General features: G+C 40.3%; 49 protein-coding genes, 2 tRNA genes and 1 pseudogene. 1 reads left to right on the forward strand and 51 read right to left on the reverse strand.

All coding sequences use genetic code 11. The features are described from left to right. Positions 1-489 precede the first annotated feature (489 nt). From lysS to metG, 42 genes and pseudogenes are all read right to left on the reverse strand, one after another. A complete protein-coding gene (lysS, locus tag EP737_RS21635) occupies positions 490-1974 on the reverse strand; it encodes a lysine--tRNA ligase (protein WP_129730888.1) in 1485 nt (494 codons plus the stop codon). Positions 1975-2109: 135 nt separating this feature from the next. Beyond that, a complete protein-coding gene (dusB, locus tag EP737_RS21640) occupies positions 2110-3108 on the reverse strand; it encodes a tRNA dihydrouridine synthase DusB (protein WP_129730890.1) in 999 nt (332 codons plus the stop codon). Positions 3109-3221: 113 nt separating this feature from the next. Next, positions 3222-3737 carry a 2-amino-4-hydroxy-6-hydroxymethyldihydropteridine diphosphokinase gene (folK, locus tag EP737_RS21645; RefSeq protein ID WP_129730892.1) on the reverse strand — a complete coding sequence of 172 codons (516 nt, stop codon included), beginning with the start codon at positions 3735-3737 and terminating at the stop codon, positions 3222-3224. Then, positions 3734-4096 carry a dihydroneopterin aldolase gene (folB, locus tag EP737_RS21650; protein ID WP_129730894.1) on the reverse strand — a complete coding sequence of 121 codons (363 nt, stop codon included), beginning with the start codon at positions 4094-4096 and terminating at the stop codon, positions 3734-3736. The genes folK and folB overlap by 4 nt, the downstream gene beginning before the upstream one ends. Beyond that, positions 4089-4892 (reverse strand): annotated as a pseudogene (folP, locus tag EP737_RS21655) (dihydropteroate synthase); the annotation flags it as partial. The gene folB and the pseudogene folP, both read right to left, overlap by 8 nt. A gap of 42 nt (positions 4893-4934) precedes the next feature. Next, on the reverse strand, positions 4935-5807 hold the full coding sequence (gene pabC, locus EP737_RS21660; RefSeq protein ID WP_129730896.1) for an aminodeoxychorismate lyase: 873 nt from the start codon (positions 5805-5807) through the stop codon (positions 4935-4937). Beyond that, on the reverse strand, positions 5801-6388 hold the full coding sequence (gene pabA, locus EP737_RS21665) for an aminodeoxychorismate/anthranilate synthase component II (protein ID WP_129730898.1): 588 nt from the start codon (positions 6386-6388) through the stop codon (positions 5801-5803). Before pabA ends, pabC begins: the two co-directional genes overlap by 7 nt. 6 nt (positions 6389-6394) lie before the next feature. Beyond that, on the reverse strand, positions 6395-7789 hold the full coding sequence (gene pabB, locus EP737_RS21670; RefSeq protein ID WP_129730900.1) for an aminodeoxychorismate synthase, component I: 1395 nt from the start codon (positions 7787-7789) through the stop codon (positions 6395-6397). A 311-nt stretch (positions 7790-8100) separates the two neighbouring features. After that, a complete protein-coding gene (cysK, locus tag EP737_RS21675) occupies positions 8101-9024 on the reverse strand; it encodes a cysteine synthase A (protein ID WP_129730902.1) in 924 nt (307 codons plus the stop codon). 104 nt (positions 9025-9128) lie between these two features. Then, complete coding sequence (gene hslO / locus EP737_RS21680; protein ID WP_129730904.1) at positions 9129-10004, reverse strand: Hsp33 family molecular chaperone HslO; 876 nt, start codon at positions 10002-10004, stop codon at positions 9129-9131. Continuing rightward, complete coding sequence (locus EP737_RS21685) at positions 10001-10795, reverse strand: type III pantothenate kinase (RefSeq protein WP_129730907.1); 795 nt, start codon at positions 10793-10795, stop codon at positions 10001-10003. Before EP737_RS21685 ends, hslO begins: the two co-directional genes overlap by 4 nt. Positions 10796-11109: 314 nt before the next feature. Continuing rightward, positions 11110-13029, reverse strand: a complete 1920-nt coding sequence (ftsH, locus tag EP737_RS21690) for an ATP-dependent zinc metalloprotease FtsH (RefSeq protein WP_129730909.1) — start codon at positions 13027-13029, stop codon at positions 11110-11112. An 86-nt stretch (positions 13030-13115) separates the two neighbouring features. After that, positions 13116-13658: a hypoxanthine phosphoribosyltransferase gene (gene hpt, locus EP737_RS21695; RefSeq protein ID WP_129730911.1), complete on the reverse strand. Its 543-nt coding sequence runs from the start codon at positions 13656-13658 to the stop codon at positions 13116-13118. Further along, on the reverse strand, positions 13655-15082 hold the full coding sequence (gene tilS / locus EP737_RS21700) for a tRNA lysidine(34) synthetase TilS (RefSeq protein WP_129730913.1): 1428 nt from the start codon (positions 15080-15082) through the stop codon (positions 13655-13657). The genes hpt and tilS overlap by 4 nt, the downstream gene beginning before the upstream one ends. A 517-nt stretch (positions 15083-15599) precedes the next feature. Beyond that, on the reverse strand, positions 15600-18074 hold the full coding sequence (gene spoIIE / locus EP737_RS21705; RefSeq protein WP_129730915.1) for a stage II sporulation protein E: 2475 nt from the start codon (positions 18072-18074) through the stop codon (positions 15600-15602). 482 nt (positions 18075-18556) lie between these two features. Next, a tRNA-Glu gene (locus tag EP737_RS21710) sits at positions 18557-18628 on the reverse strand. 4 nt (positions 18629-18632) lie between these two features. Next, positions 18633-18709, reverse strand: a tRNA-Met gene (locus EP737_RS21715). A gap of 203 nt (positions 18710-18912) precedes the next feature. Further along, entirely contained in the window at positions 18913-19371 is a 459-nt protein-coding gene (locus tag EP737_RS21720; protein ID WP_129730917.1) for a S1 domain-containing RNA-binding protein, read from the reverse strand. Between the two features lie 118 nt (positions 19372-19489). Further along, positions 19490-19846 (reverse strand): FtsB family cell division protein, encoded by a 357-nt coding sequence (locus tag EP737_RS21725; protein WP_129730919.1) that lies wholly within the window; start codon positions 19844-19846, stop codon positions 19490-19492. Continuing rightward, on the reverse strand, positions 19843-20496 hold the full coding sequence (gene yabQ, locus EP737_RS21730; RefSeq protein ID WP_129730921.1) for a spore cortex biosynthesis protein YabQ: 654 nt from the start codon (positions 20494-20496) through the stop codon (positions 19843-19845). The genes EP737_RS21725 and yabQ overlap by 4 nt, the downstream gene beginning before the upstream one ends. Beyond that, a complete protein-coding gene (gene yabP / locus EP737_RS21735; RefSeq protein ID WP_129730923.1) occupies positions 20493-20801 on the reverse strand; it encodes a sporulation protein YabP in 309 nt (102 codons plus the stop codon). Before yabP ends, yabQ begins: the two co-directional genes overlap by 4 nt. 53 nt (positions 20802-20854) lie before the next feature. Beyond that, on the reverse strand, positions 20855-21136 hold the full coding sequence (locus EP737_RS21740; protein ID WP_129730925.1) for an RNA-binding S4 domain-containing protein: 282 nt from the start codon (positions 21134-21136) through the stop codon (positions 20855-20857). A gap of 14 nt (positions 21137-21150) precedes the next feature. Then, a complete protein-coding gene (gene yabN, locus EP737_RS21745; RefSeq protein WP_129730927.1) occupies positions 21151-22602 on the reverse strand; it encodes a bifunctional methyltransferase/pyrophosphohydrolase YabN in 1452 nt (483 codons plus the stop codon). Beyond that, positions 22599-24203: a putative polysaccharide biosynthesis protein gene (locus EP737_RS21750; RefSeq protein ID WP_129730929.1), complete on the reverse strand. Its 1605-nt coding sequence runs from the start codon at positions 24201-24203 to the stop codon at positions 22599-22601. Before EP737_RS21750 ends, yabN begins: the two co-directional genes overlap by 4 nt. 125 nt (positions 24204-24328) lie before the next feature. Continuing rightward, complete coding sequence (spoVT, locus tag EP737_RS21755; protein ID WP_129730931.1) at positions 24329-24865, reverse strand: stage V sporulation protein T; 537 nt, start codon at positions 24863-24865, stop codon at positions 24329-24331. A gap of 148 nt (positions 24866-25013) precedes the next feature. Continuing rightward, positions 25014-28544 (reverse strand): transcription-repair coupling factor, encoded by a 3531-nt coding sequence (gene mfd / locus EP737_RS21760; protein WP_129730933.1) that lies wholly within the window; start codon positions 28542-28544, stop codon positions 25014-25016. Between the two features lie 96 nt (positions 28545-28640). Beyond that, positions 28641-28865 carry an anti-sigma-F factor Fin family protein gene (locus EP737_RS21765; protein WP_129730935.1) on the reverse strand — a complete coding sequence of 75 codons (225 nt, stop codon included), beginning with the start codon at positions 28863-28865 and terminating at the stop codon, positions 28641-28643. A gap of 66 nt (positions 28866-28931) precedes the next feature. Beyond that, the gene (pth, locus tag EP737_RS21770; protein WP_129730937.1) at positions 28932-29495 is read right to left on the reverse strand and encodes an aminoacyl-tRNA hydrolase; all 564 of its coding nucleotides are present in this window, start codon (positions 29493-29495) and stop codon (positions 28932-28934) included. 77 nt (positions 29496-29572) lie between these two features. Continuing rightward, positions 29573-30526: a ribose-phosphate diphosphokinase gene (locus tag EP737_RS21775; protein WP_129730939.1), complete on the reverse strand. Its 954-nt coding sequence runs from the start codon at positions 30524-30526 to the stop codon at positions 29573-29575. An 18-nt stretch (positions 30527-30544) separates the two neighbouring features. Then, the gene (gene glmU, locus EP737_RS21780) at positions 30545-31921 is read right to left on the reverse strand and encodes a bifunctional UDP-N-acetylglucosamine diphosphorylase/glucosamine-1-phosphate N-acetyltransferase GlmU (RefSeq protein ID WP_129730941.1); all 1377 of its coding nucleotides are present in this window, start codon (positions 31919-31921) and stop codon (positions 30545-30547) included. Positions 31922-32335: 414 nt separating this feature from the next. Beyond that, positions 32336-32629 (reverse strand): septation regulator SpoVG, encoded by a 294-nt coding sequence (spoVG, locus tag EP737_RS21785; RefSeq protein WP_129730942.1) that lies wholly within the window; start codon positions 32627-32629, stop codon positions 32336-32338. Between the two features lie 263 nt (positions 32630-32892). Next, complete coding sequence (locus tag EP737_RS21790; RefSeq protein ID WP_129730944.1) at positions 32893-33270, reverse strand: RidA family protein; 378 nt, start codon at positions 33268-33270, stop codon at positions 32893-32895. 50 nt (positions 33271-33320) lie between these two features. Then, positions 33321-34181, reverse strand: a complete 861-nt coding sequence (gene purR, locus EP737_RS21795; RefSeq protein WP_129730946.1) for a pur operon repressor — start codon at positions 34179-34181, stop codon at positions 33321-33323. A gap of 54 nt (positions 34182-34235) precedes the next feature. Beyond that, positions 34236-35105: a 4-(cytidine 5'-diphospho)-2-C-methyl-D-erythritol kinase gene (ispE, locus tag EP737_RS21800; RefSeq protein WP_129730948.1), complete on the reverse strand. Its 870-nt coding sequence runs from the start codon at positions 35103-35105 to the stop codon at positions 34236-34238. Positions 35106-35272: 167 nt separating this feature from the next. Further along, positions 35273-35455 (reverse strand): small, acid-soluble spore protein, alpha/beta type, encoded by a 183-nt coding sequence (locus EP737_RS21805; RefSeq protein ID WP_129730950.1) that lies wholly within the window; start codon positions 35453-35455, stop codon positions 35273-35275. Between the two features lie 96 nt (positions 35456-35551). Continuing rightward, positions 35552-35821, reverse strand: coding sequence for a biofilm formation stimulator Veg (gene veg / locus EP737_RS21810; protein ID WP_129730952.1), 270 nt, complete (start codon positions 35819-35821; stop codon positions 35552-35554). Between the two features lie 392 nt (positions 35822-36213). Then, a complete protein-coding gene (gene yabG / locus EP737_RS21815; RefSeq protein ID WP_129730954.1) occupies positions 36214-37089 on the reverse strand; it encodes a sporulation peptidase YabG in 876 nt (291 codons plus the stop codon). Between the two features lie 349 nt (positions 37090-37438). Then, complete coding sequence (gene rsmA / locus EP737_RS21820; protein ID WP_129730956.1) at positions 37439-38329, reverse strand: 16S rRNA (adenine(1518)-N(6)/adenine(1519)-N(6))-dimethyltransferase RsmA; 891 nt, start codon at positions 38327-38329, stop codon at positions 37439-37441. Continuing rightward, entirely contained in the window at positions 38326-38883 is a 558-nt protein-coding gene (gene rnmV / locus EP737_RS21825) for a ribonuclease M5 (RefSeq protein ID WP_129730958.1), read from the reverse strand. Before rnmV ends, rsmA begins: the two co-directional genes overlap by 4 nt. 132 nt (positions 38884-39015) lie before the next feature. Then, the gene (locus tag EP737_RS26640; protein ID WP_129730983.1) at positions 39016-40215 is read right to left on the reverse strand and encodes a G5 and 3D domain-containing protein; all 1200 of its coding nucleotides are present in this window, start codon (positions 40213-40215) and stop codon (positions 39016-39018) included. Between the two features lie 149 nt (positions 40216-40364). Beyond that, positions 40365-41132 (reverse strand): TatD family hydrolase, encoded by a 768-nt coding sequence (locus tag EP737_RS21835; RefSeq protein ID WP_129730960.1) that lies wholly within the window; start codon positions 41130-41132, stop codon positions 40365-40367. Between the two features lie 173 nt (positions 41133-41305). Further along, positions 41306-43297: a methionine--tRNA ligase gene (metG, locus tag EP737_RS21840; RefSeq protein ID WP_129730962.1), complete on the reverse strand. Its 1992-nt coding sequence runs from the start codon at positions 43295-43297 to the stop codon at positions 41306-41308. A gap of 510 nt (positions 43298-43807) precedes the next feature. Between metG and EP737_RS21845 the strand changes: the two genes are divergently transcribed. After that, positions 43808-44092 carry a transition state genes transcriptional regulator AbrB gene (locus EP737_RS21845; RefSeq protein ID WP_129730964.1) on the forward strand — a complete coding sequence of 95 codons (285 nt, stop codon included), beginning with the start codon at positions 43808-43810 and terminating at the stop codon, positions 44090-44092. Between the two features lie 144 nt (positions 44093-44236). On the opposite strand, the gene rsmI is transcribed toward EP737_RS21845, so the two are convergent. The 9 genes from rsmI to EP737_RS21890 all read right to left on the reverse strand — a co-directional run bounded on the left by rsmI (position 44237) and on the right by EP737_RS21890 (position 50906). Beyond that, a complete protein-coding gene (rsmI, locus tag EP737_RS21850; RefSeq protein ID WP_129730966.1) occupies positions 44237-45109 on the reverse strand; it encodes a 16S rRNA (cytidine(1402)-2'-O)-methyltransferase in 873 nt (290 codons plus the stop codon). Continuing rightward, positions 45081-45368: a GIY-YIG nuclease family protein gene (locus tag EP737_RS21855; protein WP_129730968.1), complete on the reverse strand. Its 288-nt coding sequence runs from the start codon at positions 45366-45368 to the stop codon at positions 45081-45083. The genes rsmI and EP737_RS21855 overlap by 29 nt, the downstream gene beginning before the upstream one ends. Continuing rightward, complete coding sequence (locus EP737_RS21860; RefSeq protein WP_129730970.1) at positions 45355-46095, reverse strand: tRNA1(Val) (adenine(37)-N6)-methyltransferase; 741 nt, start codon at positions 46093-46095, stop codon at positions 45355-45357. The genes EP737_RS21855 and EP737_RS21860 overlap by 14 nt, the downstream gene beginning before the upstream one ends. A 91-nt stretch (positions 46096-46186) precedes the next feature. Next, on the reverse strand, positions 46187-46540 hold the full coding sequence (gene yabA, locus EP737_RS21865) for a DNA replication initiation control protein YabA (RefSeq protein ID WP_129730972.1): 354 nt from the start codon (positions 46538-46540) through the stop codon (positions 46187-46189). A gap of 14 nt (positions 46541-46554) precedes the next feature. Further along, entirely contained in the window at positions 46555-47382 is an 828-nt protein-coding gene (locus tag EP737_RS21870; RefSeq protein WP_129730974.1) for a PSP1 domain-containing protein, read from the reverse strand. 4 nt (positions 47383-47386) lie between these two features. Further along, positions 47387-48370 carry a DNA polymerase III subunit delta' gene (holB, locus tag EP737_RS21875; RefSeq protein WP_129730976.1) on the reverse strand — a complete coding sequence of 328 codons (984 nt, stop codon included), beginning with the start codon at positions 48368-48370 and terminating at the stop codon, positions 47387-47389. Between the two features lie 91 nt (positions 48371-48461). Continuing rightward, positions 48462-49091 carry a dTMP kinase gene (gene tmk / locus EP737_RS21880; protein WP_129730977.1) on the reverse strand — a complete coding sequence of 210 codons (630 nt, stop codon included), beginning with the start codon at positions 49089-49091 and terminating at the stop codon, positions 48462-48464. Further along, a complete protein-coding gene (locus EP737_RS21885; RefSeq protein WP_246040339.1) occupies positions 49088-50524 on the reverse strand; it encodes an aminotransferase class I/II-fold pyridoxal phosphate-dependent enzyme in 1437 nt (478 codons plus the stop codon). The genes tmk and EP737_RS21885 overlap by 4 nt, the downstream gene beginning before the upstream one ends. Before the next feature lie 187 nt (positions 50525-50711). Next, complete coding sequence (locus tag EP737_RS21890; RefSeq protein ID WP_129730979.1) at positions 50712-50906, reverse strand: sigma factor G inhibitor Gin; 195 nt, start codon at positions 50904-50906, stop codon at positions 50712-50714. Positions 50907-51301 lie beyond the last annotated feature (395 nt).

Genomic DNA, 51301 nt, shown 5'->3' on the forward strand with positions numbered 1-51301 from the left:
TTGTCCATCGCTCAAAGGCGACTTTCATACTATATCATTTCGCGCTATTCATGTCAACAATCTTTTTTTATTCATTTTAGATTGTCTTGTTCTCAGCGACGAATACTAATATAACAATTAATCCATTCAAATGCAATAGTTTTTTATTGTTTTTTTATTTTCAAGAACTGCATAATTCTATCATATAAAGAAAACTCGCTGATTGGCGAGCCCTGCTCTTGGGCGAAGACAGAGGTGCAGTCGCACTTACACTTTATTCCTAAAATTTTTTGCTACGTCGAATGATCTTCCAGCTAGAAATTTATACTTTCTTAAAAGTGTAAAGAAAACTCACTGATTGACGTGCCCCGCTCTTGGACGAAGACAGAGGCGTAGCCCTACTTATACTGCATTCCTAAACCTTCCGACTACGTCAAATCCACTTCCAGCTAGAAATTCATACTTTCTTACGGTGCAAAAAAGCTTTGGAGAAACCTCCAAAGCTCAACCTTACTTATGTCTCATAAGAGGGAACAATAATACATCACGAATGGATGGAGAATTGGTCAATAGCATAACAAGACGATCAATCCCAATACCAAGTCCACCCGTAGGAGGCATACCGTACTCTAACGCCTCAATATAGTCATCATCCATCATATGAGCTTCATCATTTCCTTGCTCACGCTCTTTCAGTTGTGCCTCAAAACGCTCCTTCTGATCAATAGGATCGTTCAATTCAGTGAAGGCATTTGCATGCTCACGAGCTACGATGAATAATTCAAAACGATCAGTAAAGCGTGGATCTTCATCGTTCTTCTTTGCAAGTGGAGAAATCTCTACTGGATGACCGTAGATAAATGTAGGTTGAATTAAGTGCTCCTCTACCTTTTGCTCGAAGAATTCGTTAATAATGTGGCCTACTTCCATAGTATCTTTAATTTCAACATTATGCTCTTTGGCTAAAGCACGAGCTTCCTCTACACTCATCGGACCCCAGAAATCAGCACCACAGTATTGTTTAATAGCATCTACCATGTGGAGTCGTTTCCATTGCGGCTTTAAGTTTACCTCATATTCACCATATTTCACTGTTGTTGTTCCCAACACTTCTTGTGCAATATGAGCAATCAAATTCTCTGTAAGCTCCATGATGTCTTGATAGTCAGCATATGCTTCGTACAGCTCAATCATTGTAAATTCTGGATTGTGACGAGTCGAGATTCCCTCATTACGGAATACACGCCCAATTTCATATACCTTTTCCAAGCCGCCAACAATTAAACGTTTCAAATGAAGCTCAATTGCAATACGCATATAGAGTTCCATATCTAATGCATTGTGGTGCGTAATAAATGGACGCGCAGATGCCCCACCCGCAATCGCATGCATCATCGGAGTTTCTACTTCAAGATAACCATGATCATCCAAATATCTTCTCATCGCTTGAATAATTTTACTTCTTGCAATAAATGTTTGACGGCTCTCCATACTTGTAATCAAGTCCACATAACGTTGACGGTAACGCTGTTCAACATCCTTGAGGCCATGATACTTGTCCGGAAGCGGACGAAGTGACTTTGTCAACAAAGTAAAGTTTGTTACTTTTACAGAAAGCTCTCCTACCTTTGTTTTGAAGACAGTACCTTCTAGACCGACAAGATCCCCTAGGTCAGCTGTGTCAAATAGCTCGTATTGCTCTTCACCAACAGCATCCTGGCGAACGTACATTTGAATTTGTCCTTCTAAATCTTGAATATGTGCAAATCCAGCCTTCCCTTTACCGCGCTTCGTCATAATGCGACCAGCAAGTGAAACAACCGCATTCTTTTCTTCTAACTCTTCTTTTGACATCCCTTCAAACAACTCAAATAGCTGTTTTGTAGAATGGGTACGTTCAAAACGCTTTCCGAACGGATCAATCCCTTTTTCACGCAGATTATGTAACTTCTCCCGGCGCACTAGCAGCTGGTCATTTAACTCTTCGTGACTCATTTTATCAACTCCAGGCTTTCTTAAATTTTACAATATATACAGTATAGCATTTTCTCCGCAACCAGAAAAACTGCCAGCATTTCACCGGCAGTCTTCGACGTAATTATAGGCAGTATGTCTTGCATTGTCAAACACTTATCCTGCTTGTGCAGCATTCTCCTTGTTCTCAACTTCCTCTACAAAAGCAGTAAGAAGGGATACCATCTGCTCACGTGTATTACATTCATTTACAGAGTTGCGTACTCTTGCATTTCCGCGAACACTCTTAAGATACCAAGCGGCGTGCTTTCTCATCTCTTTTACGGCGATATTTTCATTTTTTAAGTCAATTAAGCGATCTAAATGAAGAATACACACATCAATCTTCTCACGAACACTTGGCTCTGCCATAAGCTCTCCCGTCTCTAAATACTTTACTGTACGGTAGATCATCCATGGGTTTCCTAGTGCAGCGCGGCCAATCATAACTCCGTTTACCCCAATTTCATCGAGCATACGCTTCGCATCCTGAGGCGTTTCCACATCTCCGTTTCCAATAACCGGGATATGAACCGCTTCTTTCACTTGTTTAATAATATTCCAGTCTGCTTTTCCTTCATACATCTGTGAACGAGTACGACCATGAACAGCAACAGCTTGCCCACCTGCGCGTTGTACAGCCAGCGCATTTTCTACTGCAAAGATATGATCTTCGTCCCAGCCGATGCGCATTTTCACTGTTACTGGCTTTTGAACCGCATCCACGACAGCCGCAACCATTTCGTAAACCTTATTTGGGTCTAGCAGCCATTTTGCTCCTGCATCACATTTTGTAATTTTAGGAACTGGACAACCCATATTAATATCAATAATATCAGCTGTTGTATTTTGATCCACAAACTTCGCAGCTTCTACAAGTGTTTCTTTTTCACCGCCGAAAATTTGCAAACTAAGCGGCTTTTCACGCTCATCAATATATAGCATATCCATGGTCTTCTGATTATTAAATAGAATGGCTTTATCACTTACCATTTCTGCACATACTAATCCTGCACCGAATTCCTTCACAGTTAAACGGAATGCGGAATTACATACACCTGCCATCGGCGCTAACACAACCGGATTCTTCATTTCAATGTTTCCGATCTTTAACATTTTATTTCCTCCCTTCTTATCTCTTGCTTCATAGATTATCTATAGAAACGTTCAAAACTTCTGTCCTCTGTTCATAAATCTTATAGAAACACACCTAACACTGTGCACATCCTTCAGCTTTCGAAAAGCCCAAGTACATCTTCCTCGTTTTTCTTCTTCCATACAACTACGCCCTCTTGCCTTCTCATCTCTTCTAATTGTGAAGGCGAAATCTTATAACTCAATTCAGCGTAAACCTCTAATAAAGGAATTAAAACGAAGGCACGTTCAAACATACGAGGATGAGGAACAATAAGATTCTCTGTTTCAATATTTTCGTGATTATACAGCAAAATGTCAAGGTCTATCGTTCTTGGTCCCCAATGAATTTCCCTTGTTCTTCCTAGATGATGCTCTATGTTTTGCATAGTTTGCAACAATTCGTCGGATTTCAGATTGGTAGAAATTTTTATAACGAGATTTAAGAATTTATCCTGCTCTGTATACCCGACAGGATCTGTTTGATAAATCGAGGAAACATCCTCGACCTCAATATCATGATGCTCCTGCAATAAAAGAACCGCCTCGCGCAAATGCCGGCAGCGGTCGCCTATGTTGGAGCCCAATCCTAAATATACTGTATTCTTCATAATCTTTCCCTCATAATTTCAACTGCTACGGAACGGTAATGCCCTGGAATTGGCGGATCCGGTTTAATAATCTTGACAGTGCATCGCTTTATAAGCGGATACTGTTTCAAAATATCTGCCGCAATATTCTCGGCAACAGCTTCTATCAACTGATAGGGCTTCCCTTCAACTACGTTCTTACATGTATTATAAAGCTCTCCATAGTTAACAGAATGATTCAAATCATCTGTTATCCCAGCTTCCTTTAAACTGAGCTCTACTGTTAAGTCCACTTTAAAGCGTTGTCCTAGCTTATTTTCTTCAGGAAAAACACCGTGATATCCATAAAACTCCATTTCATTGACAAAGATTTTATCCAATACGCTGCCCCCCCTTGCCAAGCATCGCATCCATCATTTTTGCCATTCTTGCCATTTCTAACACATCATGCACACGTACAATGTCACATCCCTTTTGAATACCGAGACAAACTGTTGCACCCGTACCTTCCATCCGTTCATCTACAGGTAAATCAAGAACATGGCCAATAAAGGTTTTTCTCGAGGTTGCAAGAAGAAGAGGGTAACCAAGGATAGTGAATTTTTCAAGATTTTGCATTACTTCCAAGTTATGCTCTGCTGTTTTTGCAAAACCAATACCTGGATCTAAAATAATGTTTTCATCTCGAACACCAGCTGCTTTTGCAATTTTGACGCTCTCATATAGGTCAGCTATCATGTCAGCAATTAAACTGTGATAATTCATATTATCGCGATTGTGCATTAAAATAATAGGTACCTCATAGTACGCTGCTATCTCTGCAATACGGGGTTCCGCCTTTGCTCCCCAAATATCATTAATTATGTGAGCTCCTGCTTCAACCGCCTGTTTTGCTACCTCAGCCTTATATGTGTCAATAGAAATAGGTACCCTTACCTCTTGTGCAACAGCCTTAATCATCGGCACTACACGACTCACTTCTTCCTCAACAGATATCTTCGTAAAGCCAGGTCGTGTAGACTCACCGCCAATATCAATGATGTCCGCTCCTTGCATAACCATTTCCTTTGCACGAGCAGCCGCTGCTTCAGCCACATTATAACGCCCGCCATCAGAAAAGGAATCCGGGGTAACATTTAAAATGCCCATAATGATTGTTTTTTCTGCTATATTTAACTCGTGTGAGCCGCAATGAATATTTGGTACTAACCCCAAACCTCAACCTCTCCTTTCACTCAATTCAAATTTACTCCAAAGCTTATGCCTATATTGTTGATAAGCTGCGATGAGCTGTCGTGTCAACTCTCCATTCTTACCCGGGAAAGCACGGGAACGAAGAGAACGAATCGGTACAATTTCTTGAATGGAGTTTGTAACGAAAATCTCATCACTCGTTAATAGCTCCTGCTCCGTAAACAGGCCTTCTTTATAGGAGATTCCCCGTTCCTTTGCGAGAGCAAGAATGAATTGCCGCGTAATCCCATTTAAAATCCCAGTTTCTAAAGACGGTGTATACAGTATTCCATTTTTGACAAAGAACACATTGGACACAATTCCTTCGGCCACGTATCCAGATTCAGTTAGGAAAATACCCTCTTTTCCGAGGTCTTGTCCAATTTCTCGTTTTCCCAGGATATTATTTAAATAATGGTGTGACTTAAGACGGACTGAACCCTCTGGTGTATTGCGTCTCTGCTCTAGGATAACCCCTTCTTTTTCTATAGCATCCCCGGCAGGAGGCAATGGCTTTATAAACACAATAATAGACGGCTGCTCATAAGCCTCCGTTTGCAAACCAATCTCTCCTGCCCCCGCAGAAACATTAAAGCGGATATATGCATTTCGAAAATCATTTCTCACAAGAAGTTCCTTGATAATTTCCCAAGCCTCGTCCATCGTCATATGCCATTCAACATGTAAACAGGAAAGAGCGGTTGTAAGCCGCTCATAATGATCTTGAAATAAAAACGCATGACCCTCATAAATACGAAATGTTTCGAACACCCCAAGTCCGTATAAATACCCATGGTCATATGGGGAAATTACAGCTTCACTACTTTCAACAAACTGCCCATTTACATAAATCAGCATACCGTCTTGCTCCGGCTATAATATGCAATAAAATTTTGCAAAAGCTCCTTGCCATGTGACGTCATAATGGATTCCGGATGAAACTGCACCCCTTCAACCGGGAGCTCTTTATGACGAATTCCCATAATTTCACCCTCTTCTGTCCACGAAGAAACCTCTAAACAATCCGGTAATGTTTCCTTCTTCACAATAAGAGAATGGTAACGAGTCGCATGAAACGGGTTGGGAATACCTTGAAAAAGAGTTTTGCCGTCATGGTACATAAGTGATGTTTTACCATGCATAAGCCGGTCCGCTCTTACTACATCACCGCCAAACACTTGGGCAATGGATTGATGTCCTAAACACACACCAAGAATAGGGATTTTTCCCGCAAAATGCTCAATTACCCGCAAACTAATCCCCGCTTCATTTGGACTGCACGGCCCTGGCGAAACCATTAAAAAGGAAGGTGCTAATTCCTCTATTTCACCAATGGTCACCTCATCATTTCGTTTCACAACAAGTTCTTGTCCAAGTTCTCCGAGAAATTGGACAAGATTAAATGTAAAGGAATCATAATTATCAATCATTAGAATCATCTATGCTCACCTTACCGTTTCTTCACTTCGTTCTTTCGCACGCCATAAAGCAATCGCCTTCTTTAGCGATTCTTTGTACTCATTCTTTGGATTCGAGTCAATTACAATGCCTGCCCCAGCCTGCACATATGCCTGGCCATCCTTAGCAAGGAGAGTACGAATAACAATATTAAGTTCCATGTCTCCTGAATAACCAATCCAGCCAATAGATCCCGTATAAATCCCTCTTCGTACAGGCTCAAGTTCTTCAATGATTTCCATCGTCCGAATTTTAGGAGCTCCCGTAATGGTCCCCCCCGGAAAGACAGCTTTTACAATATGGAACGCATCCTTATCCTTTTGTAATGTACCTTTTACATTCGATACGATATGCATCACATGTGAATATTTCTCAATCACCATAAATTCATCAACATTTACAGTTCCATACTCACATACACGTCCAAGATCATTTCGCTCTAAATCCACAAGCATAACATGCTCTGCACGTTCTTTTTCGTTTTCAATTAATTCTCTTGCCAAGGCCTCATCCTCAGCCTCATCCTTACCGCGTGAACGGGTTCCTGCAATAGGTCTTGTACTAACCTCCATCCCTGCCTTTTTAATGAGCAGCTCTGGTGAACCGCTGACAATTTGGAAATCAGACAATTCTAAATACCCCATATAGGGAGATGGATTAATTTCTCGGAGGCTTGTGTAAATTTCCATTGGATGAGAGCTAAGAGGCTGGGATTGACGAACAGATAAGTTCACTTGAAATACATCACCAGCTGCAATATATTCTTGCACACGCTTAGCAGCATCTATAAATCCCTCTTCGGTAAAAGAAACGGTTGCCTCCTCATCCGAAACATTCTCTATTTCATTAAACACAGTCGGAATTTCCTGTGTCCACATAGCCTTTAACTCTTCTAAGTACTTCCTCGCAGCGTCTTGTTCTGTATCATAATGAGTAATCAGCCATAACAGCTGCTCCTGCTTATCATACACAAAAACATCATCAAAAACTAAAAAGAACACATCCGGAATATTTAAATCATCCTCTGCTATCGACGGAAGCTTTTCAATATAACGGATACAATCATAGCTAAAATATCCTATCGCTCCTCCATGAAACGGTGGATAACTAGCATTCGGCGCCGTGCTTCTTTGCTCCATATAACTCTTCATTAAATCAAGCGGATTTCCGCTTAGAACAGTTTCATTCTCCCCTTCTCTAATGCGTAACTCCTCGCCTTTTCCACGCAAAACCGCAACTGCATCTAAACCAGCGATGCTGTATCGACCACCACGTCCACTCTCAAGGATGACATGGTATTCTTTGTTTTGTGATAAGAACTTATATTGATGAAAAAAGGAGCGGCTATAAGGGATAGAGACCGCTAAGGCTGTTCTTTGCATACCTACACCTCATTCGTTTTATTGCTACTATTTATTCTACACGAAGTTGTCTAACTGTTTCACTTTTTTCACTGCCGAAGTACAGAAAAAAGTGAAGCATCTGAAAGAGGTAATGATGTAAGCCTTCTCATTAAACTAATGTTTCCTCTTTAATAGCCCCCCTTATACAGTAAACTCAATTTTATATAAGAAATTTATACTTTACCTAAAGCAAAAGAAAAACAGGGCATCCCAAACGACGGAACACCCTGTTAGAAATGCTTCAGCTAGGCGCGCAATGATTGCGAAACCCATTTGAAGTAAGTATAAAATTAAGATTCAAATTGATAAAGTGGTGTACTTAGATAACGTTCCCCGTTGCTTGGGATAATCGCAAGTACTTTCTTTCCTTTACCAAGCTTCTTTGCTGTTTGCAACGCAGCGTAAACAGCTGCACCAGAAGAAATCCCAACAAGAATTCCCTCTTCACGACCCATTCTTCTTGCATACTCGAATGCTTGGTCATTTGTTACTTGAATCACTTCATCATACACTTCTGTGTTTAATGTATCAGGAATAAACCCTGCGCCAATTCCTTGAATTTTGTGTGGACCTGGCTTACCTCCAGACAATACTGGAGAGTCAGTTGGCTCTACCGCACAAATCTTAATGTTCGGATATTTTTCTTTTAATACGCTGCCAGCACCAGAGATTGTTCCGCCTGTACCGATACCAGAAATAAAAGCATCTAATTGATCGCCCATTTGCTCAACGATTTCTGGCCCTGTTGTTAAACGGTGTACTTCAGGATTTGCAATGTTTTTAAATTGCTGCGGCATGAAGTAGCCATTTTCCTTTGACAATTCTTCAGCTTTACGGATAGCTCCGCCCATACCTTCTGGTCCTGGAGTTAATACAAGATCAGCTCCGTAAGCACGCAATAGGTTACGACGTTCCATACTCATTGTTTCTGGCATAACAAGAATTGCCTTATAGCCTTTTGCTGCAGCTACCATCGCTAAACCAATCCCAGTATTTCCACTTGTTGGCTCAACAATTGTATCACCAGGCTTTAACGTGCCATCTTGTTCTGCTGCTTCAATCATTGCGAGACCAATACGGTCTTTTACACTGCTGCCAGGATTCATGAATTCTAACTTTACATATACTTCAGCGCTATCCTCTTCAACAAGACGGTTTAACTTTACAATCGGTGTTTGTCCGATTAATTCTGAAACAGAATTTGCTACTTTCATCTCCGCCACCCCTAATACCGAGTATTTTTATTGGTTTTATTCTATTTTTACAAATAAATCTTTATTTGTCAATTGATGTTTCTTATTATTCAGCTTCTTTTTTTCTATAGACTTTCAATAAGTGAAGTTAAATCTTCTTGAGTAAATAGATACTTCTCATTACAGAAATGACAATGTACCTCTGTTTGCTCTTCTTCTTCACGAACTTGCTCGAGTTCAGCTCTTCCTAAACTTAGAAGCACACTCTCAATACGCTCGCGCGAACATGTGCAGCGGAAAGCTATATCCATCTTCTCCAAAACCTTTACATTTTCCTTCCCTAATACCTCAGATAAAATTTCTTCTGGCATCAGCCCTTGCTCCACAAGCTTAGAGATAGGAGGAATGGTTTGAAGACGCTGTTCAATGAAGGAAATGGTCTTCTCCTCTGCTCCTGGCATGATTTGCAGAATAAACCCGCCAGCTGCTTTAATGGTATCATCACCATTTACAAGAATCCCTACACCTACAGATGCAGGTGTTTGCTCTGAAACCGCAAAATAATAGGTGAAGTCTTCTCCAAGCTCTCCTGATACAATGGGAACTTGTCCAATAAAGGGCTCACGCATTCCAATATCCTTAATGACAGTGAGAAAGCCTTCTGTACCAACTGCTTGATATACACGCAGCTTCCCATGCTCATTAGATTCAAAATCAACATGCGGGTTAGCTACATAGCCTCGCACTTCGCCTTTTGGATTTGCATCAATTAAAATATGGCCTAATGGGCCGTTTCCTTCAATTTTAATCGTTAATTTCTGGTCGCCCTTGAGCATAGCTCCCATCATCGCGCCTGCTGTTAAAGCGCGCCCTAAAGCTGCTGATGCTGTTCTCCATGTATCATGGCGCCGCTGCGCTTCACTGACAGTTTCTGTTGTCAGAGCACTATATGCTCGCACCTCGCCACCAAATGCCAGTGCCTTGACTAAATAATCTTTCATAGATGTTCACCCTTCTCAAGCTGCAAATTTGCATTACGCTCATATAGAATATGCAGACCTTTTAACGTTAGGAATGGATCAACAATATCAATGATATTTGATTCCTCCGCAATTAGTTTAGCCAATCCTCCAGTTGCAATTACAAGAGGTTCTTTTTGTGCTTCTGCCTTCATACGCCCTACAATTCCTTCTACCTGTCCAACATACCCGTACAAAATACCAGACTGCATGGCACTTACTGTATTTTTACCGATTACATCCTGTGGTCTTGTAATTTCAATACGCGGTAGCTTTGCTGCTCTTGTATATAAAGCCTCCGCTGATATCATAATTCCAGGAGTAATAGCCCCTCCCATATAATGCTTATTTTCATTAATATAACAATATGTAGTTGCTGTTCCAAAGTCGACTATAATAAGCGGATTTCCGTAGAGTTGAATACCAGCTACCGCATTCACAATACGATCAGCTCCAACCTCTTTTGGATTGTCATATTTAATATTTAGGCCTGTTTTAATTCCTGGTCCTACAACGAGCGGTTTTAGCTTAAAATATTTTTCGCACATTCTTTCAAGTGCAAACATAATAGGCGGCACGACCGAAGAAATGATAATTCCTGTAATATCGTGAAATGTAATGCCTTCGTAAGCAAGAAGCTCCTTTACAAGAATTCCGTATTCATCCTCTGTTTTATGGCGATTTGTTTCAATTCGCCAATGCTGACGTAATTGTCCGCCTTCAAACACTCCTAATACAGCATTTGTATTCCCTACATCTAATACAAAAATCATGATCTCACCACTTATCCTAAATTTTTATATATATAGCAATTATAACTAGTCTTTCTCTATATTGTACCTAATTTATTTCGCTTTCACTGCATAAAAAGGTAATTGTTACGTTATGGATTGAGAAAATAGACTTTCATCAGCTAGCAGGGCACGTATTTAATAAAGAAACTCGCCGATTGGCAAGCCCTGCCCTTGGGCGAAGACAAAGGCGTAGTTGCACCTACACTACATCCCTAAAACTCCGGCCACCTCGAATGACTTCTAGCTGGAGGCTATCCTCTCCTACATTCGAAACAAAAAGGAGTGACATGACGTCACTCCTTCTCTTTAGGCTCTTCAGCACCTGGCTCTTCTTTTTTTGCGGAGATATTGACCTTCACATCATCAGCATATGAGCTTTTCTTACGCTCCGGCAACACACCGTTATCGTACAAGCCCCTAATCTGCTCCGCATCAAGAGTTTCCACTTCAAGCAATGTTTTCGCAATGATTTCAAGCTTGTCGCGCTTATCTGTTAAAATTTCCTTTGCACGCGCATAGCTTTCTTTCATAATACGCTGAATTTCCATATCAATTTCGTGCGCAATTGCATCACTATAGTTTTGTTCGGAATGGAAATCCCTGCCAAGGAATACTTGCCCCTGCGGACTACCAAATTGCATTGGTCCAAGCTTATCACTCATACCAAACTCTGTTACCATTCGTCTTGCAATACCTGTCGCACGCTGGAAGTCGTTATGAGCTCCTGTACTAACCTCACCGAATACGATATCCTCTGCGACACGACCGCCAAGTAAACCAACAATCTTATCAAGCAATTCTGGTTTTGTCATAAAGTAACGATCTTCCTTTGGAAGCATAACAGCATAGCCACCTGCTTGACCACGTGGGACAATTGTTACCTTGTGTACCATATCAGCTTCATCTAGCACCATTCCAATTACTGTATGGCCTGCTTCATGATACGCAACAATATTTCGCTCTTTTTCAGAGATTACTCGGCTTTTCTTAGCTGGACCAGCAATTACACGATCTGTCGCTTCATCAATATCTGTCATATCAATTCGTTTCTTATTTTGACGAGCTGCCACAAGAGCTGCCTCATTTAATAAGTTCTCAAGATCGGCACCGGAAAATCCTGGTGTACGCGCTGCAATTGCTCTTAAATCTACTGTATCATCAAGAGGCTTATTACGCGCATGTACTTTAAGGACTGCTTCACGACCATTTACGTCTGGACGATCTACCGTAATTTGACGGTCAAAACGCCCCGGACGCAGTAAGGCTGGATCCAAAATATCTGGTCTATTCGTTGCAGCGACAATAATAATGCCTTCATTAGCACCGAACCCGTCCATCTCTACAAGCAACTGGTTTAAGGTTTGCTCGCGCTCATCATGACCGCCGCCTAGACCTGCACCACGCTGACGGCCTACAGCATCAATTTCATCAATAAAAATAATACAAGGGGCATTTTTCTTCGCGTTTTCGAATAAATCACGAACACGGGAAGCACCGACGCCGACAAACATCTCTACAAAGTCAGAACCACTAATAGAGAAGAATGGTACACCAGCTTCACCCGCCACAGCTCTCGCAAGAAGTGTTTTACCTGTTCCCGGAGGGCCTACTAATAACACACCTTTCGGGATACGAGCGCCGAGCTCTGCAAACTTGCGTGGATCCTTCAAAAATTCTACAACCTCTACAAGTTCTTGTTTCTCTTCATCGGCACCTGCTACATCTCTAAAGCGTACCTTTTTCTTATCATCGTTATATAGCTTCGCCTTACTTTTCCCAAAATTCATCACACGGCTTCCTCCGCCCTGCGCCTGATTTAAAAGGAAAAAGAAAAGGATGAAGATAATAACAAACGGAATGATAGAAGTAAAGAACGTCACCCATGCACTTGTTTCTTCTGCAGGTTGATAATCAATCTTTGTATTCTTTACCTTTTCGTTAATTTTTCTTTGTAATTCCTCAGTATTCGGGGCATATGTAACGAAGTAATCTTCTTGACTAGAATCACTAAATTGTCCCTTTACCTCAAATACACCGCCGTTTTTAGGCTGGAGTTCAACGCTGCGTACTTCTCCGCCCTCCAATCTAGAAACGAATGTGTCATAGCTAATCGATTTTGTTTGCTGAGTAGAACCGTTAAAGTAGCTCACAACACCGATTACAACAAGGAATATAAGTAAATAAAAGATGGTATTACGGAAGATGCGATTCATCCCTGACCTCCTCTCACAGCATACACACTTATAGTAAATAGTAACATAGAAAAACCTTCCTATCCAAATGTAAAGCCTTCATAATATTAATTTGAATAAACGCTTGGTTTTAATACCCCAATATAGGGAAGGTTGCGATATTGTTCTCTGTAATCTAAGCCGTAGCCGACAACAAATGCGTTTGGCACTTGAAAACCTACATAATTTGCTTCAATATCCACTTTTCGTCCTGACGGCTTATCCAATAATGTGACAATTTTCACGGACTTAGCTTTACGGTACTTAAATAGATCCACGAGGTAGCTTAATGTAAGTCCACTGTCAATAATATCTTCTACAATTAAGATATCCCGTCCTTCTACAGAAGTATCAAGATCCTTTAAAATTTTCACTTCACCGCTAGACGTTGTAGAATTTCCATAGCTGGAAACTGCCATAAAGTCCATTTCAAGATATGTCTCTACACGTTTTAAAAGATCTGCCATAAAAGGCATAGCACCTTTCAGTACTCCAACAGCTAAAGGAAGAGTGCCCTTATAATCCTCTGTAATAGTAGCACCAAGTTCTTTAAGCTTTTGTTGTATTTCTTCCTCTGAAATGAGTACTTGCTCAATATCTTGATTCATCATCTGCTTATCCTCCTAGAAGACTCCTTGCTTTTGTAACGAATAATTATGTAACCTTTTTCTTCATCAGCCTTTTCTGAAATTACTGATGCTTGCTTCAGTAAAGGCAGCCAAAGAATTGTTCCTTTTGCATCACAAACGATAGGCCATTCCTCTCTCTTGTGTATTGGTATCTTTTCTTCAATAAAGATAGCTTTTATCTTTTTGGAACCATTCATACCTTTAACATGCATGCGGTCTCCATTCATTCTGGAACGAACAACAAGAGGAGTAGAAACAACGCCTTTCGGTGCAACAAATACAGCACCATCGTTTGGATAAAGAACTTCCTTACTAAATTCTGCTATCAATTCATCACCGTTTGGCAAAATGATTGTCCCAGGGACGGACATCATATAAGAGAAAGGAACGGCTTTCTCTTCTAAAAATCCAAAGCTACATTCTTCATATGTACGAGTTACTTTCAGTCCTTCTGGAAAATCTAGAGATCCTGAAGGATGGGAACGCTTTAGAAAAGACAGTACTTGCTCAATATGTATAGAAGATAGTGATGAAGGAAGCTTAGAATTATAAAGATAGTTTAATATTAGTTGAATCCCTCTCCTTTGTAAAGGCATAGGCAATGATTCAAAGTCAGGAATTGACAGTACAACCTGTATTTTGGTTTCTTTTCTAATTACTTTATTCATTCTTTGGATGGCTAATTCCTGCAAATAGTCTTCATCCTCTTGAATAAACTTGCTAAAATTTTGAAACTTTTCATGCACACCAGGGTTTTCTTCTTTTAGACGAGGAAGAACATATTTACGAAACCGATTTCTTGTGTATGTATCTTTATCATTGCTTGGATCCACACGAGGAACAATTCCCTTATTATAGCAATATTGTTCAATCTCTTGTTTTGTTACAGCTAAAAAGGGCCGTATGATCATACCATGACTGAATGCTCTCTTTACTGACATACCCGCATAACCTTTCATACTGCTGCCCCTTACAAGTCGCATGAGGATCGTCTCAACTTGGTCATCGCCATGATGGCCAAGTGCAAGGGCATTTGCCTTATATTTGTTCATTACCTCTTCTAAGAAACGATAGCGGCACTCTCTTGCAGCAGTTTGAGCTCCAAGGTGATGCTCCTTCTGATAAGCAGCCACAGGAATTCGAGCGGATTCAAATGGGACCTGAAGCTGTTCGCATATACTGCGTACATAAAGAAGATCCTGCCATGACTCTTCTCCTCGAAACATATGATCCACATGTGCTACAACGATAAAGAGATCCTCCCTCTCTTTTCGTTCCATTAAATAATACAATAACGCAAGCGAGTCAACTCCTCCTGAAACAGCAACAACTACCTTCTCACCGGCATTAAGCATTTCATGTTTTGCTACAAAGGCATCTACTTTCCGAACAAATTCATCCTTCAATATTATAATCACCCTTCATCGATTAAAACCTATTAAGCCTATAAGCATAATCGTACCACTTTTTATGATTTGTCTGCAAAAGAAACACCCGCAACAAATTTTACAAATATCGATAAAGAAAACTCGCCGATTGGCGAGCCCTGCTCTTGGGCGAAGACAGAGGCGTAGTTGCACTTATACTGTGTTCCTAAAATTTCCGACTACGTCGAATTCACTTCCAGCTGGAAATTTATACTTTCCTACAGTGTAAAGAAAACTCGCCGACTGAGGAGCCCACTCTTGGGTGAAGACAGAGGCGTAGCGACACTTATACCGTGCTCCTAAAATTTCCGGATACGTCGAATCTGCTTTAGCTGGAAATGTATACTCCCTCTTATATTGTAAACACAAAGAAGACCCGAGGTTTGCACCTTGGATCTTCGCCAATGCTTTCCATGTCTAGCCATGAAAGAACCCAGCAACATTTCGTACCCCATCCTATTACTATCTTTGACGGAGAAAACAATTTTTATACATCCTATGCTTGTTTACTAAACACCGGAATGGTTGCCCATTTCGGCATTGTTTTATCTACCTTGGCTACTACTACTGTCATATCATCTTCAATAAAGCCATTGCGAGAGCGAATGACTTCCTCCATTAAAATGTCCGCAATTTCCTGTGGATCCTCCGTCTGCAGTTCTTTAACTTTTCGTTTCATCCACATCTCATGATTTTCCACATGCTTCGGCCCCTCAAAGATGCCATCACTCATCATAATGAGAATATCCCCCATTTTAAGTTGCTCACTTACTACATCAACTTCAAAATCTTGGATCATCCCCATTGGCAAATTACTTGCTTCTATTTTAATCACACGATCACCACGTTTTACAAAGCTTGGTGTAGAGCCGATTTTTAAAAATTTGGCACTGGCGTCCCGCAAATCAATCATGGCCAAATCTAATGTGGTAAAAATCTCTTCGGTCGTTCTTAGTGATAAAATAGAGTTAATCGATTTGATGGCAATGGTCTCATCAATACCAGATTGGAGAATTTTTTGCAGAAGCTTTAACGTTTCTTTGCTTTCGCGATGCGCCCGCTCCCCATTTCCCATTCCATCGCTAATAGCTATTGCATATTTTCCAATGCTCAGCTCCATCGTAGAGTAAGAATCACCGGATACAAGTCCGCCCCCTTTCGCAGCGGTAGCAAGTCCCGTATCAATAGAAAAAGTTTTTGCTGAACCAAAACATACATTACTATAACCATTTGGATACTGTGAGGGCTCTTCAAGCTTTACAACAATTGTTTCCTTGAGAATATCCGATAACATCGGCGCAAGCAGTTTTTCACATTCACCACGCTGATTTGATGCAGTTGGAATTGTCATTTCTATATCAACATTGCCTTGGTCAAGACAATAAATATCTACATGTCCAATCTCTATCCCAAATTCTCGAAATGCTTCGAGAATTTGTTCTTCCTGTATTTGATGATTCTCCTTCTCTCTCTGGATTTCTTTAGCGAAATCCTCCATTACCTTCGATACACCAAGAAGCTGCTCTGCAACAAGACGGCGACCCTCCATCATTTGTTTCTTCAGCTTCTGTTCATTATAAAAATGAAACAACTCTTGATTGATTAACTCTGTTACGCGTGTTCCTCTAACACAATATTTATCCCATTCTCTCATTAACTTCGTATTTCTTTGCAGAGTCCCTTCCTGTGTTTCCTGCATAATCTCCCGTAAATAATCATAGGTCTTATCAAAATTCACTGCCCAGCACTGCTCTCGCTTAAAGCATGTTTGGCATGTTTTTGCCGTAATACCGCTTAAAAATATATCAGCTTCCTTCTCTTGATCCTCTTCCTCTACATACCCATAAACAGCAAAGCTACCAGATAGCGCTTGAAATACATTAGCAAATTGCGTAATTTTATTTGATGTAACATCACGCATACGGCGTAAATATTGCTGTTGATCTGTTGAATGCTCATTTGTTCCAGGGACAAACTTTGCAAGTTTCTCCATTATAAATTTTGGAGTGAGAAGAAACATGATAATGGCAACCACTGACTCTAACAGCGTCACTGCTATATCCGCCTGCTTGTCTACATAAAGAGCAATCAAGCTTGTCCCAATTAAAAGTCCTAATCCGACCCCAATACGCTTCCCTTCCTTCAATAGGCCTCCCAAAAGCCCGGAAAAGGCAAGCAAACTAAGCTGATATAAACTGGCGACATTTGCAAGACTTAAAATCAAACCTGTCACTACTCCTACCGTCGAACCAATTGTAGCTCCAGCCACATATGCCGCCAACAGGACAAGATATCTAGTGAATATATGCTGAATCGATAAGTGATATAAAAACCAGTCTGTTGTTCCTGTCAAAACGGAAGCTAGTAAAATGATTAAACAAACAATTTCTTCCGTTTCTAGAGATTGCTGTTTCCCTTTCCGTTCCGTAAGTAGGGGAACGCTTTGTAAAAAAATCATCGTTAATACAAAACTCAAGCCCGCTTCAATTGTGCTCATAAATACGTCATATAGGATTAAGGACCCCTGCTGAAAATATACAACAGACAGATGAGCTGTTAATGCAGAGAGAAATACTTGAAATGGCACAAGCCCCACAGTTTTTGTTGTAAATCTGCCAAAAACAATATTGTATATGAAGAACATAAAGATAGAGGCAAAGGTGAAGGTTGTGTTTTCAATCGATACAGTAAAGGCTCCCCCCATAACAGCGAGAAAAGCTAATGCTATTTTATCTCGCTTCATAATATACACAGCTGCAAAAAATGGAAGAGCAAATGGTAAAATATTTGTTAGGATATATGCACGCCCCAAAAGAAAGCCTACCAACGCAATAACAAATCCCCAGCGGAAGAAAACATGTTCCACCCATGTTTTCAGCTTGCTTGTCCAACGTGAGAGGGCTAGCGGTCCACGATTCATAGCCACTAAGTCAGAGTTCGGATTGACAGTATTTTTTCCTGTCCTTGACATACTCTTAACACCACCCGCATAATTTATTAATTGTAATTATAAATGGTATAAAGGGTAAATTTTGTCAAAATAACAGAAACTAATTTCAGAATTGTTCGACTTTTTAATAGAAATCCTTCCATTTCTATACATAAACAGTTAGACTATCATAAATTATTTGTAATATCTTTAGAGGAATCGTCTTTTTTGACTAATAGCATCGAATACAAGGTATATTTATTTTGAAGAATCCAAGAATCTGTAAGATGGGGCAAACAAGAAACAATGTTTAGAAAGCAAGCTTGTTCACAAAGAAGAACGAAGAGGGGAATTAATATAAAGAAAACCTGCCGACTGGCGAGCCGTGCCCTTTAGCGAAGGCGTAGCTGCACTTATACTGTATTCCTAAAATTTCTCGCTACGTCGAATGGTCTTCCAGCTAGAAATTTATACTTTCTTAAAGTGCAAAAGAGCTAAACCACAATGGTTTAGCTCTTTTTAGATGACCCGTACGGGATTCGAACCCGTGTTACCGCCGTGAAAGGGCGGTGTCTTAACCGCTTGACCAACGGGCCTTTATGGTAGCGGCGGAGGGGATCGAACCCCCGACCTTACGGGTATGAACCGTACGCTCTAGCCAGCTGAGCTACACCGCCATATTTTGGTCATCCAACGGACAAGACTTATAATATCAATAATCTTAAAAAGTGTCAACATAAAATCCAAAGTTTTTTAGAGTATATAAAGAAAACTCGTCGAATTGTCTTCTAGCTAGAAATTTATACTTTCTTAAAGTGAAATAAAAAGGCACCCGAACTGCGTTCTCGAGTGCCTATATTTTGAAAGGATAAACAGCAAGTTACCCGCGTCTCGCGCCGCGACCGCCTCGTTTTGACTCTGTATTACGCTTTAAGGAAGATAAACGATCTTCGCTATCCTTTAAAAAGCGTGCCATTTTCTGTTCAAAGTTTTCTTTCACTACACCACGGGGTTCGCCGCCACGATCACGGTTATACGGACGAGGGCGCTGTGGACGTCCAGAACGCTGTTGTTGCTGTTGTTCACCCTCTGGTACCGGTGGACGATCCTTAGCCTTTTTAATAGATAATCCTATCTTTCCGTCCTTTTCAACATTAATCACTTTTACTTCTACTTGATCGCCGATTTTTAAGTGATCATTAATATCTTTAACATAATTATCCGCTACTTCGCTAATATGAACGAGACCAGTTAGCCCTTCTGGCAGCTCCACAAAAGCCCCAAAATTAGTGATACCTGTTACTTTCCCTTGTAACTTGCTGCCTACCTCAATTGACATAAAAAAAATGCTCCTCCTTAATTTTTCAAAAGTCAAGTTTCCTTTATTATATATGATTGTAAAATATAGTGTCAATGAACGACATATGCCTTACAAGCATTTGGAAAAAACCGGTTCTTCATTTAGCAACCGGAAAAATAGTTTCTCCCTCTTTGGAAAAAAAATAGTCTCTTCTAGCAATCTTAGCAATATACTCATCGTCGTTCAGCTGTTTAATCTCATCCTTTAAGCCTTTTTCCTCCGCCGACATTGCTTCCATTTCCTTTGAAAGCTTCTCTACTTCCTTTTGCTTCTCTTTAATACTTACATTTTGCTGATAGAAGGTGATATTTGACCCTACCACAACGGTACAGGAAAATAGAAAAAACACAAGAAGTCGGCGCAAAAGGTGTTTTTTCTTCGAATTGTCTGATTGTATAGTATGCTGAAGATTCTCTGTTGGATTCTCCGTTACATACTTTCTTAGTTCCCTCATTTCCGAGGTCCCCCTAACCATCGTTTAATGTATTCCCACCATTTTAAGACTATCACTTTCACTTTCTGGATTTTCTTTAAAATTCCTGCATATTTCTTCACAAAAATTTTAACACGGTTGGGAAGGAGTTTCCATACTATAACTCCAATTAAACGAAGAGGAGCCAAAATGATTTTCCAAATAAGAAGCAGGAGCTGTACAAGCAGTCTGTAAAGGAGAAGAGAAGTTGTCCTTAACAGCTGAAGCAAAAGCAAGATGCATGTAAATAAAAATTGAAAAAGATATACAATCGGTCTAATAATAAGGATTTTGACAAGCATCTCTAATAAACGATACGTACGAACAACAGTCCTGATGATTGCCTCAAGTACTGCCATGTATAAGGTTTTGAGCAGACTTTGATAAGCTGCAAAACCACATACTAAAGCAACAAACACATAAAACCTGAGCTCTGCTTCATTTACGAGCAGCAGCACATAAAAAACAAACATAGCTTGGACAGCCCAAAATACAATATCATGGACAAATACAATCCAGCGGTTTCGTCTAGGACGTTTTAGAAAACGTTGGTACGTGTCAAGGGCCGCACCGACCCATGCACCCATACCAACCATAGAAAGCATTGTGTAGAATTGAATGGTTAGACTCATTTAAATAGCTTGCTAAAGAAGCCTTTAGCCTTCTCCGATTGATGCTCATCTATATAAGCCATTTCGTAAACCTTGCCTTTGATCGACACAATGCCCTTTTCTACATCCAAGTTCTTCATTTGCAAATTTTGTCCCCGGATTGTGAGAAATCCCATGACTGTTTCTAACAAGAATTCTTCACTGTCAAAGCTCTCCACCTGTTTTACACCCGTAATGTCAAGGAGTCTTCTCCCACGCATAATAACGTCATGCTCGACAGAGGCATTTTGATTATTTAAAGAAGTTGCCTGGTAGCCCTTATTCATGCTCTTCCCCCCATGGCTCATACTGTTATCAATGTATGAAGGGGACATTTTTTTTAGAACAAGCCTTCAGATTGTTCTGTTTGTACTTTTTCTTCCTTCACAACTGTATACATGGAAGGGGCATCTTCCTTTTTGGTTGTTTCCTTCAGCTCGTTCACCTTGACTGTTACAATTTTCTGTCCAAATCGAACGGTTAGCTCATCATTTACTTTTACGACTGAACTGGCTTTTGCAGGTAGACCGTTAATAGAAATGCGACCTTGGTCAGCTACTTCCTTAGCCAATGTTCTTCTTTTAATTAAACGGGATACCTTTAAAAATTTATCTAATCTCATACTATTCCTCCTGCTTATATTCCTTTGCTTTTTGCTTCTTCCCAAAGTGCATCCAGTTCTTCAAGCGTACATGACTTCATATCCTTGTTCACTTCTGCTGTCTTCATCTCTATGTAGGAAAAACGTTTCAAAAACTTGCGATTTGTTGCATGCACGGCCTCTTCCGGATTAATCTTGTAGTAACGGGCAATATTTACAAACGCAAACAATATATCCCCGAATTCAGAGACCATTCTCTCTTCATTCATTTCTCCCAGTTCCTGCTGAAATTCATTCCATTCCTCACTTACCTTTTCTATCATCGGCTTTACATCATCCCAGTCAAATCCAACCTTTGCAGCTTTCTTCTGTAATTCATAGGCCTGCAGCAGCTGCGGCAAGCTTTTTGGGATACCCGATAAAACAGATTCTTTCACACGATCCTTTTCGTTGTTTTTGATTTCTTCCCAGTTTGCTAGGACCTCATCAGCAGTCGTTGCTTCTACACTGCCAAACACGTGCGGATGACGACGAACCATTTTTTCTGATAATGTGCGAATCACATCATCGATAGAAAACCAGCCTTCATCCTCTCCAATCTGTGCATGCAGCAGTACCTGAAGTAAAACGTCTCCAAGTTCCTCGACAATATGGTCATCATCTTCCTCATCAATTGCATCAAGAAGCTCGTACGCCTCTTCAATTAAATATTTCTTTAACGAAACATTCGTCTGCTCCTTATCCCACGGACAGCCATTTGGGCCACGGAGCTCTGCAATAATGCTGCGCAGCACGTCAAACTGTTGATACAGTACAGATTTTTCTTTAACAGGCGGAACATATACACTCGTTAAATTATTTAATTCCGCTTCATGATCTAATTCATGCAAAGGCACCTTTTTTAAACTCTCAAAGGATGTACCCGCAGCAGTTACAATGTATACCTCATATTCATCGGGAAGCATCTCCATCAATGTTAACTTTACCTCTGAGGCAATAAATGCATCATATACCTGACAGAATACAAGATGATGACGCAATTCCAATTGTCCTCTCTCAAAGGACGTCGCATCTACAAGCTGAAACCCCTCAATCGGGTCAATTTGCAGGCTCGCAAATAAAGGATCTAGGAAGCTTTGTCCTCCTTCTACTCTTACGCGAATACCAGCAGCCTGGCCCTTTTCCAATAAAAGCTGTACCGTCCGTTCTGCTACGAGGGGATGCCCAGGAACAGCATAGATAATCTCCTGCTCCTTTGCCTTTGTAAGTAATGTTTCCGCAATTGTCTCGTATACCTGTTCAAAGGAATCGTGTGCCTCATATACATCATCGAAGGATGTATATGCAATTCCTTCCTCCTCTAAGTCCTTAACAACGGGATGCTCCTTTGTGCGCAAGTAAAGATGCGATGCTCGCTGAATGCTTCGATATACGCCAAGCGTAAGCTGCTCTAACTCTCCGGCACCAAGTCCTAAAATTGTAATCATGCACCCTTCTCCTTTCTCATTTTCTTTTGAAATGAAATCTCTCTACGATGCAACAATGCACCGAGTTCTTCCTCCGTAAAAACATGAAGCTTCACAAGAAAAATAAGATACACCAATCCACCGAGTACTGCTCCTGCAATAGCTTCAACTGATGCCCCACTGCGACTCGCTCCTGGAAATACAGACTCTACAATAAATAAATAGAGCATTAAAAAAAGAGCCATAGCCCCACAAGAAAGCACTATCCTAATAAGAGCAAACCACTCTATAAGAGAAGTGCAAACCACACGAGCAAGAAGAAAGAAATTTAGTATGACAATCAGCATTAATGAAATAACAGTCGCAACCGCCGCTCCTTTTACTCCTAGCTCAGGAATGAGAATAATGTTTGCCGCATATTTCGCAACAGCACCAACCAGTGTGAAGAGGGCAGGAGCCGCTGTATACCCTAGTCCTTGCAAAACAGTTGCAGATGTAATGGCCAAGGCGCTAAATAAGATCGAAAACCCTAAAATGGCCAGCAGGTCAGAGCCTGCCTGATTTTCAAACAGCATTATATTTGTTGGCTTTATAATGCAAGCAAGACCAACAGATGCTCCTAGTCCAATGACAAGTGTAACCTTTACAGCAAGACGGAGTTTGCCTCTAATGAGTGCTGTATCTTTTCTCCGCCGCGCTTCCGTCATCACAGGAATAAGTGCCAATGAAAAAGAAGTGGCAACAACAGTGCCTAGCTGTACAAGCGGAATTCCTCTATCGTATATCCCTTTTATTACTTTTGCCCTATCCGCAAATTCTCCTGCTCCGATCAACATATTGTACACTGTCAAAGAGTCAACAAATTGCATAACAATCAGAACAAGATTGCTAACACAAATTGTGATCCCTTGCCAAAATAACGCCCTCATAATCATTCCCTTTTTAGAAATGCTGCTCCACCGGCGAAAGAGGACATGCTGCAAATTGCGACGTAGAAATAGCCATAACACCACAGCACTGACCATTCCCCCAACTACTGACCCAAACATTGCACCTGCCCCAATTGTATATACATCAAAATCGTTTGCAACAAAATACAATGATAACAAAACAATTGTAGACACACGGAGCAATTGTTCAGTTACTTGTGAGACAGCGGTTGGCAGCATATTATACGAGCCTTGAAAATATCCCCGCACCATAGAGATGAATGGCATAAATAAAAAGCAAAAGGATGCAACTCGTACAATCTTGTAGAGCTGCTCATCTCCCATCATTCGTGCAACAAAATGGGACGCAGCAAACAAGAATAGGAACACGATGGTACAAAGTAGTGTCAAGAGCCAAAAGGAAATAGAAAGGATATCTCTCACTCGTTCCTCCTTTCCATCCTCCTTCTGTTCAGCAATCATTTTAGAAATTACGGCAGGAAAGCCGTATACTGCAAAAGTAAGACAAAGACCATATATCGGATATACTTGCTGATATGTATAAAATGCAATATCTCCCGCAATATTTTGATAAGGAATTCGATAAAATGCACTTAAAATTTTTGTAATTAAACCCGCTGCTGTCAAAATAACTGCACCGTGCCAAAAGGCAGAATATTTTTTGGCTTTCATAAAAATCTCCTTCTTTGCCAGGCTCTTACGTATTATATATCACAACTTGGCAAACGGGGAATTCACAACTTCCTAAAGTGTAAATTATCATAGCAAAAAAAGGCAGCGACATGCTGCCTTTTTTCCTACTGCTCCATCTGCTTTGCCAAAAAGCTCGCTGCTGTTTCAACAGCTTTCTGCTCAACATCTCCAATAACTTTATCTTTAGAGAGAATGATGACTGCACCGATTGGATCGCCGTTTGCAATGATGGGTCCAACCGTATAGGATGTAACAGTTTCTTTTATCCCGTCTACGATGGAAATTTCACTTTCATCTGTCATTACAACGGAATTTCGATCATCCATCACCTTTTCAACTAAGTCACCGATATTTTTATTTAAATATTCTTTTTTGGAAACGCCCGAAACCGAAATAATAGTATCACGATCGCAAATTAATACTGTATGTCCTAAGCTATCATATAATGCATCTGCATATTCCTTTGCAAAATCACTCAATTCACTGATTGGAGAGTATTTTTTCAAAATGACTTCTCCATCGCGGTCCACAAAAATCTCTAATGGGTCTCCTTCACGAATGCGAAGGGTTCTACGAATTTCTTTTGGAATAACTACTCTACCTAAATCATCAATTCGACGTACTATGCCAGTTGCTTTCATTCTAATGCTGCCTCACTTTCTACTTGATGATAAAAGTGGTGATTTGTTCTATCTTCTCCTTTTCATGTAAAAATCACCAACTGTTAAGCATAGTATTGTTCACTGTGAAGGTTCTATGCACGTCGAATTGCATTTTTTATTTCTTTAGTCAAGCATTTACAACTTCTTTTTTCGCATTGGGCAAACCTCGCAGTAAATTCTCTGTAATCGTCAGCCATCTAGATGGCTCAATACCTTTTACATCGATGATTACCTTTAACCTTGATCCCTCCATGCCAAGATGAGTCATAGTTCCAAGACTGCTGCTTAGCATATAGAGCTTTCCACCATCTATAGTTTGAGTTGCCTGTTCAGAGAACAAAAGGGTTACCTGCTGCTTTAGCTGCTTGATGGACTCAATACGCTCCTGTGCAGCAAGCACCTTGATCAAGGCAATTTGCAGTAAATAGCCAACCTGCTGCGGGTAATCGCCAAAGCGGTCTATCATTTCCTCTTGAAGCCCTTCAATATCTTCTATAGAGGATATCCCCTTAAATTGCTTATACATCATAATTTTTTGCTTGCTGTCGGAAATGTACGTATCCGGAAGGTAAGCATCTACTTCAAGATCTATCTCTACATCAAAGTATGGCTGTTCTCCCGTATCGCCTCTTCGTTGTTCAATCGCTTCCTTCAGCATTTGGGAGTATAAATCAAAACCAACAGAATCAATAAAACCATGCTGCTCTGCACCTAACAAGTTCCCGGCACCACGAATAGACAAATCACGCATTGCAATTTTAAATCCCGACCCAAGCTCTGTAAATTCTTTAATAGCTTGTAATCGTTTTTCTGCTACTTCCGCTAACACCTTATCCTTCTTATACGTAAAATACGCATACGCAACACGATTAGAACGACCTACGCGACCGCGTAGCTGATACAACTGTGATAGCCCCATACGATCAGCATCCTGCACAATTAGCGTATTTACGTTTGGAATATCAACTCCTGTTTCGATGATCGTGGTACTAACAAGAACATCATATTGACCATCTAAAAATGCAAGCATGACTGATTCCAATTCACCTTCATTCATTCTTCCATGAGCAAAGGTTACACGTGCATCAGGGATAAGCATGGAAATCTCTTCTGCTTTCCGCTCAATATCTTCTACACGATTATATAAAAAGTATACTTGACCATCCCGGGCCAGCTCCCGTTCGATTGCTTCTCGAATTAGGGCAGGATTATACTCTACTACATATGTTTGAACTGGAAAGCGGTTCTCCGGAGGTGTCTCAATAACGGATAAATCACGAACACCCAGCATCGACATATGAAGCGTACGCGGTATTGGTGTTGCCGTTAGCGTTAAGACATCGATATTAGCTTTCATCTGTTTAATCTTCTCTTTGTGCGTTACACCGAAGCGTTGCTCTTCATCAATAATCAGAAGACCTAAATCTTTAAAGATAATGTCCTTGGATAAAAGACGATGCGTCCCTACTACAACATCTATCGTTCCATCCTTTAACCCTTTCATTGTTTCGTTCTGCTGCTTTCGTGTGCGGAATCGATTTAGCACACCAATATTAATGGGATAATCTTGAAAACGCTCTCGAATTGTTTCATAGTGTTGTTGCGCTAAAATAGTTGTCGGAACAAGAATTGCCACCTGTTTTTCATCCATAATGGCTTTAAATGCTGCCCGAATAGCAACTTCTGTTTTTCCATAGCCAACATCGCCACATAATAAGCGATCCATAGGGCGGGAGCGTTCCATATCTTTTTTAATCTCAGTGATTGAACGCAACTGATCCTCTGTTTCTTGGTATGGGAAAGAGGACTCAAACTCGCGCTGCTCTAACGCATCTGGAGAAAAGGCATAGCCCTTTGATGCTTCACGCTCAGCATACAGCTTAATTAAATCATCAGCGATATTTTGAACCGATTTCTCTACCTTTGTTTTAACACGCTTCCAGTCTGTTCCACCCAGCTTATAAATCTTTGGTTCCTTTCCTTCTGAACCAATGTACTTCTGCACTTGATCAATTTGCTCAACTGGGACATACAGCTTATCATTTCCTTGATATTTAATATGCAAATAATCTTTATGCACACCGTTAATCTCTAGAGTTTCAATACCAAAGAACTTACCGATACCGTGATTTACATGGACAACATGATCTCCAACCTTCAATTCGGAATAGCTCTTAATACGCTCAGCATTAGAGAGCTTTTGTCTGCGCTGCGGCTTTTTCGCCTTTTTATTAAAAAGCTCCTTCTCGGTAATGACCGCAAGCCTTTGCATTGGCAGTTCAAATCCCGCATGAAGATCGCCCCTGGCAATCTGTATACGTTCTGGAATAAGCTGCACAGAATCTGGTAGAACATCAACATCTATCTCATAATCATTCAAAATTTTCTCAAGCTTCTTCATTCTTTCTTCATTTGCCCCTAATATCACAACAGTGGAATGGCTCTTTTTCCACCGGTCAATCTCTGCTTTAAATAGATTCATTTGACCATGAAAATCCTGCATGGTCTTACATGTTACATTGACGATATTTTGTGGGTGCGTATGAGGAATATGACGAAGGAATAGAGTTAAATATAAAAAGCTGCGATCCCGCTGCTGCAGAAGCTTTGTGAAATCATGAGAAAAAGCTAAATCTTGTACAATAGCTCCTTCCTCAAGCAGCGCTATATACCATTCCGCTTCTTCCTTCTCTAACTGATCTGCAGTTTCTTGAATGCGTGAGATTTCATCTAGTATCACAATACCCGTATCCGGCAAATAGTCTATAAGACTAGCAGGCTGTGGATAAAAAAGAGACAGATACTTAAACATTTGTTCAATTATTTGTCCATTCTTTAGCTTTTCCAACTCATGAGTAACTGTTTCTACTAGCAGCTCCTTCAGCTTTTCATCTTTAAGCTTTTTAACTGTCTTCGTTAATTCCTGTTCTAGCTTCATCGTTCCTTGACGAAGCTCTTCATCGGCAAATATAAATTCTGTTGCTGGTCCAAAGGAAATAGCTGAAACTTTCTCCTGAGAACGTTGATCTTCTACTGTAAACGTACGAATAGAATCAATTTCTGTATCAAAAAACTCGAGGCGAATTGGTAGTTCCTCAGTAAGCGGGTATAAATCTAGAATACCACCGCGAATACTAAAGTCTCCGGGCGCCTCCACCATCGATTTTCGTTCATAGCCCATATAAGCTAGAATACGAGCCATATGCTCTAAATCGACTTCCTCGCCGACCCTTAATTCAATTTGCTGCTGCGCCCAAAGTTCCTTTGCAGGAAGAAAACGGCGCAAACCAGCTAAAGGTGCAACTACAATAGAAGGCTCATTCTGAACAAGATGGTTGAGTACCTCGATTCGCTGCGCTTTTAATTCCGGGCTCGCTACTCCTATCTCTGAAGCAATCAACTCGTTAACAGGATATAGCCATACTTCATTTTCACCCAAAATGGATACCATATCCTCATAAACCTTTTGTGCCTGATATAAATTGTGCGTTACAATAAGCTGCGTACGCTTTTTTTGTTTATATAATGCAGCTGAAAGCAGCAAACGGGAAGACGTAGACATCCCGGACACTAACTGTTCTTTCAATCCCTCGTTCAATCCATTTAAAACAGACTGAACCTCCTTACTTTCATAAAAGCTCTCCAATAATCCTATCATCGTCAAAACCCCTCTCGACAAAAGAGCAAGTTAATATATTTTTATGCAGCATACTTGCAAATAGCAAACAGAAAAATGCTTTGGACAAGCCAAAGCTTATTGCAAAAATGTGTCGTATTCATAATAATGTGGATTATGCTGCAAAGTATCCTGACACGATTCGCAAATGGTTTTTACAAATAAATTCCCATTTTCATCGAAGTGTGTCATTTCTAACTGTTCTTCATTTGTTAAATTCCCTAAAACCATTTCCTGTGCTTCTTCTCCTTCAATGGAGCCAACCTTGTATCCACAATAACGACAATAATAATGGGCGTTCATGCCATCCTCCTGAACTTTTTGCAATTATTACTAGTATGGATGAAATGGCGTAGAATTATTCGTCCTTTATTGTCCGTTAAAGGTATTCATAACTTGTAAAAAAGGTGCAGATAACCATTGTTCACATGCATCAGCACTTTTTTGAATAGAATGTTGTACCTCTGACATTTCTTCTGCTGCAAATCGTCCTAGTACATAGTCCACAACCTTCATGCCGTGCTTTGGACGATCAATCCCCATCCGAATGCGATTAAATTCCTGCGTCCCTAAGTGCGCAATCGTAGACTTGATTCCATTATGTCCACCGGCACTTCCCTTTGTACGTAACCGCAGCTTTCCAACTGGCAAATCTAAATCATCATACAGTACAATGAAGTCAGCAACTTCAATTTTATAGTAATCAAGAAGTGGACGAATACTTTCTCCAGATAAATTCATGTACGTGAGCGGCTTCAATAAGATTACCTTCTCCCCATTTACGACACCGGACCCGAATATTCCTTTAAATTTTTGTTGATTTAATGGAATATTCCAACGCTTTGACAATTCATCGATTACCATAAACCCAATATTATGCCTTGTTGCTTCATATTCTCTTCCCGGATTTCCAAGTCCTGCAATTAGCTTCATTCTTTTCCCTTCTTTCTATCCTTGATGCGAAAAGACGTAACCTCGTCTCAGGTTACGTCTAACTTGCTATATAAAAATCAATCAAATAATGTACTTACAGATTGTTTTTCGTAAACGCGGATAATCGCTTCTCCGAGTAATGGGCCTACAGATAACTCCCTGATCTTTTCAATCTTCTTCTCCTCTGGAAGCAAAATTGAATTTGTCACAACAAGCTCTTTAATTTTGGAGTTTTGAATGCGTTCGATTGCAGGACCAGACAGGACTGGGTGTGTACAACATGCATATACCTCTGCCGCGCCATTTTCTATAAGAGCATTTGCTGCTAGAGTAATGGTACCGGCTGTATCAATAATATCATCGATCAGAATAGCTGTTTTTCCTTCAATATGACCAACAATATTCATAATCTCTGCCACATTCGGTCTAGGGCGGCGCTTATCAATAATTGCAATTGGAGCTTTTAAGCGGTCTGCCAGCTTTCTTGCACGCGTTACTCCACCATGGTCAGGGGAGACAACAACAACATCCTTTAATTCCTTCTTTGAGAAATAATCAGCAAGAATCGGTACACCCATAAGATGATCAATTGGAATATCGAAGAAACCTTGAAGTTGTGGAGCATGCAAATCAAGTGTAATTACACGAGTTGCACCTGCTGTTTCCAAAAGGTTAGCCACAAGTTTTGCAGTAATCGGTTCACGCGCACGTGCTTTACGGTCTTGACGTGCATAGCCATAATATGGTATCACAATGTTAACAGTTTTAGCGGATGCACGTTTTAAAGCATCAATCATGATTAATAGCTCCATAATGTGCTCATTTACCGGATAGCTTGTAGATTGGATGACAAACACGTCACAACCACGAATGCTCTCCTCAATATTAATCTGAATTTCACCATCGCTAAAACGGGTTACGGAGCATTCTCCTAATTTTACACCAATTCGCTCTGCGATTTGTTCCGCAACAACCTTATTGGAATTAAGTGAGAATACCTTCAAGTTTGAATTTAAATACTGATTAGGCATTAAAATGAACCCTCCACATTAGTTTTTCTTCTGTAACATTTTCTCTACATAGTCTTGCTTATTCACTTGACGCGCACGCGCAATCGATAACGCTTTTGCAGGTACATGATCCGTAATGGTTGAACCTGCTGCAACATAGGCTCCTTCTCCTACCGTTACAGGTGCAACAAGGTTGGAGTTACAGCCAATGAAAGCACCATCGCCAATAACAGTTTTGAACTTATTTTCACCATCGTAGTTTACCGTAATGGAGCCACAGCCAAGATTCACATCTGTGCCTACCTCTGCATCTCCAATATAGCTAAGATGAGATGCCTTACTTCCATCACCAAAGATAGACTTTTTAATTTCTACGAAGTTTCCAACACGCACATCATTACCAATTACAGAATCAGGACGAATATGAGCAAAAGGTCCAATAGCAACATCGTTGCCAATTCTGCTATCGTGAACAGTAGATTGACGAATTGCGGTTCCGTTTCCTACTCCACTATCCTTTAATGTTGTATGCGGCCCAATGACACAATCAGAACCAATTGTTGTTTCTCCTTCAATCACTGTTCCTGGATAGATAATTGTATCACTTCCAATTACTGCATCTGCGGAAATATACGTATTGTTAGGATCGATTAACGTAACACCGTTCATCATATGCTTTTGATTAATGCGCTTTTTCATAATATCTTCTGCTTGTGATAGAGCAATTCTGTCATTTACCCCTAATGTTTCTTCAAAGCGATCTGTTTGGTAGGCGGAAACAATTGAACCTTCCTTTTTTAAGATTTCAATAACATCGGGCAAATAATACTCCCCTTGCACATTTTCATTTGAAACCTTTTTAAGCGATTCAAATAATGCCTGATTGTCAAAGCAATATGTGCCTGTATTGATTTCGCGAAGCTTTCTCTCATCATCGCTTGCATCCTTATGCTCAACAATCTTCTCCACATATCCTTTATCATTACGAACAATGCGTCCATATCCAGTCGGGTCTTCTATATAAGCCGTCAACACTGTCGCTTTTGCACCCATCTCTTCATGGTGTTGTAACAATGCTTCCATCGTTTCAGCAGTAATTAAAGGCGTATCACCGCAAATGACAAGAGTGGTTCCTGTTTCTTGTCCTAGCAAAGATACAGCTTGTGATACCGCATGCGCTGTGCCTAGCTGCTCTGCCTGCAAGGCAAATTTACTTTGCTCTCCCAACTGTTCTTTCACTAATTCCGCACCGTGTCCTACAATTGTAACAATTTCTTGCAAGCCCAGCTGTGACACCTGCTCAACTACATGCTGCACCATTGGCTTTCCACAAACAGGGTGAAGCACTTTATACAACTTGGACTTCATGCGCGTTCCCTGCCCTGCTGCCAAAATGATCGCAAATCGATTTGACATATAAACCCTCCATCACAACCTATTTATCCATTAAGAATATTATCCTAAAACGTTTTTTATTTCAAGAAACGAAGCACAACTATTAAATTTTACCACAGCTTTTACCCATTGTTGTATTATTGTTATCTATTTTTTCAAGAAGTGAAACATATCTTAAAGCTTATGGGGAAAAAAAGATAGGGATGAGGAATTTATCATGGGGATTACGTTTCATTTCAATCTCTTCAGACGCTCCTGCAATATTTGCATAACCTATTTATTGTAGTGGAGCAAACGTACATTAGCCTTAGAAGGTGACAAAATACATAAGGGATATCTTCAAATCCATTGTTTATCCGCCTAAACATAAAAACAAACTCCTGTTTTCCAGGAGTCTGCCTTACGCAAAAATGCCTTTTCGACTTTTTGGTTATTTTATGAAGCACCTGCTTCTTCAAACTCAACCTCTTCTAGTTCACCTAAACGGTGATACTCTGCTAATACAGCATCCTGAATTTTAGAGCGTGTATTAGAATTAATTGGATGCGCGATATCACGGAATTCTCCATCCGGAGTGCGCTTGCTTGGCATTGCTACGAATAAGCCGTTATTACCATCAATCACTCGAATATCATGGACTACAAACTCATGATCCAGTGTGATAGATGCAATAGCTCTCATGCGGCCTTCTGTGCTTACGCGGCGTAATCTTACGTCAGTCACTTCCATCTTATGTTCACCACCCTTTTCCATAAATCAGCGATATGGAGTATAAATTCCACAATCTTTTGGTTATTCCTTCAAATTTTTAAAAATTTTCAAAATAAACTGTTATGGCACATAAGATGGTTATATTTTCCACACTGTAAGAAACTGTAAATACCCAACTAGAAGTAAACTCGACGTAGCGAGAAATTTTAGGAATAAAGTATAAGTGCAACTACGCCTCTGTCTTCGCCCAAGAGCAAGGCTCGCCAGTCGGCGAGTTTTCTTTATGCCTGCACGAGAGCGATTACTTCGATTTCAACCGCTACATCTTTTGGCAATCTCGCTACCTGTACACAAGAGCGTGCAGGTTTATGCTCAGAGAAATATTGTCCGTATACCTCATTTACATCATTAAAGTCATTCATATCGCTTAAAAATACTGTTGTTTTGACAACACTTTCGAATGATGCTCCTGCTTCCTCTAAAACTGCTTTTAAGTTTGCAAACACTTGATGTGTCTGTTCTTTCACATCTCCTGTAACAAGCTGGCCCTCCGCTGTTAATGGGATTTGTCCTGAGCTGTAAAACATGTTTCCAGCGATAATCCCTTGTGAATATGGACCAATTGCTTGCGGTGCTTTTACAGTATGTACGATTTTCATATTATCTCACCTTTCCCTCTTCAAAATGTATGTATGAAAGAAGATAAAGCTTATAGCTTTATCTCTTCTTCTGATACCATTTCTTCTTTAAATTCAGGGAGAGCATAATTTCCTTTTACCACTTCAATCACCTTATCTCTCGTATTCACTTCAGATAAACGGATTAAAGAAACATAGTCCTCAATTAAGCGCTCCTCAATATGATCAGCCTCTACAAGTACACCGATCCCAATCACATTTGCTTGAAATTCCTCCAGCATACTAATCATTCCCTGAATTGTGCCTCCTGCCTTCATGAAGTCATCAACAATGAGGACATTCGCACCTTCTGGTATACTTCTTTTCGCAAGAGTCATTGTTTGGATACGCTTGGCTGAACCAGATACATAGTTGATACTTACAGTAGGCCCCTCAGTCACCCTACTGTCTTTACGAGCAATCACTACAGGCACATCCAAATAATTTGCTACTGCATAAGCAAGCGGAATTCCTTTTGTCGCAACTGTCATAACTGCATCAACCTGCTGACCCGCAAATAAGGAAGCAAACAACCGGCCCGCTCCATTAATATAACGAGGATTACTTAATAAGTCTGTCATGTATAAATAGCCGCCCGGAAGAAGACGCTCTGGATTTGCCAACTGCCTGCAAAGCTCTTCAATCAACGCATCCGCCTCTATACTATTCATATACGGGATATACTTTACTCCTCCTGCTGCACCAGGTATCGTCTGCAACGTGCCGACTCCTTGTTGCTCAAACGTTTGCTTAATGATAACCAAATCCTCACTAATAGAGGATTTGGCAGACTGATACCGTTCAGCAAAAAAAGTGAGAGAAACTAAGCGACGAGGATGTTGCAATAAATAATACGTCATATCAACCAATCTTGTACTACGTCTTGTTTTCATACCCTCACCTCAAATCACGAATATTCTAAACAAATCATAACGCATCATACGTATCTATTCAAGTCTTTCTCGTTCGCCAAGCGTACGTACCGCATAGACTTGCTCACAGAATCCCTTTAATCCGTTATAAATACGATGCATGCGTGAATCATGGTGGGCTAATGCAAATACAGTTGGTCCACTTCCGCTCATCAATACAGCATCTGCCCCAAACCTTCTCATTTGCTCCTTTATATGCGCAACCTCAGGATGCATGCGAAACGTTACATCTTCCAAGACATTTCCAACTGAATGACAAATACCTTCATAATCACTGTGCCAGATACTATGAATCATTTGATCCACGTTTGGATGAGTAATCCGGTCAATCTGCAGATTGCGGTATACCTCAGCTGTTGAAACACCAATTTGCGGTTTAGCTAAAACAACCCAACATGGAGGCGGCGCAGGAATATGCTCGATTTTCTCTCCTCTCCCAGTCGCAATTGCAGTTCCTCCATATACACAAAACGAAACATCTGATCCTATTTCAGCACCAATTTCCGCTAGTTCATCCATACTGAGCCCAAGTCCCCAGATTTTGTTTAAACCGCGTAGCGCCGCTGCTGCATCACTGCTCCCCCCAGCAAGACCCGCAGCTACCGGGATTGTTTTTTCGATCGCTATGGAAACTCCTTGTCGAATACCGAAGCGTCTCTTTAAGAGATCGGCTGCCTGATACGCAAGATTTCGCTGATCATCTGGTACATACCGATTGTGTGAAACAACTTCAATACGATTTTCCTCCAATGAAGTAAGTTCTAAATGGTCAGCTAGGTCGATTGTTGTCATAATCATCCTGACCTCATGATACCCATCGTTTCTCTTTCTTAACACATCCAAGGACAAGTTAATTTTGGCTGGTGCTTTCACTAGCAGCTTCAAACTTTTCACCTACTCTATGTACTCAATCTTTTACCGTCTATTTTATCATAAAATTAACAATGCCATGCTGTTCTTCCATACATATAGACACATTATAAAGGAAACCCAATAAAAAGAAAAAACCGAGGAATTTCTCCCTCGGCGCCGCAGCATAGAAAATCGATAAGCTATTGATTTCGTTGATTTGCCAGATGCTGCTCTGCAAGCTCAATAGCACGTTTCACCATATTCCCTGCATCTTTGGCACGAATACCGCCCCAGCCCTCTGTTTTTACAACATCATAAAATCCAAGCTCTTTCGCAAGTTCTTCTTTAAATTGCTCAGACATAATCCCTCTTCTTCTGCTCAATATTAAGAACCCCCTTTTCAGCTGCTTTATTAACTAGTATGCAAAATAATAAAGCTCTCACTCATGGTACTTTATGTAATGGTATAAATAGATAATTTATTGTCCGCCCCATGCTATGTCACTGCCATGCTCATCTAGAAAAGTCAATTCCACTGTTTCCGTTAAAATGTCCGCGTAACTGTAAGATACACGCTGAAATGTATCCTCCTGCTGGTCCAACTGTACGACAAAAACGGAAGGGTATGTTTCTGCCAAAAATCCAGATCTCTCAATCGTTTTTCTTCGCCCACTATTTGCTTTTAATGTAAGCCTTCTGCCAAGCTGGTTATCCAAAACGGTTTTAATCTCACTCAACTGCTTCGCCATTTCTCGCTGCACCTCGCTGTTTTCAGTTTTTGCTGCTCAACATACATAGCTTGTACTCATTTCATATTTTTTATGTATCTAAAGAAAACTCGCCGACTGGCGAGCCCCGCCTTTGGGCAAAGACAGAGGCGTAGTTGCACTTATACTGTATTCTTAAAATTTCTCACTACGTCGAATTGTCCCCTAGCTAGAAATTTATATTTTCTTACAGTGTAAAGAAAACTCGCCGACTGGCGAGCCCTGCCTTTGGGCGAAGACAGAGGCGTAGCCCTACTTATACTGTCTCCCTAAAATTTCCGACTACGTCGAGTCCACTTCCGGCTGGAAATTTATACTTCTTAAGGTGTAAAAGCTGATAGTAAACAAGCAAGGACAAAGCCCTTGCTTGTTTACTACTCCTCGTAATATTGGAATGGCAAGCCTGTTCGCAATATCCCTTTCGTCTCAATACCGCCAAGCCCTCTCTCCCCTGTGATTGTATTCCGTATAACATCCCACACATTCACCCGCTCCATAAAAGAGGTGAAGCTGATTTTCGCCACAACGTACACGGGGTCTAGAGCATGAATATTAATCCGTGATGGTGAACTGGCAAAATTGGCTCCCGCTCGGATTAGTGCTTCAAAGTTCGACTGACAGGCTCCTGCAAAAATCACTAAATGATCTAGTGATGGATATTTCTTTCTTGCTTCTCGGACAGCCTGTACAAAGTGTCTAGAATGGCGATATGCTTTCATTTCATTCATTTTCCCTTTTGTTTTTGCATAAGCATCATGCCCTGTAATCACAAGAATATCTGGTTGATAATAATCAAGTAATCCCCCAATCTTTTCATGCATTTCTGTTTCTTTGCAATGCACCCCTTGTACAGGAACTCCTATCTTTGTGTATAAGTCTAAGCACTTCTGTAGATATAGTGGATCTCCATCTAAGTGAAGTACTCGCCCAGGCACTTGAAAGTAGCTGACTTCGTTCGTGTATCCTCCCGTAGAATAATATTCATTACGCTGCTTTGCTAAATGGTGATCTTGTTGAAATAAACGATATGCCTTTTCAAGTGTATCAATTACTTGCTTTTCTCTAGCCTTATATTCACGCTGACCAACTATAATCAAATCATCTATGGGTGCATCAGCTTCGATACGGAACTCTGCTCCAAAAAGAATCGCAAGGGTCCTTCCGTTCTCTTCTTTAATTTCTGTAACACGAAAAAGAAGATCACGTTGATAAGACTTTCTTTCCACTAAATCTCCAACCTTTACCTCCATTCCTTTCTACCTCCAGCCTCATAAGTGCGCAGGGTATAACTGCAACGTTGGTGTTCTGTTTTTAGCCTATGAGAAAATTAAAAAAGCGTGACTAAGAAAGATAAATCAGGGGTGAATCTCTCCTAAGACAGGTCAGGAAAACTCACTAATTGGCGAAGGCAGAGGCGTAGTTGCCCTTATACTTTATTCCTAAAATTTCTCACTGCGTCGAATTGTCTTCTAGTGAGAAATTTATACTTTCTTAAAGTGAAAAAAACCGCCTTTCTCAAAAAGGCGGATGATTTCAGCACACGTACTGTAACGACTAAAAATGAAAATTTTTCTTACAAAAAGATAAGAATTTGATAACTCAAACAGAATGGTAGTTCCTCTTCTGATTGTATAGAGCATCGCTCAAACGGCCAAATTCCTCAATGGTTAATGTCTCTCCCCTTCTCTTTGGATCAATTCCTGCCTCCTGAAGCGTCTGTTCTAGCAGTTCCTTATCCTTGGGAATACCTTGCAGATTATTGACGAGGTTATTCATTAATGTTTTACGACGCTGCGCGAAACTAGCTCGTACAACCTCAAAGAAAAACGCTTCATCCTGTACCATGACCGCCGGCTTTTCGCGTTTTGTCAAACGGATTACAGCAGAATCTACATTTGGCTGCGGAACAAATACTGTACGTGGAACGATCATAACTGTTTCCGCCTCTGTGTAATACTGCAGGGCAATAGAAAGAGAGCCATAATCCTTCGTTCCTGGCGCTGCTGCTATACGATCAGCAACCTCCTTTTGAAGCATAACAACAATACCCCGAATTGGCAGCTGCTCCTCTAATAACTTAAATAAAATAGGGGTTGTAACATAATAGGGAAGGTTAGCAACAACCATAATGTCTTGATCTTTCTCAAATTCCTCCTCTACAACCTGCTTCACATTCGCCTTTAACACATCACTATGAATGATTTTCACGTTATCGTAAGGCTCTAGGGTTTCCCCAAGAATCGGAAGCAGCCTTTGATCAATCTCAAATGCAATAACCTTTTTAGCTCGCTTTGCTAGTTGTTCAGTTAAAGCCCCGATGCCTGGCCCAATCTCAATGGCAGCTGTTTCCGAGCTCATCTCCGCAAAATCAACAATCCTATTTAAAACATTTGTATCAATTAAAAAGTTCTGTCCAAGGCTTTTTTTGAATGAGAATCCATACTTCTCTAGAATGCCCTTCGTCCGATTTGGTGTTGCAATATCCTTCATTCTTTTTCCTCCTGTAACACTTGGGCTAACGCAGCTGCAAAAGCCTCCTTGGAAATTTGAAACACTGTAATTCGTTTATATAGCTGTTTTCCATTTGTACGACCAATTTTTAGTAGCTTTCCAAGGCGATCGCGCCGACTGCTGGCTTTATCGCCGCCAATCAATCCAGCTGTCACTAAATCTTCCCATGTGATTTCACTTATGTATTCTTCCACTTCCTGTTTTACACTTTGCAATGCACGTCGTATCGCTTCATTAGAGGCATGCTCAATTCCCACACCTTTATTACGCTTTGCCAGAGCCTCCTCCTTAGGTAAGAAAGCATGTTTACAGCCTGGTACCCTTTGCGAAACAATATGGCGGATGCGTTCTCCAGGAAAATCTGGATCTGTAAAAATAATAACACCTCGTTTTTGTTGCGCAAGACGAATACGTTCAATTACTTCATCATTTACTGCAGAACCATTCGTCTCAATCGTATCTGCATTTACTGCCCGCTTAATTGCAACTGTGTCGTCTTTACCTTCTACGACAATCACTTCTTTTATTTTCATTCCTGCCTCCATGCTTCCTTCTTTACTCCCTAACTAATTAAACAAAAAAACAAACAGCTTTTCCATTATTATTTTCCATATATAAAAAAATTAAAAAGCAGAGGTGCTACCTCTGCTTCTTTACACTTTATTTTATCGTAAAACACGGACTTTCACACGTTTACGTCCCCAGGAAGATGCTGCTGCTTCAGATGGGTATAGCACGTCAATGCGATGTCCTTTAATTGCGCCGCCTGTATCTCCAGCAATCGCATAGCCATAGCCTTCTACCCATACCTTTGATCCTAGCGGAATAACACTCGGGTCTACCGCAATCATTTTCATATTCGGATTTGCTTTAATATTGTATCCACTAGCAGTAATCCCTGTGCAGCCCCCACAATCTGGTCCATAAGCTGTTGCCTCTACATAAAACTCATCAGCAGCTCCTGCCTCATTACCACGGGATGGTGTATCATAATTTTCTACATTCTTTGTTCCAACAGCAATAATGCGATCTTGGCTGTCCTTCAGCTTCTCTTCCTTTTGAAGATTTCGTGCCGTGACAACCCCGTTCTCCTTCACTACTTCAAAGGTTCTTTGGATCGTCCCATCCTCTCCTTCCTGAAGCACCTTTTCAGTGCCTGCTGGGAGAGAATCATCCTTCTGCTTAACTACCGCAGCCGGAATTGGTTCTTCCACCACATCGGTGACTTTTTCTACTTTTGTAACAGTCACAGGTGTGTTTTCTGCAAGGAGTTGGTCTAGTGCTGGGGTTACCTTATCTGACTCCTGCAACGCCACCTGCTGCTGCTTCAAAAAGTCAGCGACAGTAATCGAAGTTGACCATACGTTTGTTTGTTGACCACCGACATTCAATATAACAGGAAATGCTGTCTCTACCTTAATCGTGTTGTGACCCTGAATCGCTGTATTCCTTTCTGGCGTTACCTTATCATGTTCACCTAACTGGATTTTTTGCTGATCTAACAGCTCCTGCACGGTTTTCGCTGTTGACCAAACCGCTTGGGATTTCCCGTTCACATCTAAGGTAAAGGGCTTGGCTTTTGCAATGACAAGCTTCATATTATCCTCTACTTCTTCAGATAAAGATGCAGAGATATAATCTCGATTTGCCACCTTAATTTCTTCATCTTTTAACAATTCTTTTACTGTGTCAGCATGTGTATATACTACTTGCTTTTTCCCATCTAGTTCAATAGTTACATTCTCTTTTGTTGCAGCATAAGCAGCTGTACCAACTGAACTTGAAACTATCAGAGCACTTGTAAGTTGTAATGCTAGTTTTTTGCTCGTCCTTAACTTCGATAATAGCTTTCCCGTGTGAAACATCACGCTGAAACGCCTCCTTTTTCTCGTTGAGATACGATTGACTAGCTAGGCTCCCTCTTATTAATCTAGCAGACTGGCAAAGTTGAAATGAAAATAGTGGAATAGGTACAGGTTCTATAGCGGGCGGCATCCGAGCATGCCGCCGCCTTTTATGGAAGATTAAATAGTAGTTTTGCGTTTTCTGCTGTTTTTGCTGCTACTTCCTCATAAGAAATCCCTTTTAACTGAGCGATTTCTTCTGCGACAAGTTTTACAAAACCAGGTTCATTACGCTTACCTCGAAACGGGTGGGGAGCTAAGTACGGACAATCCGTTTCAATTAGCAGTTTCTCCAAGGGAATCTCTGTTGCAACTTCCTTTGGTTTTTTTGCGTTTTTGAACGTTACAGGTCCACCTAGTGAAATGAGGAAATTCATATCTATACATTGTTTGGCAGTTTCAACACTTCCGCCAAAGCAATGCATAATACCTCCAACCTCAGAAGCACCTTCTTCATTCAAGATATCCACGATATCCTGGGTTGCTTCACGATTATGGATGATAATTGGGAGCTTTACTTTCTTAGCTAGTCTAATTTGCTTTCGAAATACTTCTTGCTGCACTTCTTTTGGAGACTTATCCCAATAGTAATCAAGACCCATCTCCCCAAGTGCAACCACCTTAGGGTGAGCAGCTAATTCCTCTAACCACTGTAAATGTTCATCTGTCATGTCAATTGCATCAACAGGATGCCATCCAACAGCTGCATAGATAAAATCATACCTATCAGCCAACTCTATCGCTCTTGGGATTGTTACATCGTCAAACCCAACAACAACGATATTTGTAACTCCTGCTTGCTTTGCTTGTTCTATTACTTGTTCTAAATCTTCGTTAAATTGCTCCGCATTTAAATGGGCATGCGTATCAAATAGCATAACGATATCCCCTTTACTTGTTTTAAGTCTAGCATAACAATAAATTACTTTCCTAACAGCCGAATAACAACTATATTACAATTCCGCTACAAATATGGAATATTTTTGTAATCAACATAGAAAAGGGACGTTTCCTGTATGTTACACGTGAAACATCCCTATTTTTATCAAATCTATTTAATTTTAGTCCCGTTAGCTAGCGTCTGATCAACAGTTGCTAATGACAATTTACCATTGTCAGTACCCGCTAAGATCATTCCTTGTGACAATTCACCGCGTAACTTTACAGGCTTTAGGTTTGTAACACAAATAACTTTTTTTCCTTTTAATTCTTCTGGAGAATAAAACTTGGCAATTCCTGAGACTACCTGCCGTTTTTCTGAGCCTAAGTCGAGCTGCAGCTTCAATAGCTTATCTGCGCCTTTAACAGGTTCAGCATGCAACACTTCCGCCACTCTCAAATCGACCTTAAAAAAGTCATCAATTGATATTTCCACAATTTCCTCTTTTGACGCTGATTCTTCCTTTTTCTCTTCCACTTTTGGAGCTGATCCCTGCATCTTCAATTTAATATACTCTACTTCAGGTTCTGCTTCCAAACGCGGGAAGATAGGCTGCCCTTTGGATACCTTTGTTCCGCCTTTTATAACCCCAAAGTTCTGTAGGCTATCCCAAGTTTTCCATGATTCTTCTACAACACCAAGCTGTTCAAACATCTTAACTGGCGCCTCTGTTAAGAATGGTGTAAGCATTACAGCTATTTGGCGTAGAGATTCCGCAAGATGTGCCATCACAGCCTCTAGCTTGTCACGATGTTCCTCACTCTTTGCCAATGTCCATGGCTGGGTTTCATCAATATACTTGTTGGATCGGCTAACAAGCTGCCAAATCGCTGTTAACGCCACAGAAAATTCCATATTCTCCATTGCATTCTCTACATGCTTTACTGTCTCTTTTGTAAAGGATACTAGCGCTACGTCAAAATCTGTTACATTTCCTTTATAGGCAGGGATCTCTCCAGTAAAGTATTTATCAACCATTGCAACCGTACGATTTAACAAATTTCCTAAGTCGTTTGCTAGGTCGTAATTGATTCTCTCAATAAATCCTTCTGGGGTGAACACGCCATCAGAGCCAAATGGAACTTCACGAAGCAAATAATAACGAAGAGCATCTAAACCATAACGATCTATTAACGTAACTGGATCTACTACATTTCCTTTTGATTTGCTCATCTTGCCGTCCTTCATTAAAATCCAGCCGTGCGCAAATACCTTTTTTGGAAGCGGTAAGTCCAAAGCCATTAATAAAATAGGCCAAATAATTGTATGGAAGCGGACAATCTCCTTTCCGACTAAATGAACATCTGCCGGCCAATATTTACGATATTTCTCATCATTTTTTGTATTATACCCAAGAGCAGTAATATAGTTGGATAATGCATCAATCCATACATAAATAACGTGCTTCGGATTGCCTGGCACCCTAATGCCCCAATCGAAAGACGTTCGGGAGACAGCCAGATCCTCTAGTCCAGGCTTAATAAAGTTGTTAATCATTTCATTTTTACGTGATTCCGGCTGGATAAACCCTGGGTTTTCCTCATAATACTGCAATAAACGGTCTGCGTACTTCTCTAATCTAAAGAAATAGGATTCCTCACGCACTAGTTCAACAGGGTGACCACTATCAGGACTCTTTCCACCTATAACCTTTCCATTTTCAATAATCGGATCTGCCAACTGATGCTCCGTATAAAACGTTTCATCCTGAACAGAGTACCAACCTTCATACTCATCCAAGTAGATATCATCCTGCTCGAGCAATCTGGCAAAAATTTTCTCTACCACTTCCTTATGACGATCTTCCGTTGTGCGAATAAAGTCATCGTAGGATATATCCATTTTTTTCCATAAATCTTTAATTCCTGACACAATGTCATCTACATATGCCTGAGGTGTAACGCCTAGTTCTTCTGCCTTCTTTTGAATTTTTTGACCATGTTCATCGGTCCCTGTTAAATAGTAAACATCAAACCCTCTTAGTCTTTTATAACGAGCCATCGCATCACCCGCTACTGTTGTGTATGCATGTCCAATATGTAACTTGCCGCTCGGATAATAAATTGGCGTTGTAATATAAAATGTTTTCTTTCCTTCTGTCACTGTTAAACCTCCCAAAGGACCTTAGTTATATGTATTTATAAACAGTATAACAAAAATTCTAATGTAAAGACGAGAGCCTGTTACCTGCCTTTATATATATTATCATGTATTTCTATTGCTTCCTCAAAATATACATTCTTCCCTCAGATACTCTTATTTTTTTATGGGAATATGAATACTTTTCAACCAAACCATCCTAAAAATTCAAAATAAAAGAAATTTCATTAGACTTTTTTCGACAAAAAGTGATATTATACTTATAAGAAATGAAGATAATTTGTTATAATGTCGAAAAAATTGTTCTTTGGCAAAAAAAATTTTCTATGTGCAGAAGTCTAAAAATTTACAATAAAGCCTTACATTTTAAAAAATTTGATATTTTTGTAATTTACTAATTGACCAAAATGTAAATAATTGGTATCATAAACATATGAAGTTTTTGTCGAAAAATGAAGAAATAAGACATAAAAAATCACTTATAATAAATCCTTGGGAGGAGAATACAATAATATGAAATCTACTGGTATCGTTCGTAAAGTTGATGAGTTGGGTCGCGTGGTAATTCCTATCGAATTACGCCGTACATTAGGAATCGCAGAAAAGGATGCTCTTGAAATTTATGTAGATGATGAAAAAATCATCTTAAAAAAATATAAACCAAACATGACTTGCCAAGTAACAGGTGAAGTATCTGATAAAAACCTATCTTTAGCTGATGGTAAAATTGTATTAAGCACAGAAGGCGCAGAAGCAGTTTTAAAAGAATTACAACAATATCTTGCAGTTACGAAGTAATAGCAATAAAGAAAGCTCGTCGATTGGCGGGACAGGGCGTAGTTGCACTTATACTGTATTCCTAAAATTTCTGACTACGCCGAATCACTTATACTTTCCTATAGTGTAAAAAAAGCTTCTCTTTTCTTCAAAGAGAAGCTTTTCTTATTCTTCTATATGATATGCTTGATATACATCCCTCTTCGGTATATCTCGATCCTTTGCGGCAGCTTTAATTGCCTCTTTTGAAGATAGCTGTTTTTCAGATATATAAAACTCTACATGATCATAGACAGACATTGCTTGCCACCAAAGCTCTTCCTCTATTGGCTCTTCTAGGGATCCTTGAACAATAATACAAAATTCTCCTCGTACCTCTGAAGATTTTGCCCATTGTACAACTTCCTCCAACGTACCGCGGATAAATTCCTCAAACTTTTTTGTTAATTCGCGGCAAAGCACAACTGAACGGTTTCCCCACGCTTCTAGCATAGCAAGTAATGTATCCTCTAGACGGTGTGGTGCTTCATAAAAAATTAGAGTATCTCGCACATGCCGTAGGCTGCTTAATTCCTCTTTCCTATCTTTTTTCTGCCTTTGTAGAAATCCATAAAAGTGGAAATGCTTTGTCGGCAATCCAGAGGCTATCAGGGCTGTGAGTGCTGCATTAGCTCCTGGAAGCGGAACAACGGTATATTGATGCGCAACTGCCGCTACAACCAATTCATAGCCTGGGTCAGAAATACAAGGAGTGCCTGCATCACTCACAAGCGCTACTGTTTTTCCCTCTGCAAGCAAATCTAATATTTTTTGCCCACTTATATCCTTATTATGCTCATGATAACTTGTTACAGGTGTCTCAATCTTAAAATAATGGCAAAGTTTCTTTGTCTGTCTCGTATCTTCTGCCGCAATCAGATCTGCTTCTTGAAGTATTCGGACAGCGCGGTATGTCATATCCTCTAAATTCCCTATCGGTGTCGGAACTAATACTAATGTTCCTGTCCCTTCAGTTTGAAAGCTTTTTTGCTGCCACATATCGTTCTCCTTTTTGCATATACTCTTCCTTCTGCTTACGTGTAAGCTGTTTAAATCGATATTCTGCTTTCATTGCATCCCTCTTGAGCGCAAATTCTTCATAGTAGTACAGGCTGACAGGCCGGCGTCCCCTTGTATAACGGGCTCCCGTCCCCTTATTATGAACAGCCAGACGCTTTTCCAAATGATTTGTATATCCAGCATAATAAGTGCCGTCACTGCATAATAACACGTAAAAGAAGTGACTACTCTTCTCCATATAAAATTTTACGAAGCTCCTTTGTATACTCATCATTTTCTTGATATACGATCAGAGGAGGCAAGATTTTTAAATCTGGATTTCCGTCTTTTATCCCCTCTATTAACAGCGTATTAGCCTCTTTCCCCTGCTTCGGATATACAAACTGAATGCGCTTTGGCTCAATTTTATACTGCCTCATTAATGTAACAATGTCCAACAGCCGCCCTGGGCGATGAACAAATGCCACCTTCCCTCCCTGCTTCACCAATTGACTGCTCACCCGTACAACATCCTCTAATGTACATAAAATCTCATGGCGGGCAATTGCTAAATGCTCATTCAAATTTTGCTCTGAAGGCTTTGGTGTTTGAAAATAAGGAGGATTGCAGGTAACTACATCATATTTATGATAACCAAGCTCCTTAGGCATATCTTTCAAATCACCGTGAATCAAATGAATACGATTTTCTAAGTGGTTATAGTTCACACTGCGCACACCCATATTATAAATGCGCTCCTGTATCTCTACCCCCGTAATCTTTCCCTTTGTACGCTTGCTCATTAAAAGCGGAATCACGGCATTGCCGGTACATAGATCTAGAATATTTCCCTTTTGAATAGGCAACCATACAAAATCTGCAAGGAGGACTGCATCTAAAGAGAAATTAAACACGGATGGGCTCTGAATAATTTTCATATCCTCTGCCAATAAATAATCAAGACGTTCATCACCATATAACTCCATCTTCTTTCAACCTCTATCCTTCCTGATCAAGTCTTTTTTAGTATGTATAAATGACAAAAAATTACCTTTCCAATAAGTTGGAAAGGTAATTTTATTTCTTATTTAGGAATGAGAGACAGAATAAACAATCTCCTTCTTTACGGACGCTTCCATAATGTAAATTACAAATATGAAATCCTTCCTGATACAGCCTTGCCAAATTGTCGTATCCCTCTCCAATATCTGTGATTGGTTTCTGCTCTTTTCGCTTTCGGGACTCTCGGCTCTGACTCTCAACTTTCCTGTCATCAAAACGGCGCCGCAAATTTTCATTTTCTAACTTAATATGCTGGTTCTCTTCGAGCAATTCAGCAATATGCTGCTTGAGTTCACCTAACTGTTTATAAAGGGACCCAATCTGCTCCTCCATACTAGAAACCGCTGCAAAAATATCTTTCTTCTCCAAAAGCACCCACCTCATCAATCTGTGGTTTGACTCGAAACGACTCCCTCATTGATGAGTTCATCTAACGTGAATTCTATAATATGTTCTTTATCCATGAGCTCAACTTGAATTAATCGTTCCAATATATTTAACCCTACCACACGACCAAGACCGTTCGGTGTTTGTATTTTTTCATCCAAATCCGGGAGCTGCTCCTTAGCTGCTTCATATTCGTCATTTTCATATTTCAAGCAACACATTAATCTTCCGCATAAGCCTGAGATCTTAGCAGGATTTAATGATAAATTTTGGTCCTTTGCCATCTTGATTGACACAGGTTCAAAATCACCCAAAAAAGTTGAACAACAAAGCATCCGGCCACACGGTCCGATCCCGCCTAGCATTTTTGCCTCATCACGTACTCCAATTTGCCGAAGCTCAATACGTGTACGGAAAATAGATGCCAAATCCTTTACAAGCTCACGGAAATCAATTCTTCCATCCGCTGTAAAATAAAAAATCACCTTATTCCGGTCAAATGTATATTCGACATCCACGAGCTTCATATCTAGCTCATGATCTGTTACCTTTTGCAAACAAACTTCATATGCTTCTTTTGCCGCTTTCTTATTTTCCTCTACGATGGTACGGTCATTTTCGTCTGCAATGCGAATGACTTTTTTTAACGGCAATACAACATCATTATCATCCACTTGTTTCTTATTCATTACTACCTTACCGTACTCTACGCCCCTGACTGTTTCAACGATGACAAATTCATTCTCTCCGATGTCCAAGTTATTCGGGTCGAAGTAGTAGATTTTGCCGGCCTTCTTAAAACGCACTCCTACTACATCATACAAACTGCTATCCCTCCTGCAAACGCAATACTAATTGCTCCAGCACAAGCGGCAAGCTGACATTAGCATTGAGTTTATTTTTTGCTTCTAATATATAGGAAAGAGCCGATATCATTCGTTTCTGAGAATACGAGAGAGATTCTAACAGCGCTCTTTGATCTTGAAACACAACCTTCTCTCCCTCTCCTAGTTGTACATATAATAAATCCTTATAAATGAGAAGAAGCATATCTAACCCCATCTGCAGCTGCTCTTTCTCTGCAAAATGCTTTATCCATTTCTCCTGTACGAAAAAGAGTGATGAAGTTTCCTTCCCTAAGGCTTCACATAATTTTATCACTAAAGTTCTAGCTTGTGCAAACCATTCCTCATCGCAAAAAGATAGCGCTTCTTCCAGATTATTTGTAAGCTGTGCAGCTGTACTGGCTAACGATAAGGAAGCCCCTCGCTCCTTTAGCTGCTCAATCAGCAGGTTCTTTTGCAGCGGAAGAAAGGTAAGGATTTGGCACCTTGATAAAATAGTATCCAATATTTGCTGAACTTGCTCTGTTAACAAAACAGCTGTTGTTTCACTCTTTGGTTCCTCTAAAAACTTCAATAACGTATTTGCAGCATTCGCTGTCATACGTTCAGCATGCTCTATAATATAAACCTTCTTATTAGACTCTAAACCTGTTTTAGAAAATTCTTCTTGAAGGTCCTGAATTTGCTGCTTCTTAATAGACAATCCGTCTGGTTTCACTATATATACATTTGGATGGTTGCCCGATTCGATGCGACGACAATTATTACATGCCAGACAAGGCTCAAACCCTTCACGCTGTGAGCAAAATACACTCTTTGCAATTTGCAGCGCTGTCTCGAGCTTTCCAGTTCCCTTTGGTCCCTCCAGCAGGTATGCGTGGGAAAGGCGCTGCTTAACAATACTGTTTGTGAGCATCTTGCCGGCAATTGGCTGCATCATTCGAAGCTGCTCCCACGTTTTTGCCATGCTTACCACTCTCTCATCTGAAATTGACGTCCCCCTCTATTATAGCAATTTTTTTGCATCTATAGGGAGGAAACGCCTATCTTCCAATTCATTACAACCGTTCTTCAATAATTTGTAGGACTTTCTCAAGAACAATCCCTGCAGGCTGATGAGCATCTACTGTAACGATACGATTTTTGAAACGTTCTGCTAACTGTACATACCCCTCTCGTACACGTTCATGAAAAGAAATGCTCTCTAAATCAAGACGGTTTATCTCCCTGTTATGATCCTGATATATTCTCTCTAATCCAACAGAAGGCTCTATATCTAAATAGACAGTAAGCTGAGGCATACAATCTTCAATCGCAAATTGATTCATATTCCATATCTGCTCGACCCCTAATCCTCTCGCATATCCTTGATAGGCAAGTGAGCTATCTACAAAACGATCGCATATCACAATATACCCTTCCCTAAGAGCTGGAATTACCTTCTCCGCTAAATGCTGTCTCCTTGCTGCGGTGAAAAGCAAAGCCTCTGTTCTCGCATCCATCATTGTATATTCCTTGTTATGCAAAATCGCACGAATATCCTCTGCAATTGCAATTCCACCAGGTTCACGCGTAACCATGACTTTATATCCTCTTTCTTGTAAAAGCGGAGATAGCTTTGTAATAAGAGTAGATTTTCCAGAGCCCTCTGGTCCTTCTAACGTAATAAACATACCTTTTGTACTCATTTCTCTTCTCCTTCTATTTCATATACCTTTATATTACCCTCTTGTATATAGGAGGCCCCCTGAAAACGCGAACCGCTTTTCACTAGCAAATGCCATTGTGCTATCTGCTCTTTTGTAATCCGTTCTCCTCTCATAATAAGAGGGATTCCCGGAGGATATGGAACAATCATATCTCCCGCAATAAGTCCTTCTGCCCGGTCCAATGAAACAATTCTCGTCTTATATCCCTTCAATCTTTTATAACTAAACGGCAAAACAGAATATAGATCTGTCTGCATGAAGGGAGGAATATTGAGTTCTGATATGGCTTCATACTGTTGCAATACCTCATGCAGGTCAGATACAGCTTCTAGGTAAACTTCTGATACATGTAAGGGCAGGATAAGAAGAACATTATATGGGTCTGCCAATTCTGTATAAATACCTCTCTGTTCGAAAAGTCCTTGAAGTTCATATCCTGATAAATGACATCTTGTCTGAATTGTAACCTTTAATGGATCCTGATTTGTATGAGATAAAACTTTAATTTGCCTAATGTTTTCTAAAGATTTACGGAATCGTATGATAAATGATTGAAGCTCCTCTGTACCCGATTCTTTCCAACAGGCGAGGGAAAATCGGGCTAGATCTAAAGATGCCATAATCGGATAAGAAGGACTACTTGATTGAAGCATACTTATGTAACGAGACACCTCTCCTTGATCAACTAGTCTGCTGTTAAAATGCAAATAGGACCCCATCGTCATAGCGGGTAAAGTTTTATGCGCTGAATGAACGACAAGATCAGCCCCATATTCCAATGCTGACTTTGGAAAAGGTTTCCCCAAACAAAAATGCGCACCATGTGCCTCATCAACTAAAACAGGAATATCCATATTATGCGCTAACTCAATAATCGCAGTTAAATCTGTTGCTTGTCCATAATAATTGGGATGCGTTAAGATAACTGCTTTTGCACGTGGATATTGTTCTAACGCTGCTCTCACTGTTTCATATGCAATACCAGAAGGAACATATGAAGTTTGGTCTATTTCAGCTGCCAAAAATACCGGTATGGCTCCTGCTAACTCCAAGCCATGTATAATGGACTTATGGCAATTACGCTGTACGAGCACAATATCGTCCTCTTTACAAACGGCCAAAATCATCGCAAGATTCCCAACTGTAGATCCATTAATAAGAAAGTAACTCGCTGAAGAGCCGTAAAGCTCTGCCAACAGTTGCTGCGCTTCCTCAATACAACCAGAAGGAGAATGCAGGTCATCCAAACCTGATAGTTCTGTTGCATCTATTTCTAGTATACTATGAAAATGCTGCATCCCCTCAGATGGAAAATATAATCCATTTTTATGTCCTGGTACATGAAGAGATACTGGTCTTTTTTTTGCAAACTTTGCTAAAGCATCGTATAGTGGTGTACTTTTGTTTCTCACAATTGTTTCTCCTTTACTCATTAAAAAGCGAACTATGGAACCTAGATAGTACTGCATTATGATACTTGTATCCCTTATAAAAACTTCTTTCCTTATTGTACGCTTTTTCAGGCAAAAAAAATAATAGGCCTTATGCCTATTGTTATAAAAATAATCTATAAAACCCACTTATTTTACTTAAAGGGAGTCACACTTTTGGCAATTGAATTTTACGAAGCTGTTGTAAATAAAATAAGTATCTTGCATCATCTGTATCTGTTTGCACAATATCACGCTCACAGGACTCACATATAAACCCATTATAGAGAAAAATTCCTTTCTCCTGCTTTGAGTCACATACAATACATTGTTTAGTTTCAAAGTCTGTTAAAAGTGTTTTCATTCTCTCCACCTCCATATTTACATCCTTGACAATTCCACAGCATATATACAGACTTTTCATATTTTTTTATCCATTCTGCTTATTATCCTATGTAAATATCTGGGCGATGTGTCTGTCATCTTTTTAAGAAAAGCAGACACATCCCGCCTTTTATGGCAGCGTAGGGGTGAGCCGAAGTCTACCATTTTGGGCCTTGGGAGCTAGACATCATCCCCAAAAGTTATACTTTCTTATTTTTTAAAGAAAACTCGCCGATTGGCGAGCCCTGCCCTTGGGCGAAGACAGAGGCGTAGTTGCACTTACACTGTATTCTTAAAATTTCGGACTACGTCGAATTAGCTTCCAGCTGGAAATTTATCCTTTCCTACAGTGTAAAGAAAACTCGCCGATTGGCG

It is taken from the genome of Ectobacillus funiculus, assembly GCF_004138295.1.
In the GTDB taxonomy this organism is placed as follows: domain Bacteria; phylum Bacillota; class Bacilli; order Bacillales; family Bacillaceae_G; genus Ectobacillus; species Ectobacillus funiculus.

Bases quoted from the DNA above. Each gene is read 5' to 3' on its own strand.
- glmU (WP_129730941.1), bottom strand. From the start codon at position 31,921: ATGTCAAATCGATTTGCGATCATTTTGGCAGCAGGGCAGGGAACGCGC.
- mfd (WP_129730933.1), bottom strand. From the start codon at position 28,544: ATGATAGGATTATTGGAGAGCTTTTATGAAAGTAAGGAGGTTCAGTCT.
- folK (WP_129730892.1), bottom strand. From the start codon at position 3,737: ATGAAGAATACAGTATATTTAGGATTGGGCTCCAACATAGGCGACCGC.
- EP737_RS21790 (WP_129730944.1), bottom strand. From the start codon at position 33,270: ATGAAAATCGTACATACTGTAAAAGCACCGCAAGCAATTGGTCCATAT.
- hslO (WP_129730904.1), bottom strand. From the start codon at position 10,004: ATGAAAGATTATTTAGTCAAGGCACTGGCATTTGGTGGCGAGGTGCGA.
- rsmA (WP_129730956.1), bottom strand. From the start codon at position 38,329: ATGAAGGATATTGCAACACCAAATCGGACGAAGGGCATTCTAGAGAAG.
- yabG (WP_129730954.1), bottom strand. From the start codon at position 37,089: ATGGAGGTAAAGGTTGGAGATTTAGTGGAAAGAAAGTCTTATCAACGT.
- EP737_RS21775 (WP_129730939.1), bottom strand. From the start codon at position 30,526: ATGCCTAATCAGTATTTAAATTCAAACTTGAAGGTATTCTCACTTAAT.
- EP737_RS21765 (WP_129730935.1), bottom strand. From the start codon at position 28,865: ATGAACGCCCATTATTATTGTCGTTATTGTGGATACAAGGTTGGCTCC.
- pabC (WP_129730896.1), bottom strand. From the start codon at position 5,807: ATGCTGATTTATGTAAATGGGCAGTTTGTTGAAAGTAGTGAAGCTGTA.
- purR (WP_129730946.1), bottom strand. From the start codon at position 34,181: ATGAAAACAAGACGTAGTACAAGATTGGTTGATATGACGTATTATTTA.
- EP737_RS21740 (WP_129730925.1), bottom strand. From the start codon at position 21,136: ATGAGATTAGATAAATTTTTAAAGGTATCCCGTTTAATTAAAAGAAGA.
- spoIIE (WP_129730915.1), bottom strand. From the start codon at position 18,074: ATGTCAAGGACAGGAAAAAATACTGTCAATCCGAACTCTGACTTAGTG.
- pth (WP_129730937.1), bottom strand. From the start codon at position 29,495: ATGAAGCTAATTGCAGGACTTGGAAATCCGGGAAGAGAATATGAAGCA.
- pabB (WP_129730900.1), bottom strand. From the start codon at position 7,789: ATGCAAAGAACAGCCTTAGCGGTCTCTATCCCTTATAGCCGCTCCTTT.
- EP737_RS26640 (WP_129730983.1), bottom strand. From the start codon at position 40,215: ATGTTTCACACGGGAAAGCTATTATCGAAGTTAAGGACGAGCAAAAAA.
- EP737_RS21685 (WP_129730907.1), bottom strand. From the start codon at position 10,795: ATGATTTTTGTATTAGATGTAGGGAATACAAATGCTGTATTAGGAGTG.
- rsmI (WP_129730966.1), bottom strand. From the start codon at position 45,109: ATGTGGCAGCAAAAAAGCTTTCAAACTGAAGGGACAGGAACATTAGTA.
- EP737_RS21725 (WP_129730919.1), bottom strand. From the start codon at position 19,846: ATGAGGGAACTAAGAAAGTATGTAACGGAGAATCCAACAGAGAATCTT.
- cysK (WP_129730902.1), bottom strand. From the start codon at position 9,024: ATGAAAGTAGCAAATTCTGTTTCAGAATTAATCGGACAAACACCGATT.
- EP737_RS21835 (WP_129730960.1), bottom strand. From the start codon at position 41,132: ATGCTATTTGATACGCATGCCCATTTAAATGCGGAGCAATTTAACGAA.
- tmk (WP_129730977.1), bottom strand. From the start codon at position 49,091: ATGAGTACAAAAGGTATGTTTATTACGTTAGAAGGACCAGAGGGCTCT.
- spoVT (WP_129730931.1), bottom strand. From the start codon at position 24,865: ATGAAAGCAACTGGCATAGTACGTCGAATTGATGATTTAGGTAGAGTA.
- rnmV (WP_129730958.1), bottom strand. From the start codon at position 38,883: ATGAAAATAAAAGAAGTGATTGTCGTAGAAGGTAAAGACGACACAGTT.
- EP737_RS21720 (WP_129730917.1), bottom strand. From the start codon at position 19,371: ATGTCAATTGAGGTAGGCAGCAAGTTACAAGGGAAAGTAACAGGTATC.
- yabN (WP_129730927.1), bottom strand. From the start codon at position 22,602: ATGATTACAATTTTAGGACTTGGTGCCGGAGAGTTAGAGCAGCTTACG.
- holB (WP_129730976.1), bottom strand. From the start codon at position 48,370: ATGGCAAAAACGTGGGAGCAGCTTCGAATGATGCAGCCAATTGCCGGC.
- EP737_RS21750 (WP_129730929.1), bottom strand. From the start codon at position 24,203: ATGAAAGCCAAAAAATATTCTGCCTTTTGGCACGGTGCAGTTATTTTG.
- lysS (WP_129730888.1), bottom strand. From the start codon at position 1,974: ATGAGTCACGAAGAGTTAAATGACCAGCTGCTAGTGCGCCGGGAGAAG.
- EP737_RS21845 (WP_129730964.1), top strand. From the start codon at position 43,808: ATGAAATCTACTGGTATCGTTCGTAAAGTTGATGAGTTGGGTCGCGTG.
- dusB (WP_129730890.1), bottom strand. From the start codon at position 3,108: ATGTTAAAGATCGGAAACATTGAAATGAAGAATCCGGTTGTGTTAGCG.
- ftsH (WP_129730909.1), bottom strand. From the start codon at position 13,029: ATGAATCGCATCTTCCGTAATACCATCTTTTATTTACTTATATTCCTT.
- EP737_RS21890 (WP_129730979.1), bottom strand. From the start codon at position 50,906: ATGAAAACACTTTTAACAGACTTTGAAACTAAACAATGTATTGTATGT.
- hpt (WP_129730911.1), bottom strand. From the start codon at position 13,658: ATGATGAATCAAGATATTGAGCAAGTACTCATTTCAGAGGAAGAAATA.
- pabA (WP_129730898.1), bottom strand. From the start codon at position 6,388: ATGATTCTAATGATTGATAATTATGATTCCTTTACATTTAATCTTGTC.
- EP737_RS21860 (WP_129730970.1), bottom strand. From the start codon at position 46,095: ATGGAGTTATATGGTGATGAACGTCTTGATTATTTATTGGCAGAGGAT.
- EP737_RS21855 (WP_129730968.1), bottom strand. From the start codon at position 45,368: ATGGAGAAGAGTAGTCACTTCTTTTACGTGTTATTATGCAGTGACGGC.
- spoVG (WP_129730942.1), bottom strand. From the start codon at position 32,629: ATGGAAGTGACTGACGTAAGATTACGCCGCGTAAGCACAGAAGGCCGC.
- yabQ (WP_129730921.1), bottom strand. From the start codon at position 20,496: ATGAGTCTAACCATTCAATTCTACACAATGCTTTCTATGGTTGGTATG.
- veg (WP_129730952.1), bottom strand. From the start codon at position 35,821: ATGGCGAAGCAGTTGAGTGAGATTAAAACCGTTTTGGATAACCAGCTT.
- yabP (WP_129730923.1), bottom strand. From the start codon at position 20,801: ATGAATAAGGGCTACCAGGCAACTTCTTTAAATAATCAAAATGCCTCT.